The following is a 52707-nucleotide window of genomic DNA, read 5'->3' as shown; positions in this document are numbered from 1 at the left end:
GGTGCTACTCCGCGCGTGATGCGCGAACGCCGCACGGCGCAGGTGCTGACGGTATTCGGCATTATCCTCGCCTGCGTCGAGCTCTACGTCATCCTCGGCTGGATGTGAGGCCCCGATGCGACGCAATGTTTGGCCGCGCCTTTCCGGCGCGATCACCCCGCTCGTCACGCCTTTCCGTCACGGCGCCGTCGATATCGCCAGCTTGGAGCGGTTAACCGAATGGCAGATCGCCAGCGGCATCGGCGGCCTGGCGGTCTCGACCGTCACCGGTGAAGGCCCTGCTCTCTCCGATAGGGAGCGCGACCTTGTTCTCTCGACAGTGCTGCTCGCTGCCGATGATCGTGTGCCCGTCATTGCCGCGACGGGTACGAACGGCACGGCGAGCACGATCGCGCTGACCAGACGCGCCGAAGCGCTCGGCGCCAGCGCAGCCCTCGTCACCGTTCCCTATTATTCGAAGCCGGGACAGAAGGGCATTCTGCGGCATTTCAGCGAACTTGCCGCGGCATGCAGCCTGCCCTTGATCATTTCAAGCGATCCCGGCCGCACCGCCTCGCCGTTGCTGCCATCGACCCTCGATGAACTGTCGCAGACCGGCACGATCTTCGGCCTGCTCGATGCCGGCGGCGACATCGGCACACTGGCGCCTTACCGCGACCGGTTCCACCTGTTCACCGGCAACGCGGTGACGGCACCGGCGTTCATCGCCTGCGGCGGAGACGGCATTATCGCACCGGCTGCCAATGTGCTGCCGAAGCTCGTCACCTCGCTGCAGCATGCGTCTGCCTGCGGCAACCTTCCGGGAGCGCTGGTGCTTGCCGACCGCCTTGCGCCGCTTGCCACAGCGATCGGCGATGGCGAGCCTGCCAATATCAAGTTCGCGCTCGGCGCTTTCCCGGGCATCCCCGCTGATGTGCGCCTGCCGCTGGTTCCTGCTGAGCAAACCGTGCAGGAGGCAATCTGTGCGGCTCTGCAGAGCTGCACCTCCCCGGTGCACCATGCGCTATCCCTATGAGATTTTTATAGTTTCAGCCGTGGCCGCGAATGGAACGCCAACCGCACTTACCATAGATTTCCAGTGCTAGCCCGCAGCGCCCAAAGGCAAATGCGGGAAAACTTCGAAAGGACATATCGATGTCACGACTTTCTTCCGGCGCGTCCGCCGATCCGCTTCAACGCAACAACGCGCCCGCCCGCTTCACCATCGGCAGGAACAGGCGCGGACAGTGGATCGTTGCCGACCGCGACGGACTGGTCGGCGGCCTCTTCATCAACGAGGCCGCCGCCCTGCATTTCGCCGCTGCGGAGTGCAATCACAACCCGGCCGATATCTGCCGCGCGGTAGACGGAACGCTGATGGAATTCGGCGTCTCCGACGGCAGCGGCATGCGGCTGCACTAGGCGCCTACAGGCTCCCGTTGTGCCAAACCGGGAGCCTTCGCCGCCAGGCTGCCAAACCTTTCCTTAACCGCGCAGCCTTAAGATCACCGGTCAAATAGCAGCCAGTTTTCGGGACCGATGAGCAAGCCGAACTTCCGCTTCAAGCACTACGACCTTCATGAGCAGCGCGCCGGCACCATCGTCGAAGTGGCGCTCAATGCGGTGAACAACGTTCGCCTGATGACGGCACCGCAGTTCCAGCGCTTCACTGAGGTTCTCGATTTCAAATATATCGGCGGCGTCGCCAAGAAATCGCCGGTCAAGCTGGTGATCCCGGAAGGCGGCCACTGGCACCTGATCGTCGATATGGAAGGCCATCACGGACTGGCGGAATCCGCCGTCAAGGTGATCGCGGCACCGGGCGCCCAGAAGAAGGCCTCCTGAGATCGCCTAAGGCGATATCAGCGCGGATTGCGCTCTTTCCTGAGCTTTGACCACCATTCAAGCCGCTTGCGGATCTCGCGCTCGAAACCGCGCTCCGGCGGATCGTAGAAGGTCTTGCGACCCATCTTTTCCGGGAAATAATCCTGGCCTGAAAAGGCATCGGGCTCGTCGTGATCGTAACGATAGCCCTCGTTATAGCCTTCATCCTTCATCAGCTTGGTCGGCGCATTGAGGATGTGCTTGGGCGGCAGCAGCGAGCCGTTCTGCTTGGCCGCCATGGTCGCCGCCTTGAAGGCGGTGTAGACGGCGTTGGATTTCGGCGCCGTCGCCAGATAGACGCAGGCCTGCGCCAGCGCCAGCTCGCCTTCGGGTGAGCCGAGATAGTCGTAAGCGTCCTTGGCGGCGTTGCAGATGACGAGCGCCTGCGGGTCGGCAAGGCCGATATCCTCGACGGCCATCCGCACCAGACGGCGGCCGAGATAGAGCGGGTCTTCTCCGGCATCGAACATGCGCGCCAGATAGTAGAGCGCCGCATCCGGATCCGAACCGCGGACCGATTTGTGAAGCGCCGAAATCAGATTGTAGTGACCGTCCTGCGCCTTGTCGTAGACAGGGGCCCGGCGTTGAACGATGCGCGTCAGGCCCTCGGTGTCGAAAATTTCTCCGGGGCGCGCGGCGCGCCAGACCTCCTCGGCGAGCGTCAGCACGGCGCGGCCATCGCCATCGGCCATGCGCAGCAGGCTGGCGCGGGCGTCCTCGGTCAACGGCAATGGCTTCTGCTCGACCTCTTCGGCGCGCTTGAGCAGTTCGCTCAGGCTCTCCTCGTCATGCGACTTGAAGGTCAGCACCCGGGCGCGCGACAGAAGAGCGGCGTTGAGCTCGAAGGACGGGTTTTCGGTGGTGGCGCCGACGAGGATGACGGTGCCGTCTTCCATCACCGGCAGGAAGCTATCCTGCTGGGCGCGGTTGAAGCGATGGATCTCGTCGACGAAGAGCAGCGTCTGGCGGCCATCCATACGGCGCAGCCGCGCGGCCTCGAAGACCTTCTTCAGATCGGCGACGCCCGAGAAGATCGCGGAGATCTGCTCGAAGGCGAGGCCTGCCTCGCCCGAAAGCAGGCGCGCCACCGTCGTCTTGCCGGTTCCGGGCGGTCCCCAGAAGATCATCGAACCGAGCGATCCGCTCTCGATCATCCGCCGGAGAACACCATCCTCGCCGGTCAGGTGGCCCTGCCCCGCGACTTCCGACAGCGTCTGTGGCCTCAACCGATCGGCAAGAGGCCGCCGGCTGGCGACCTCATCTGGAATGCGCGGTGCGAAGAGATCATCACTCATCGGAAGAACTGCCTGATCCTCTGGCCGTCGCGCTCGATTTCGACGCGCCAGAGACCGGCATCGTCCGAGGCGATCTGCGACAGCTGCTCGGTGGTCTGCACCGGCGTTCCGTTGATCGCGACGATGATATCCTTCGGTTCGAAGCCGAGGCGCGCGGCCGGCGAGTCATCCTTGACCTCAGCAACGACGACGCCGGTCGATTCCGTCGGCATGCGCAGCTCGTCGGCAACGCGCGGCGAGAGGTTTTCGACGACAGTGCCGGTGAAGGGCGTGCGGCCGCCGATGGTGCGCTGGTCGCGCGGCGAGGTTTCGGGGGCGCGATCGAGCTTCAGCGCAACCTGCTGTTCGCCGCCATTCTCGACGACGCCGAGCTTGACCGTATTGCCGAGGCCGGCCGTCGTCAGACGATAGAGGAGCGCATCCGGATGCTCGACCGGGATGCCGTTGACCGAGGTGACGATCTCGCCGGCCTTCAGGCCAGCCTTCTGCGCCGGGCTACCGTCGGTCACCTTGACGATCAGTGCGCCGCGGGCCTTGTCGAGGCCGAGCGCCTCCGCAACCTCCGAGGTCACCGCATCGAAGGTGGCGCCGACATAGGGACGCTCGAAGGACTTCACGCCGGCATCGGCCGATGTCAGGAACACTTTGACGAGATTGGCAGGGATCGCAAAGCCGATACCGTTCGAGCCGCCGCCGCGGGAGAAGATCGCCGTGTTGATGCCGATCAGCTCGCCCTTCATGTTCATCAGCGCGCCGCCCGAATTGCCGGGGTTGATCGAGGCATCGGTCTGGATGAAGAAGCCGAACTCGTTCTTGACCACCTGGTTGCGGGCGAGCGCGGAAACGATGCCCGAGGTCACCGTCTGGCCGACGCCGAAGGGGTTACCGATGGCGAGAACGAGATCGCCGACCTCGACGGCATCTGAATTGCCGATCGGCAGCGTCGGAAAATTCGCCTTGGTATCGATCTTCAGCACTGCGAGATCGAGGCGATCGTCACGCAGCACGACCTTGCACGGGAACTCGCGGCCATCGGAGAGCGCCACCTTGATATCGTCGGCGCCTTCGATGACGTGGTTGTTGGTGACCACGGTGCCGTTCGCCTCAACAATGACGCCGGAGCCGAGCGACGACTGCTTCTCCGACCGGTTCGGCATCTGCTGGCCGAAGAACTGCTCGAAGAAGGGATCGCCGGCAAAGGGCGACTGCCGCTGCACGGTCTTTTCGGCATAGACGTTCACAACCGCGCCCGAGGTCTGCTTGACCAGCGGGGCGAAGGACAGCTGCATTTGCATCTGGCTCTGCGGTACGGTTTTCGCGTCCTCGGCATGCGCGCCAAGCGGCAGGAGAACCGCGAGCGCAAAAAGCGGAACAAACGAACGTTTCAACAGGCCTTGCATTGGAATCCCTTCTGAAATGCTTCCGGATCAGTGTTGTAGCGCCGGACGCTAGAAAGGAAAGAGGGCGGAAGCATGGAAGCTTCCGCCCGCCTGATGATGCTTCCGGCCTGCGAGTTTGTTTCAGCAAAGCCGGATATGGAATTGATCGGCAAGGCAAAAGACCTCACCTGGTCACCGCTGTGTGAGAGCCGCCTCGAAGAGAGATGCTAGAAGGCAACCTCGAGGTTCTGGCGGTCCTGGGCGATGACCCGGCAAGTGGTCTCGAAGCCCTCGCCCTTGATCGCCAGAATGAATTCCGGCGGGATCCCGGCGGAGTTCGAAACCGAGAGGCCGGCGCTATCGGCGCCGAGCGACTTGATGGTGCAGTCGATGGTCGAGCGGCGGTCGTTGAACAGGATAGAGCCTGCCTTCAGGACGCGGCGGCGGGCGCCTGCCGAACCTTCGGACCGGATGGAGCTCCACGATACGCAGCGATCGCGCCCGCTGTTCTTGGCGTGGTACATCGCGGCATCGGCCTGGGCGAGCAACGTTTCTATATCCTTGGTGATGATCGACATGGAGGAGATGCCGAAGCTCGCGGTTACCGTCAGCGAGCCAAAGTCGCCCTGGATCGGCTGGGCCGAGATTGCCGCCCGCATCTTTTCGGCCACGGCTGCGGCACCCTCGCGGTCGATATGCGGCAGCACGATGCAGAATTCCTCGCCGCCGAGGCGACCGAACAGATCGCCGGCCCGGAGATTGGCCTTGCAGGTCGCGGCCACCGCGCGCAGCACCTGATCACCCGCGGCATGGCCATGGGTATCGTTGACACTCTTGAAGCGGTCGATATCCAGCACGATAGTGGAGAGATTGTGCTGATGGCGGATCGCCAGCGAGATCAGCTGGTCGGCTTCCTGCTTGAAGGCGCGCCGGGTCAAGGCTTCCGTCAGGCTGTCGGTCGCCGCTGATTGCAGGAGTTCGATACGGTCCATCGCCGCACCGGCAAGCTCTTGCAGGATCGCGAGATCGCGCGCGCCGAAGGATCGCGCCATCCGGTCGATGGCGCAGACCGTACCGATGATATGCCCGGCCTTGGTCGTCAGCGGCACGCCGGCATAGAAGCGGATATGGCTGTCGCCGGTGACTGCCGGATGCTGCGCGAAGCGTGGATCCTTGGTGGCATCCTGGACGATGACGGGCTCTTCGTAATCGACGACATAACGGCAGAACGTATCTTCCCGCGGCACTTCATCGGCGGTGAGGCCGGAGCAGGCCTGATACCATTGCCGATGCGCATCGATGAGCGAGACGAGGCCGATATCGATCGCAAAGATCTGCTTGATCAGCCGGACGATGCGATCGAAGCCCTCGTCTCTCGGCGCGTCGAGAAGATCGAGCTGCTCCAGCGCCGCAAGACGCTCCATTTCCCGCTTCCGTGCGTCTGCGGAAGACTTACCGAATGCACGTGCAACGACCATTGCCGCATTGCTCCTCAACCGACCGATATAGCGATGCATCCCATATATTGGTGAACAAATCGGATATATTGCATTTAGCGAATCCTTCATATTCCGATCGAGGCATCGCTGAAGGCAACGCCCACCTGCGATCTTGATTCAGGAAATGCGCATATGGAATTGATCGGAAAGGCAAAAGCCTGGGCGAAGTCACTGAAGCGTGACGTCACGGCGCTGTGGCTCGCGGCCCGCGATCCCAGGGTGCCATGGTATGCGAAGGCGGTCGCCGCGGCCGTCGCCGCCTATGCACTGTCGCCCGTCGACCTCATTCCGGACTTCATCCCGGTGCTCGGCTATCTCGACGATCTGATTATCGTACCGCTCGGCATCATGCTGGCGATCAGGCTCATCCCGCAGCCAGTCATGGCGGAGCTGCGCCAGCGGGCTGCAGAGCGCACGGGGCGGCCTGTCAGCCGGGCCGGATTGATTTTCATCCTTGCCGTATGGGCCTGCTGCATCATCTTTCTGGTCCGGGCGTTCCTATAAGCGCCTGCCAGGAAACAGGATCATAGCCCGCATGAAAGCAGCCATCGCCGCCCTCGCCTTCTCGACCGTCTCATTGCTCGCCCCCCTCGCACATGCCGCGAGCTTCGACTGCGATGCCAAGGAGCTGAAGCCCGACGAAAAGGCGATCTGCGACAACCGGGCACTCAACGACGCCGACGTGAAGATGGTCACCACCTTCGACCTGCTCTCCGGCCTGCTCGCCATGGGCACGCGCGGCACCCTGCAGGACGAACAGACGGCCTGGCTTAAGAAACGACAGGATTGCCAGGCGGACGCCGCCTGCATCAAGGCGGCCTATGACGAGCGGATGAAGCAGCTCGACGAGACGTATAAGAATATCAATCGGCCGCTTTAGCGTTTAGCCGCCAAGTTGAGCTCGGATTGCCGATATCACCACCGCAAGCGCGGCATCCGGTAGCCGTCCGATCCGGTCGATCTGCGATGTCTCGACGGTGGCGATCTTCGCCGGTCGAACGACCGAAGGCGCCGGCAGGCCTGCCGTCTGATGATCAGGGATCGCAACATCTCCGAGCCATGGCCGATTTTCGGCCGAGGTTATCATGACGGCCCAGACGAGAGCATCATTCTCGCCGAGCGAACCGGCGGAAACAACGAGCGCCGGACGCCGCTGGCGCGTATCGCGATCGGTATAGGGAAAGGGCACCCGTATGATGTCACCCTGCTCAAAGGTCGGCATAGGCTTTCCGATCGGCTTCGCTATCCCATTCCGAGAAGGTCGCAAAAGGATCGTCGGACATCGGTTCGGCAGCCCGCGATATCACCACGCGATTGTCAGCCTCCAGCGTATAGACGATGGAATCCCCTTCCTTCAGGTGCAACGCGGAGCGCACGGCCTGCGGGATCGTCGTTTGAGCCTTGCTGGTCATCTTGCTTGTGATCATCATTCACCTCGGAATGGAATGTAAGGAAATTCCTTACCGATGACAACGGCGGATAAGCAAACCGTGCCGAGACCCGGAACCTCTGAAAACGAAAAGACCCGCTGCCTAGGAGACAGCCGGTCTTCTGATCAGATCGAAGCTTTTCAGCTTATTCCGGCAGGATCCGGACTGCGCCGCGATCGGCACTGGTGGCGAAGGCCGCGTAGGCCTTTAGTGCCGTCGTGACGTTGCGCTTGCGGACTTCGGCCGGGCGCCAGCCCTTGGCTTCCTGTTCGGCGCGGCGTGTCGCCAATTCGGCGTCGCTGACACGCAGGCTAATGGTGCGGTTCGGGATGTCGATGTCGATCATGTCGCCCGGCTGGACGAGGCCGATCGTGCCGCCGTTTGCGGCTTCCGGCGAAGCGTGGCCGATTGACAGACCCGAGGTACCGCCCGAGAAGCGGCCGTCGGTGATCAGGGCGCAGGCCTTGCCGAGGCCCTTCGACTTCAGATAGCTGGTCGGATAGAGCATTTCCTGCATGCCCGGGCCGCCCTTGGGGCCTTCGTAGCGGATGACGACAACATCGCCGGCGACGACTTCGTTGCCGAGAATGGCCTTCACGGCGGCGTCCTGGCTCTCATAGACCTTGGCCGGACCGGAGAATTTCAGGATCGATTCATCGACGCCTGCGGTCTTAACGATGCAGCCGTCGAGCGCCAGATTGCCCTTGAGAACAGCGAGACCGCCATCCTTCGAGAACGGATGCTGGGCATCGCGGATGACGCCGTTTTCGCGGTCGAGATCGAGCTCGTCCCAGCGGGCGCTCTGGCTGAAGGCAACCTGTGTCGGTACGCCGCCGGGCGCTGCGCTGAAGAGCTTCAGGGCGACGGGATTGTCCGTGACCGAGATATCCCACTGCGCCAGTGCGTCGCCAAGCGTCGGCGAATGGACGGTCGGCAGGCCGGCATTGATCAGCCCGGCGCGGTTCAACTCCCCGAGGATCGCCATGATGCCGCCTGCACGGTGGACATCTTCCATATGGACGTCGGACTTCGCCGGTGCGACCTTCGACAGGCACGGGACACGGCGCGACAGGCGGTCGATGTCTTCCATGGTGAAGTCGATTTCGCCCTCGTGGGCGGCTGCCAGAATGTGAAGAACGGTATTGGTCGATCCACCCATGGCGATATCGAGCGCCATGGCATTTTCGAAGGCGCCCTTGCTGGCGATGGTGCGCGGCAGTGCCGTTGCATCGTCCTGCTCGTAATAGCGCTTGGCGAGTGCCACGACGCGGCGGCCGGCCTCGAGGAAGAGTTCCTTGCGGTCGGAATGCGTGGCGAGCGTCGAGCCGTTGCCGGGCAGCGACAGGCCGAGCGCCTCGGTCAGGCAATTCATCGAGTTGGCGGTGAACATGCCGGAGCATGAACCGCAGGTCGGACAGGCCGAGCGCTCGATGACCTTGACGTCTTCGTCCGAAACCTTGTCGTCGGCAGCCGCAACCATGGCATCGACGAGGTCGAGGGCGTGGGTCTTGCCGTTGAGCACGACCTTGCCGGCCTCCATCGGACCGCCGGAGACGAAGATCGTCGGGATATTGAGGCGCAGCGACGCCATCAGCATGCCGGGGGTGATCTTGTCGCAGTTGGAGATGCAGACCATGGCGTCGGCGCAATGAGCGTTGACCATGTATTCGACGCTGTCGGCGATCAATTCGCGCGACGGCAGCGAATAGAGCATGCCGTCATGGCCCATGGCGATGCCGTCGTCGACGGCGATTGTATTGAATTCCTTGGCGACGCCGCCGGCCGCTTCGATTTCGCGGGCGACGAGCTGGCCGAGATCCTTCAGGTGGACGTGGCCGGGCACGAACTGCGTGAACGAGTTCACCACCGCAATGATCGGCTTGCCGAAATCGCTGTCCTTCATGCCCGTGGCGCGCCAAAGGCCGCGCGCACCCGCCATGTTGCGGCCGTGGGTCGTGGTTCTCGAACGATAGGCTGGCATCGGTGTCTTCCTCAAAGTGCCGGATTTATCTGCGATATAGGGCGGCGAAGCTGTTTGCTGGCCGGCGATCGCCGTATTTTTGAATTGTCCTAATCCAATCGGCAGGGGCTGTCACTACCGGCAAGGGCAAATCCGGTACGGCGCGCGCGGCGTCCATCGGGCATATACGGAGCGGAGGAGCCTTTTGTTACAGGCTATTCCTTCACATCCGAACACAAAAAATTGGCTTTCCGTCAGGCCGGTTCAAGGCCTAGACACTAATCTGAAAACGCCGATCATGCGTTTAAAGAGATATTTGGGCCGCCCCCAGCCCAGGAGGTTTGAAATGCCGACCTACCGCCCCCCGAAGATCCGCTCGTCGGAGATCACGCCGCATCAGGTCTATCTGCGCCGCCGCGAATTTCTCGGCGCTGCAACGCTTGGCGCCATGGCGCTCTACGGCGCCGGAAAGGCGAGCGCTGCCGCCCTCAACGCCGTCGACAGCAAATATACCGTCGACGAGAAGACGACGCCGCTGAAGGACGTCACCACCTACAACAATTTCTACGAGTTCGGCCTCGACAAGGGTGACCCAGCAGCGCTTTCGGGCGACTTCAAGCCCCTGCCCTGGACCATCAAGGTCGACGGCATGGTCAACAAGCCGGGCACTTTCGATCTCGATGCGCTAATGAAAGAATTCCCGGTCGAGAGCCGCACCTACCGGATGCGCTGCGTCGAGGCGTGGTCGATGGTCATCCCCTGGGATGGCTTTCCGCTGGCAGCACTATTGAACAAGGTCGAGCCGCAGGGAAGCGCCAAGTACGTGGCCTTCGAGACGGTCGTCCGCCCGGAAGAAATGCCGGGCCAGAAGGGCATCTTCCAGTCGCTGGAATGGCCCTATGTCGAGGGCCTGCGCCTCGATGAGGCCATGCATCCGCTGACGCTGCTTGCCGTCGGTCTCTACGGCCAGACGCTGCCGAACCAGAACGGCGCGCCGATCCGCCTCGTCGTGCCGTGGAAATATGGCTTCAAGGGCATCAAGTCGATCGTCCGCATCTCGCTGACCGACAAGGAGCCGAAGAACACCTGGCAGGTCACCAATCCGCAGGAATACGGCTTCTATGCCAATGTGAACCCGGCAGTCGACCATCCGCGTTGGAGCCAGGCCACCGAACGCCGGATCGGCGAAAGCGGCTTCTTCGGCGCCAGCCGTCACCCGACGCTGCCCTTCAACGGCTATGCCGATGACGTGGCGAGCCTCTATTCCGGCATGGATCTCAGGGCGAATTTCTGATGGCGGGTTTCTCGTTCAGCCTGCCGAAGCGCTGGCAGCCGGCTTCGGTCTGGGCACTTTATGCCGTCGGCCTGCTGCCGGCGGCCTGGACCTTCTATCTTGGCGCCACCGACGAGCTCGGCGCCGATCCGGTCAAGACCTTCGAGCTGTTTCTCGGCCTCTGGACCATCCGCTTCCTGATCCTGACACTCGCCGTCTCGCCTGCCCGCGATCTGCTGGGCTGGAACTACCTGCGCTATCGCCGGGCGTTCGGCCTGCTGACCTTCTATTACGCACTGATGCATTTCACCGTTTACATGGTGCTCGATCAGGCGATGGACCTTTCCGCCGTCATCGACGACGTCCTGAAGCGGCCCTTCATCATGTTCGGCATGGCAGGCCTCGCCCTGCTCGTCCCGCTCGCCGTCACATCGAACAATTTCTCGATCCGCAAGATGGGCATGAAATGGATCTGGCTGCACAAGCTGATCTACATCATCGCCGCCGCCGGTGCCCTGCATTTCGCGCTGTCGACGAAGATCCTCGACCTTGAGCAATATATCTATGTCGGCCTGATCATCCTAATGATCCTCTACCGTTCCTGGCGCCCGATCGCGAAAAGCCGCAAGCGGGCGGCGCAGGGGCGCCAGCGCGGGCGGGCTGCGGCGACGGTCTCCTAGCGGGCGGCCTGCGACAGCTTCGCATCGATGAAGCAAGCCACCGCTATGCCGAGCGTGTAGGAGACGATGTTCCAGATCGAGAAGATGCGGCCGATCAACAGCGCTCCTGTCAGCGTCAACCTGAAGGCGTCGAGCCAGGGCGTGTGATAAAGCCGGAAGAGCTCGACCGCGGCCGAAAGAACGACGGCGAGAACTGCAAGGTTCAGGGACCGGACGCGCGGAGCGAACAGCAGGCTCAGGATGAGAAACACCATCCCGCCCCAGAGGGCCGCTGCGCCATAATTGACGATGATAAACGGCAAGCCGAAGGGATAGCCGAACCGGCGCAATAACAGTCCCGCCGCGATGACCAAAAGCGTAGCGACGGCATATCCTGCCCTCGAGCCGAGACCATTTTTGAACATCACAGGCTCGGTCACAATCTTAGCCACTTCCTCGATACTAGCTGCAGGTCGATCCGGCGGTTTGGTTCGAGTCCGTCCGGATCAGCTTGCCCACTCCTGCTCCCCCGGTCCTCCGATGTCAAAGCCTCTTGCTCTCCGCATGCTCCTGCCGGCTCTCGACGAGCACCTGACCGCCATACCCGAGGCGCAGGGATTGCGAGGCATCAGACGCTTCGCCGTCGAATTCCTCTATTTCGGGATCAAGGAGGCGCGGGCTTCGCTGTTTGCGGGGTTGTTCTTTCTCGCGGTCTTTGCCGTCCCCCGCGCCGGTCTATTCGGTCTCGCGCGCTATGACCTGCTCTTGGTGATCGCTATGGCGATCCAGGCCGCGATGGTGCTCGCCAAGCTCGAGACGCTGGATGAACTGAAGGCGATCACGCTGTTTCACCTGATCGGCTTTGCTCTCGAGGTCTTCAAGACCTCCAGCAGCATCCAGTCCTGGTCCTATCCCGATTTCGGCTATACCAAGCTCTTCGGCGTGCCGCTGTTTTCAGGCTTCATGTATGCAGCGATCGGCAGCTACGTGATCCAGGCCTGGCGCGTGCTGGACCTCCGAGTGCGCCACCACCCGCCTTACTGGATGGCGACGCTGGCCGCCACAGCGATCTATGCGAATTTCTACACCCACCATTATATCGGCGACTATCGCTGGTATATCGCGGCCTGCACCCTTGGCCTCTATGCCCGCACGACCGTCATCTTCCGGCCCTATGACCGCGACAGGCGCATGCCGCTGCTCATCGCCTTCGTGCTGATCGGTTTCTTCATCTGGCTTGCCGAAAACGTCCACAGCTTCCTCGGCCTCTGGCAATATCCGAACCAGATCGGCGGCTGGTCTGTCGTCCATATCGGCATCTGGAGCTCGTGGTCACTGGTCGTGGTGATGACCTTCACGATCGTCGCCAATCTCAAGCACATCAAGGAACGCATTCACGTGCCCGAGTGAGAAGTGCTCACCACCACAAACGAAAACAGCCGGGCTTTGCAGCCCGGCTGTTTTGCTTCCGGAGAACCGGAAAGAATTAAGCAGCTTCGGCCGCAGCGGCTTCGGCTTCGACGCGGGCCTTGTCGGCTGCGCCCTTGGCATTGACGTCGCGGTCAACGAACTCGACGACTGCGAGAGCAGCGTTGTCGCCCTGGCGGAAGCCAGCCTTCATGATACGCAGGTAGCCGCCGTTGCGGGTTGCGTAGCGCGAAGCGATGGCGTCGAAGAGCTTGGCAACGACAGCGGCGTCGCGGATCTGCGAGATCGCCTGACGGCGAGCGTGCAGGTCGCCGCGCTTGCCGAGGGTGACGAGCTTTTCAACGATCGGACGGATTTCCTTTGCCTTCGGCAGAGTGGTCACGATCTGCTCATGGGTGATGAGCGAAGCCGCCATGTTGGCAAACATTGCCTTGCGGTGGCTGGCAGTTCTGTTCAGCTTGCGGCCGGCTTTTGCGTGGCGCATTGCTATTCTCCTTTGATGCAGGGCTCTTCGCTTCTAGCGGGCCTGCCGTTTCCTGGCACATACAGGCGATCTGCCTGCTGTTTGACTGGGAAAGGCAGCCTCAGAGCCTGCCTTTTTGGTTCTTAATACTGGTCTTCGTAACGCTTGGCGAGATCTTCGATGTTCTCGGGCGGCCATGCCGGCACTTCCATGCCGAGGTGCAGGCCCATGGAAGCGAGAACTTCCTTGATTTCGTTCAGCGACTTGCGACCAAAGTTCGGGGTGCGGAGCATTTCTGCTTCGGTCTTCTGAATGAGGTCGCCGATGTAGACGATGTTGTCGTTCTTCAGGCAGTTTGCCGAGCGAACAGACAGTTCGAGTTCGTCTACCTTCTTCAGGAGCGCCGGGTTGAAAGCCAGTTCGGTGACGGCTTCTTCCTCGGTTTCCTTCTGCGGCTCGTCGAAGTTGACGAACACGCCAAGCTGATCCTGGAGGATACGAGCCGCGAAAGCGACGGCATCTTCACCGGAGATCGAGCCATCGGTCTCGATGGTCATGTTCAGCTTGTCGTAGTCGAGAACCTGTCCTTCGCGGGTATTTTCAACCTTGTAGGACACCTTCTTGACCGGCGAATACAGGCTGTCGACCGGGATGAGACCGATCGGAGCATCTTCCGCACGATTGCGCTCGGCCGGAACGTAGCCCTTGCCGTTGTTGACGGTGAATTCCATACGGATTTCGGCGCCCTCGTCGAGCGTGCAGATCACATGCTCGGGGTTGAGGATTTCGATATCGCCGACCGTCTGGATGTCGCCAGCCGTTACAACGCCCGGGCCCTGCTTACGCACGACCATGCGCTTTGCGTCGTCGCCATCCATCTTGATGGCGATTTCCTTGATGTTGAGCACGATGTCCGTAACGTCTTCGCGGACGCCCGGGATCGAGGAGAATTCATGCAGCACGCCATCGATCTGCACGGCCGTAACAGCGGCACCGCGCAGCGACGACAGCAGAACGCGGCGAAGCGCGTTGCCGAGGGTGAGGCCGAAACCGCGCTCCAGCGGCTCTGCTACGAGCGTCGCCTTGGTGCGCGAGCTCGAAGAGAACTCGACCTTGTTCGGCTTGATCAATTCCTGCCAGTTCTTCTGAATCATGTCTTTGCCTTCCGTTCGTTACCACCATCCAATCGTGGTAACCGAGCTTGAGAAACACCGGGAGCGCGCTAGCGCTCACCGGTGTTGTGAGTGGCGATGATCAGACGCGGCGCTTCTTGCGCGGGCGGCAGCCATTGTGCGGGATCGGCGTCACATCGCGGATGGACGTGATCATGAAACCAGCAGCCTGGAGCGCGCGCAGAGCGGATTCACGGCCGGAGCCCGGGCCGCAAACTTCGACTTCCAGCGACTTCATGCCATGTTCCTGAGCCTTCTTGGCGCAGTCTTCAGCAGCGATCTGGGCAGCGAACGGGGTCGACTTGCGCGAACCCTTGAAGCCCTTGGCACCAGCGGACGACCAGGCAATAGCGTTGCCCTGTGCGTCGGTGATGGTGATCATCGTGTTGTTGAAGGTCGAGTTGACGTGCGCCACGCCCGACGAGATGTTTTTACGTTCGCGACGGCGAACGCGTACGGCTTCCTTGGCCATTCTTATCCCTTTCTTGGATATCGTCACCGCCGTAATACCAGCGGCTCCACCGGAGCGATGCCTTGAGGCAACGCTCCAAACTCAAAAGAGGCCGGCGGACCGCCAGCCTCCCCTTCCCGGTTTCCCGGAAATTACTTCTTCTTACCAGCGATCGCCTTTGCCGGGCCCTTGCGGGTGCGGGCATTGGTGTGCGTGCGCTGACCGCGAACCGGCAGGCCGCGGCGATGACGCAGGCCGCGGTAGCAGCCGAGGTCCATAAGGCGCTTGATGTTCATCGCGGTGTCGCGACGAAGATCACCTTCGACCTGGTAATCGCGGTCGATGGTTTCGCGGATCTGGAGCACTTCGGAGTCCGTCAGCTGATGGACGCGCTTGTCAGCCGGAAGACCGACCTTCTCCATGATTTCCTGTGCGAATTTCGGACCGATCCCGTGAATGTAGGTCAGCGCGATAACAACGCGCTTTGCAGTCGGGATGTTGACGCCAGCGATACGTGCCACGCCTGTTCTCCTTGCATTCCTGTTGCCATCCGGCAAGAGGGCTTCGTTATGCCGCCCTCAAGGGGCCGCTCGTTCATATTGGGGTTCGTAACATGTCAAAACGACCGAACCCGGACTTCGTAGGAAATCCGCGCCGATCGCATCAAATGTCGCGAGTTGGCGCGGTGTTTAACGGAATCAGTGCTGAAACGCAACCGCTTCCGCCAAGTTTATTTTCGAGGCACTAGAGCTTCGAAAGAATGGCGTCGATCTCCGTCGTGACATGATCGATGTCGGCCATTCCATCGACCACCTTCAGCTTACCCTTGGCATGGTAATAACCGATCAGTGGCGAGGTTTCCTTGTAGTAAGCGGCCAGACGGGTCACCACGGTCTCGCGGTTATCGTCGGGGCGGCGCTTGAAGTGGGTCGAACCGCAGCGGTCGCAGACCCCTTCCACCTTCGGCTTGACGTTGGTGTCGTGATAGCCGGCGCCGCAGTTGGCGCAGGTGTAACGGCCGGAGACGCGATCAGCGAGAATCTTGTCGTCGACTTCGATCTCGATGACGGCCGAAAGCTCTATGCCCTTGCCCTTCAGCATCACCTCGGTGGCATCCGCCTGCACGAGCGTGCGCGGGAAACCGTCGAGAATGAAGCCATTGGCGCAATCCGGGGCATCGAGACGCTCGGAGACGATGGCATTGACGATCTCGTCAGAAACAAGCTTGCCGGCGTCCATGACGGCCTTTGCCCGCTTGCCCACCTCCGTGCCGGCCTGAACGGCTGCACGGAGCATGTCACCGGTGGAGAGCTGCGGAATGCCGTGCTTCTCCACGATCCGCTGGGCCTGGGTCCCCTTACCCGCGCCCGGCGGCCCCAAAAGTATGAGTCTCATCGCCCCCTCTTTCCTCCACGCAACTTCGATTTCTTGATCAGACCTTCGTACTGCTGTGCAATCAGGTGACCCTGAATCTGCGCAACCGTATCAAGAGTTACGCTAACCACGATCAAAAGCGAAGTCCCACCAAGGGATAATGGGATGCCGGTTTGCGACACCAGGATCTCAGGCAGGATGCAGACGAACACGAGGTAGATTGCGCCGATGACCGTGATTCGGGTCAGGACGTAATCGATATATTCGGCGGTACGCTCACCCGGACGGATGCCCGGAATGAAGCCGCCATGCTTCTTGAGATTGTCGGCCGTGTCCTTCGGATTGAAGACGATAGCCGTATAGAAGAAGGCGAAGAATGCGATAAGTGCGCCGTAGAGCAGCATGTAGAGCGGCTGGCCGTGGCCGAGCGCTGCGACGATCGAGGTTGCCCAGGACGGCAGAGCGGTCGTGTTGGCAAAGCCTGCAACGGTTGCCGGCAAGAGCAGCAGCGACGACGAGAAGATCGCCGGGATGACGCCCGAAGTGTTGAGCTTCAGCGGCAGGTGCGACGTATCGCCCTGGAACATCCGGTTGCCGACCTGACGCTTCGGATACTGGATCAGAAGGCGGCGCTGGGCACGTTCGACGAAGACGATGATGGCGATGACGGCGATCGCGATGACGATGACTGCGAGAATCAGCGTCGTCGACAGAGCGCCGGTACGGCCGAGCTCGAGGGTGCCGGCAAGCGCGCTCGGAAGACCGGCGGCGATACCTGCGAAGATGATCAGCGAGATGCCGTTGCCGATGCCGCGCGAGGTGATCTGCTCACCGAGCCACATCAGGAACATCGTGCCGCCGAGCAGCGTGATGACGGTGGAAATCTTGAAGAACCAGCCCGGATCGACCACGAGGCCGTTGCCGCTTTCGAGGCCGACCGCGATGCCATAGGCCTGCAGCGTGCCGAGCAGCACCGTGCCATAGCGGGTGTACTGGTTGATGATCTTACGGCCCTGCTCGCCTTCCTTCTTCAGGTTTTCGAGCGCCGGGACGACCGAGGTCATCAGCTGCACGATAATCGAAGCGGAGATGTAGGGCATGATGCCGAGCGCGAAGATCGCCATGCGCTGTACGGCGCCGCCCGAGAACATGTTGAAGAGGCCGAGAATGCCGCCTGCCTGGCCGCGGAAGGCCTGGGCATAAGCTTCGGGGTTCAGACCCGGAAGCGGAATGTGCGTACCAAGCCGGTAGACGAGGAGAGCTGCCAGTGTGAACCACAGGCGCTTCTTGAGATCCTCGGCTTTGGCGAAGGTCGAAAAATTGAGGTTGGAAGCCAACTGTTCCGCTGCAGAAGCCATGCGATTCTCCGCGCTACCTCTTCCGGCGCTTCGCGAATTGGGCCGGATCCGGAAAAGGCTGTCTATTATTTAAAGCCGGGCTTCGGACGGATTGCTGGCGCAATCGATGCCTCACCCTTGATTTCGTCGAAACCTGACCGTTGCGGGGTGCAACGTTTCAGGTTTTGTGAGGCCCACATATGGGAGCAAAATCGCCCGGTGTGAAGCACCCCGGGCGACATATCATAAGATTATTATTCTGCCGCTGCGGCAGAAAGAAGCGTGATGGAACCGCCAGCCTTTTCGATCTTCTCGACGGCAGACTTGGAAGCGCCTGCAACTTCGAGCTTGATCTTGGCCTTGAGTTCGCCGCCGGAGAGGACGCGAACGCCATCCTTGGTGCGGCGGATAACGCCAGCAGCCTTCAGGGCAGCTGCATCGACGGTCTGCTTGGCATCGAGCTTGCCGGCATCGACGGCAGCCTGGATACGCTCAAGCGACACGACAACGAAGTCGGCCTTGAAGATGTTGTTGAAGCCGCGCTTCGGCAGACGACGGTAGATTGGCATCTGACCGCCTTCGAAGCCATTGATGGCAACGCCGGAACGGGACTTCTGACCCTTGACACCGCGGCCGCCGGTCTTGCCGGAGCCCGAGCCGATGCCGCGTCCGAGACGCTTGCGGCTGTGCGTAGAGCCTTCGTTGTCCTTGATTTCGTTCAGTTTCATGATCGTATCCTCTGGCTTACTTCTCGTCGACGATGCGAACGAGATGCTGCACAGCACGGATCATGCCACGAACGGAAGGGGTATCTTCCAGCGTGCGGCGGCGGTGCATCTTGTTGAGGCCCAGACCGATCAGCGTGCGCTGCTGAACGTCAGGACGGCGGATGGGGCTGCCGATCTGCTCGACGGTGATCGTCTTTGCTTCGGTCTTCTTGGTAGCCTTGGCCATAGGTCAGACTCCTCTTATTCTTCAGAGGCGTTGCCGGAGGCGGCACGGCGAGCCTGGAGCGTAGCATACTTGATGCCGCGCTGAGCTGCGATGTCCTTCGGGTGAACCTGATGCTTCAGAGCGTCGAAGGTTGCGCGAACCATGTTGTACGGGTTCGAGGAACCGGTCGACTTGGCGACAACGTCGTGAACGCCGAGCGTTTCGAAAACGGCGCGCATCGGACCACCGGCGATGATACCGGTACCGACCTTAGCCGAACGCAGCAGAACCTTGCCGGCGCCGTGGCGGCCGTGAACGTCGTGATGCAGGGTACGGCCTTCGCGCAGCGGCACGAAGATCAGCTCGCGCTTGGCAGCTTCGGTTGCCTTGCGGATAGCTTCCGGCACTTCGCGTGCCTTGCCATGACCGAAGCCAACGCGGCCCTTCTGGTCACCAACAACGACGAGAGCGGCGAAACCGAAACGGCGGCCACCCTTAACAACCTTAGCAACGCGGTTGATCGCGACCAGCTTGTCGACGAATTCGCTATCGCGCTCTTCACGGGCCTGGCGGTCTTCCCGCTGCGGCCTTCTTTCCTGTGCCATTGTCCTCTTCCTTTTTCTTTTCCGGGTGCAATCGGCAAACAAAATGAGGACCGCCCCGGCCTCCCCTTCGGAGACGCCTGCGGTCCGGTGAGATCCGGCCGGAGCTTTTGAGGCTTCCGGCCGGAAACTTTATTAGAAGGACAGACCGCCTTCGCGGGCTGCGTCTGCCAGGGCCTTGATGCGGCCGTGGTAGATGAAGGCGCCACGGTCGAATACGACCTCCTTGACGCCTGCCTTCGTTGCGCGCTCTGCAACAAGCTTGCCTACGAGGGCAGCTGCTGCGGTGTCAGCACCGGTCTTCAGAGAACCGCGCAGATCCTTATCGAGAGTCGAGGCAGCCGCGAGGGTCTTGCCGGCAACATCGTCGATGACCTGAACATAGATGTTCTTCGAGGAGCGATGAACCGACAGGCGCGGACGGCCATTGGCCACCGACTTGAGATGACGGCGCACGCGGTTGGCACGACGTGCAAGTGCTTCTTTCCTGCTAGCCATTTCGCGTGATCCTTACTTCTTCTTGCCTTCTTTGCGGACAATCCGCTCTTCGGCATACTTAACGCCCTTGCCCTTGTAAGGCTCAGGACCGCGATATTCGCGGATTTCAGCGGCAACCTGGCCGACCTGCTGCTTGTTGATGCCGGTGACGACGATTTCCGTCGGCTTCGGCACAGCGATCGTGATGCCCTGCGGCGGCTCGTAAACTACGTCGTGGCTGAAACCGAGAGCCAGCTGCAGGTTCTTGCCCTGAAGCGATGCGCGGTAACCAACGCCGTTGATTTCGAGCTTGCGCTCGAAGCCGTCCTTAACACCCTTGAAGATGTTCTCGATCATCGTGCGGGACATGCCCCACTTCGAACGAGCATCCTTGGACTGGTTGATCGGAGCAACCGATACCGCGTTGTCCTTGAACTCGAGCTTGATTTCGTCGTTGGCGACGAAGAAGAGCTCGCCCTTCGGACCCTTTGCGGTGACCTTCTGGCCGTCAACCGATGCCGTCACACCTGCTGGAACCGGGACGGCTTTTTTACCGATACGAGACATGTTTCAATCCTGTCTGTTCGTTATGGAGTTCCCCTGCTCTGATCTTAGAAGACCGAGCAGAGAACCTCGCCGCCTACGTTCTGTTCGCGAGCCTGGTGATCGGCCATCACGCCCTTCGGGGTCGAAAGGATGGTGATGCCGAGGCCGTTCGCGACCTGCGGAATGGACTTGACCGAGACATAAACCCGGCGGCCCGGCTTGGACACACGGCCGATCTCACGGATCACCGATGCGCCTTCATAGTACTTGAGTTCGATGCTGAGCTCCGACTTGCCATTGCCGAAATCGACAACGGAATAGCCACGGATGTAGCCTTCGGACTGCAGAACATCGAGAACACGTGCACGGAGCTTCGAAGCAGGCGTCGAGACCGACGACTTGCGGCGGGAAGCGCCGTTACGGATACGGGTGAGCATATCGCCCAACGGATCAGTCATTGTCATCTAACCTGCTCCTTACCAGCTGGACTTGACGATGCCCGGCACCTTGCCGAGATTGCCGAGTTCACGCAGCGCGATACGCGACATGCGCAGTTTGCGGTAGTATGCGCGCGGACGGCCCGATACTTCGCAACGGTTGCGAATGCGGGTCTTCGATCCATCGCGCGGCAGGGATGCCAACTTGATCGAGGCCTTGAACCGCTCTTCGATCGGAAGAGACTGGTTCATGATGATCGCCTTCAGAGCTGCGCGCTTGGCAGCCTGATTTGCGACCGTATTACGGCGGCGCTTGTTCTTTTCAACTGCGCTGGTCTTCGCCATGTCAGGTTCCTTTTCTACGCTCGTCGTTACGGTTACTGACGGAACGGGAAGCTGAACTCTGTGAGCAGAGCGCGTGCTTCGTCGTCCTTCGTTGCCGTCGTGCAAACGATGATGTCCATGCCCCACATCTGATCAACCTTATCGTAGTTGATCTCAGGGAACACAATGTGCTCCTTGATGCCCATGGCGAAGTTGCCACGGCCGTCAAAGCTCTTCGGGTTCAGGCCGCGGAAGTCGCGAACGCGCGGGAGCGCGATGTTCACGAGACGGTCCAGGAACTCGTACATGCGGGCGCCGCGGAGGGTAACCTTCGCGCCGATCGGCATCTGTTCGCGGACCTTGAAGCCAGCGATAGAGTTGCGTGCACGGGTGATAACCGGCTTCTGACCAGCAATAGCGGCCAGGTCAGCTGCAGCAACAGTCGGCTTCTTCGAATCAGCCGTTGCTTCGCCAACACCCATGTTGATGACGATCTTGTCGATCTTCGGGATCATCATTTCGTTGGCGTAGGAGAACTTCTCCTGCATCGCATTGCGAATGCGCTCAACGTATTCCTTCTTGAGCCGCGGCTCGTACTTTGCCTGAGCCATTAGATCACCTCACCGGAACGCTTGGCCACACGGACCTTCTTGCCGTCAACGACCTTGAAGCCAACGCGGGTCGGCTTGCCGTCCTTGTCGACGATTGCAACGTTGGACAGGTGAACCGAGGCTTCCTTGTTGATGATGCCGGCTTCCTGGGTCTGCGTCTGGCGCTGATGGCGCTTTACGACGTTGACGCCACGGACAACCGCGCGATCTTCCTTCGGCAGAACCTGGAGGACTTCGCCGGTACGGCCCTTGTCCTTGCCCGTGAGCATGACGACCTTGTCGCCTTTACGAATCTTCTGCATCGGTCTCGCTCCTTACAGTACTTCGGGAGCCAGCGAGATGATCTTCATGTGGTTCTTGGCGCGAAGTTCGCGCGGAACCGGTCCGAAGATACGGGTGCCGATCGGCTCTTTCTTGTTGTCGATGAGAACTGCTGCGTTCGTGTCGAAGCGAATGACGGAACCATCCGCACGGCGGATGTCCTTGGCGGTGCGAACAACAACCGCCTTCATAACGTCACCCTTCTTCACGCGGCCGCGCGGGATCGCTTCCTTGATCGAAACGACGATGACGTCGCCGATCGAGGCATACTTGCGCTTCGAGCCGCCCAGCACCTTGATGCACATGACACGACGCGCGCCGGAATTATCCGCGACGTCGAGGTTTGTTTGCATCTGAATCATATCAGGTCGCCTTTTTGGTTTACCGGACTGGTTGGGCTTTCGCCCCCTACCCCGGCTTATGAAAATTTGTCAGCCGACCGAGCCCGCAAAACGGGCACAGAAACGGCAATAGCTTGAATAGCGCGGGAAAAATCGTGCCAAGGTGGTTTCCCGGTGGGACCTTCCGTGCGCTCAAAGCAAAAGAACGCCCGGCTTTCGAGCGTTCTGACGCTGCTTCATACAGATATTTCCGCGAGACGCAAGGCCTCGCGAGAAATTCTTACTTGCCCTGGGCGGCGATAACCGTCCAGCGCTTGTCCTTGGAGATCGGAGCGCATTCCTCGATGGAAACGGTGTCGCCGATCTTGTACTGGTTGTTTTCGTCGTGGGCCTTGTACTTCTTGGAACGACGAACGGTCTTCTGAAGCAGCGGGTGAGCGAAACGGCGCTCGACGCGGACTACTACAGTCTTCTCGTTCTTGTCGCCAACGACGACGCCCTGCAGAATGCGCTTCGGCATGTTATTCTTCCTTTACGCCTTTGCTTCTGCCGCCTTCTGGCGGGCAATGGTTTTCACGCGGGCGATGTCCTTACGGACTTCGTTGATGCGCGAGGACTTCTCGAGCTGGCCGGTTGCCTTCTGGAAGCGCAGGTTGAACTGCTCCTTCTTGAGGTCGGCGAGCTTGTCCTTGAGCTGATCGGCCGTGAGGCCGCGGACTTCTTCGGCTTTCATCTGCCTCTCCTTACTCTGCAATGCGCTGTACGAAGCGCGTCTTGACCGAGAGCTTGGCAGAGCCGAGACGAAGCGCCTCACGGGCGATTTCTTCGCTGACGCCGTCGATCTCGAACATCATACGGCCGGGCTTGACCTTGCATGCCCAGTATTCAACGGAGCCCTTACCCTTACCCATACGGACTTCGGTCGGCTTCGCGGTTACCGGAACATCCGGGAACACGCGGATCCATACACGGCCGGCGCGCTTCATGTAACGCGTGATCGCGCGGCGTGCCGCTTCGATCTCGCGTGCATTCACGCGGTTCGGCTCCTGAGCCTTAAGGCCGAATTCACCGAAGGCGAGGTCGGAACCACCCTTGGCGACGCCCTTGATGCGGCCCTTGAATTGCTTGCGGTACTTGGTACGCTTTGGCTGCAACATTTTCTTATTCTCCGAACTTCTTTGCCACCAACGCTATCAAGCGTTGTCGCGGCGACGATCGCGGTCACGGCTTGCCGGACCCTGAGCGTCACCCTCGAGTGCGCGGCGCTCGGAGGCCATCGGATCATGCTCAAGGATTTCGCCCTTGAAGATCCAAACCTTGATGCCGCAGATGCCGAAAGCGGTTTCCGCTTCAGCTGTGCCGTAGTCGATGTCAGCGCGCAGCGTGTGCAGCGGAACGCGACCTTCGCGGTACCATTCGGTACGAGCGATTTCAGCACCGCCGAGACGGCCTGCGCAGGTGATCTTGATGCCTTCGGCGCCAAGACGCATTGCAGACTGAACAGCGCGCTTCATGGCGCGGCGGAAAGCCACGCGACGCTCGAGCTGCTGGGCGATCGACTGAGCAACGAGCGTTGCGTCGACTTCCGGCTTGCGCACTTCAACGATGTTGAGGTGCGTTTCGGAGTTCGTCATGTCCGACAGCTTCTTGCGGAGCTTGTCGATGTCTGCACCCTTCTTGCCGATGATCAGACCCGGGCGAGCCGAGTGGATCGTGACGCGGCACTTCTTGTGCGGACGCTCGATGACGACCTTGGCGATACCAGCCTGCTTCAGTTCGCTCATGACGAACTTGCGCATCTTCAGGTCTTCGTGCAGCAGCTGACCGTATTCGGCATTGTCCGCAAACCAGCGGCTATCCCAGGTACGGTTGATGCCAAGACGGAAACCGATTGGATTGATTTTCTGACCCATTATGCGGCCTCCTCTTGTGCCTGCACTTCGCGGACCACGATCGTGAGGTGCGCGAACGGCTTCTCGATGCGAGATGCACGGCCGCGGCCACGAGCGTGGAAACGCTTCATGACGATCGACTTGCCGACGTAGGCTTCTGCTACGACAAGCGTGTCAACGTCGAGATCGTGGTTGTTCTCAGCGTTGGCGATCGCAGATTCGAGCGTCTTCTTGACGGCGCCTGCGATGCGCTTGCGGGAGAACTCCAGCTCAGCGAGTGCACGGTCGACCTTCTTGCCGCGGATAGCCGCAGCAACCAGGTTGAGCTTCTGTGGGCTGACGCGGAGCGTGCGGGCGACTGCTTGCGCCTCGTTGTCCTTCAGCCGGCGTTCGGCTTTTGCCTTGCCCATTGTTACTTCCTCTTTGCCTTCTTGTCCGCGCCGTGACCGTAGTAGGTCCGCGTCGGAGAGAATTCACCGAACTTGTGACCGACCATGTCTTCGTTGACGCTGACCGGTACATGCTTGCTGCCGTTGTAGACGCCGAAGGTGAGACCGACGAACTGCGGCAGGATCGTGGAGCGGCGGCTCCAGATCTTGATTACTTCTGCACGTCCGCCTTCACGAACCTTCTCAGCCTTCTTGAGAAGATAGCCGTCAACGAACGGACCTTTCCATACTGAACGAGCCATTGGAGACTTCCTCTCTTACTTCTTACGCTGATGACGCGAGCGCATGATGAACTTGTCGGTCGACTTGTTCGACCGGGTGCGCTTGCCCTTGGTCGGCTTGCCCCACGGGGTAACCGGGTGACGGCCACCAGAGGTGCGGCCTTCACCACCACCGTGCGGGTGGTCGACCGGGTTCATGACAACACCGCGGTTATGCGGACGCTTGCCGCGCCAAACCGTACGACCGGCCTTGCCGTCGTTGATGTTGGCGTGATCCGGGTTGGAAACGGCACCGATCGTCGCCAGGCACGAGCCGTGGACGAGGCGCTGTTCGCCAGAGTTCAGGCGAAGGATCGCCATGCCGGCATCACGGCCGACGAGCTGTGCGTAACCGCCAGCCGAACGAGCGATCTGACCGCCCTTGCCCGGCTTCATTTCCACGTTGTGGATGATGGAGCCGACCGGGATGTACTGCAGCGGCATGGTGTTGCCGGGCTTTACGTCGACAGCCTTTTCAGAAGCGATGACCTTGTCGCCGGCAGCGAGGCGCTGCGGAGCGAGGATGTAGGCCTGTTCGCCGTCCGTGTAGCTGACGAGCGCGATGAATGCAGTACGGTTCGGGTCGTATTCGATACGCTGAACGGTGCCTTCGACGTCGAACTTGCGACGCTTGAAATCAACGATACGGTACGTACGCTTGTGACCGCCGCCGATGAAGCGGGCAGTGATACGGCCGAGGTTGTTACGACCGCCGCTCTTGGTCAGACCTTCCGTCAGCGCCTTGACCGGCTTGCCCTTCCAGAGGCCAGAACGGTCGACGATGACCAGCTGACGCTGGCTCGGGGTCGTAGGATTGAATGTTTTCAATGCCATTGTTTTATTCCTCAGAGACCGGTGGAGACGTCGATCGTCTGGCCTTCAGCCAGCGTTACGACAGCCTTCTTCACGTCCTGCTGCTTGCCGGCAAAACCGCGGAAACGCTTGGTCTTGCCCTTGCGGAGCAGCGTGTTGACGGCCGTGACCTTGACGCCGAAGAGCGCCTCGACTGCAGCCTTGATTTCCGGCTTCGACGCCGTCTTGGCGACATTGAAAACAACCTGGTTGTTTTCCGATACCAGAGTGGACTTTTCGGTGATCGCCGGCGAGACGATCACATCGTAGTGGCGAAGATCGGTCACTTGAAACGCTCCTCTAGAGCTTCAACGGCAGCCTTGGAAAGCACGAGCTTGCCACGGCGCACGATGTCATAAACGTTGATGCCCTGGATCGGGAGAACATCGATGTTCGGGATGTTCTGGGCAGCGAGCTTGAAGTTGCCGTCGAGCTCAGCACCACCGATGAAGAGCGCGTTGGTCAGGCCGAGCGTCTCAAAGGTAGCGGCCAGAGCCTTGGTCTTGGCTTCAGCAGCAACGAGGTTGTCGATGATGATGACATCATCCGACTTCAGCTTTGCCGAGAGAGCGAGACGCAGGCCGAGAGCGCGAACCTTCTTGGGAAGGTCGTGTTCGTGGCTGCGAGCAACCGGGCCGTGAGCCTTACCACCGCCGCGGAACTGCGGAGCACGAGCGGAATGGTGACGAGCGCGGCCCGTACCCTTCTGCTTGTACATCTTGGCGCCGGTGCGCGAAACGTCCGCGCGGCCCTTTGCCTGGTGCGTGCCCTGCTGCTTCTTGGCAAGCTGCCAGCGGATGACGCGGGCAAGAATGTCTTCGCGGGGCTCGAGACCGAAGATCGCGTCAGAGAGAGAAACCTTCCCTGCGTCTTTTCCCTCGAGGGTCTTGACGTTGAATTCCATTGGTCTGGCTCCCTTACTTCGCGGCCGACTTGACGGCGTCGCGCACGATGATCCAGGCACCCTTGGAACCGGGTACTGCACCCTTGATCAGGATCAGACCACGATCTTCGTCGGTCGAAACCACTTCAAGGTTCTGAGTCGTTACGCGCGTCTGGCCCATGTGACCAGCCATCTTCTTGTTCTTGAAAACCTTGCCCGGATCCTGGCGCGAGCCCGTCGAACCGTGCGAGCGGTGCGAAACCGACACACCGTGCGTGGCGCGGAGACCGCCGAAGCCGTGGCGCTTCATGGCGCCGGCAAAGCCCTTACCAATGGTCGTGCCCGTCACGTCGACGAGCTGACCTGCTGCGAAGTGACCAGCCTTGAGCTCGGTACCGATCTCCAGCAGGTTGTCTTCCGAAACGCGGAATTCCTGGAGCTTGGCCTTCGGCTCGACGTTGGCGACAGCAAAGTTGCCGCGCATCGCCTTGGACGTGTTCTTAACCTTCGCCTGGCCAGCACCGAGCTGAACTGCGGTATAGCCATTCTTTTCTACAGTGCGCGTTGCGACGACCTGGCAGCCGTCCATACGCAGTACCGTTACCGGAACATGTTCGCCAGCGTCGTTGTAGACGCGGGTCATGCCCACCTTCTGTGCAATCACACCTGAACGCATCGGTTCAATCCTTCCAAATCCGCTCGAGCCAGGCTCAGAGCTTGATCTCAACATCGACACCGGCGGCGAGATCGAGCTTCATCAGCGCGTCTACCGTCTGCGGGGTCGGATCTACGATGTCGAGGAGGCGCTTATGCGTGCGCATCTCGAACTGCTCGCGGCTCTTCTTGTCGATGTGTGGGGACCGGTTAACCGTAAACTTCTCGATGCGAGTCGGAAGCGGAACGGGGCCCCGGACGCTTGCGCCGGTGCGCTTCGCCGTCGACACAATCTCGCGCGTGGAAGCATCGAGAATTCGGTGATCGAACGCCTTCAGGCGAATGCGGATATTTTGGCCGTTCATTCGACATTATCCTTGTGTTCTGTTTTTCGCGCGCCTTTCTCAAGACGCGTTTTTTGTTTTCGCTAAGGCGGACCACCGGTTTCAAAGATCGAGAAGGACACCGCGGAACGGCATCCCTATCCACTCTTCGGGCCTTTTCAGCCCACCTTATTGTTAGTTTTGTTCGCCGCTTCGAAAACCGAAGCAGCACGCAAACAGCGCTCGCGCGCCATGTGCAACATTTCTGTGTAATAAGCAAGCGGCTAGAGCCGCTCACATCATAATAATGTCATCGAATCGGCCGCCCCTCTTGGAGGCGGCCGTTTCTCTGATTACTCGACGATCGAGGCAACGATGCCAGCGCCGACGGTACGGCCGCCTTCGCGGATAGCGAAGCGCAGCTTTTCTTCCATCGCGATCGGAACGATCAGCTCGACGTCAACCGTGACGTTGTCGCCCGGCATAACCATTTCCGTGCCTTCCGGCAGCGTGACGATGCCCGTCACGTCCGTCGTGCGGAAGTAGAACTGCGGACGATAGTTGGTGAAGAACGGCGTATGACGGCCGCCTTCTTCCTTCGTCAGGATGTAGGCTTCTGCCTTGAACTTCTTGTGCGGCTTGACCGAACCCGGCTTGCACAGGATCTGACCACGCTCGACGCCGTCACGGTTAACACCGCGAACCAGAGCGCCGATGTTGTCGCCGGCCTGGCCCTGATCGAGCAGCTTGCGGAACATTTCAACGCCGGTAACCGTCGTCTTCGAGGTCGCGCGAATGCCGACGATTTCGACTTCTTCGCCAACCTTGACGATACCACGCTCGACGCGGCCCGTAACAACCGTACCGCGGCCCGAGATCGAGAACACGTCTTCGATCGGCATCAGGAACGGCTGGTCAACCGGACGCTCAGGCGTCGGGATGTAGGCGTCGACCTGAGCCATCAGCTCGCGGATCGCGTCTTCGCCGATCTTCTTGTCGGAATCTTCGAGAGCGGCCAGAGCCGAACCCTTGACGACCGGGATGTCGTCGCCCGGGAAGTCGTAGGACGACAGCAGTTCGCGAACTTCGAGCTCGACGAGTTCGAGAAGCTCGGCGTCGTCAACCTGGTCGACCTTGTTGAGGAACACGACGATAGCCGGAACGCCAACCTGGCGAGCGAGCAGGATGTGCTCGCGGGTCTGCGGCATCGGGCCGTCAGCAGCGGAGCAAACCAGGATCGCGCCGTCCATCTGTGCGGCACCGGTGATCATGTTCTTGACGTAATCGGCGTGGCCGGGGCAGTCGACGTGCGCGTAGTGGCGGTTCGGGGTCTCATACTCGACGTGTGCCGTCGAGATGGTGATGCCGCGTGCCTTTTCTTCCGGAGCGGCGTCGATCTGGTCGTACGCCTTGAACTCGCCGAAGTACTTCGTGATCGCTGCCGTCAGAGACGTCTTGCCGTGGTCAACGTGGCCGATCGTGCCGATGTTTACGTGCGGCTTGTTGCGCTCAAACTTACTCTTTGCCATTTTCGGCTCTCCATTTTGCTAGGCCCCGAAGGGCGCTAATTCTTGTTATCGGTCAATTGGTATTCCGGTCACTTCTGACCGGAATACTTTGCCTGGATTTCAGTTGCGACGTTCGACGGGACCGGCGCGTAGTGATCGAAGGTCATCGTGTACTGAGCACGGCCCTGCGACATGGAGCGCAGGTTATCGACGTACTTGAACATGTTCGCCAGCGGAACGTTGGCGCTGATGACGATCGCAATACCGCGCTGTTCCTGGCCCTGAATCTGGCCACGGCGGGAGTTCAGGTCACCGATGACGTCGCCGACGTAATCTTCCGGCGTTACGACTTCGACCTTCATCATCGGCTCGAGGAGCTGAGCGCCGGCCTTCTTGGCTGCTTCACGGAAGCAGGCACGCGAAGCGATTTCGAACGCCAGGACCGACGAGTCAACGTCGTGGAAGGCACCGTCAACGAGCGTCGCCTTGACGCCGAGCATCGGGAAGCCAGCCAGCGGACCGGAGGACAGAACGCTTTCGATACCCTTCTGAACGCCCGGGATGTATTCCTTCGGAACGGCACCACCGACGATCTTGGATTCGAACTTGAAGTCGTCGCCTTCCGGGTTCGGTTCGAAGATGATCTTGACGCGTGCGAACTGACCGGTACCACCGGACTGCTTCTTGTGCGTGTAGTCTTCTTCGTGCTGACGCGTGATCGTTTCACGGTAAGCAACCTGCGGAGCACCGACGTTGGCTTCAACCTTGAACTCGCGACGCATACGGTCGACGAGAATGTCGAGGTGAAGTTCGCCCATGCCGGCGATGATCGTCTGGCCGGATTCCTGGTCGGTCTTGACGCGGAAGGACGGGTCTTCAGCAGCGAGGCGATTGAGCGCGAGGCCCATCTTTTCCTGGTCGCCCTTGGACTTCGGCTCGATCGCGATCTGGATGACCGGCTCCGGGAATTCCATACGCTCGAGGATAACCGGCTTCAGCGGATCGCAGAGCGTATCGCCAGTGGTGGTTTCCTTGAGGCCGGCGAGAGCAACGATGTCGCCTGCGAAGGCTTCTTCGATGTCTTCACGCGAGTTGGAGTGCATCTGCAGCATACGGCCGACACGCTCGCGCTTGTCCTTGACCGTGTTGATGACGGATACGCCCTTTTCGAGCTTGCCCGAGTAGATACGAGCGAAGGTCAGCGAACCGACGAAGGGGTCGTTCATGATCTTGAACGCCAGCATCGCGAGCGGCTCGGCGTCGTCAGCGTGACGCTCGATTTCGGCTTCGGTCTTGAAGTCGATGCCCTTGATGGCCGGGATGTCGAGCGGCGACGGCAGGTAGTCGACGACGGCGTCGAGGAGCGGCTGAACGCCCTTGTTCTTGAAGGCGGTGCCGCAGAACATCGGGTGGAACTTGACGTCGATCGTGCCGCGGCGAACCAGGGCGCGGATCTTGTCGTTGTCCGGCATGTCGCCGTTCAGGTAAGCTTCCATCGCTTCTTCGTCGATCTCGACAACGGTCTCGATCAGCTTTTCGCGATATTCTTCAGCCTTGGCCTTCAGGTCATCCGGGATCTCGACGACGTCCCACTGGGCGCCGAGCGATTCATCGCGCCAGACGAGAGCGTTCATCTCGATCAGGTCGACGACGCCCTTGAAGTCGCTTTCTGCGCCGATCGGCAGCTGCATGACGACAGCCGTTGCGCCGAGACGGGTCTTGATCATCTCGACGGAGCGGTAGAAGTCCGCACCGGTCTTGTCCATCTTGTTGCAGAAGATCATGCGCGGAACATTGTACTTCTCAGCCTGACGCCAGACGGTTTCCGTCTGCGGCTCAACGCCGGCGTTGGCATCGAGAAGAGCAATAGCACCGTCGAGAACGCGCAGCGAACGCTCGACTTCGATGGTGAAGTCGACGTGGCCGGGGGTGTCGATGATGTTGAAGCGGCGCATCTTGCCGTCACGGCCCTTCCAGAAGGTCGTGGTGGCAGCCGAGGTGATCGTGATGCCACGCTCCTGCTCCTGCTCCATCCAGTCCATGGTGGCTGCGCCGTCGTGCACTTCGCCGATCTTGTGCGACTTGCCGGTGTAGTAAAGGATACGCTCGGTCGTCGTCGTCTTGCCGGCGTCGATGTGCGCCATGATACCGAAATTACGGTAGTCTTCGATTTTATATTCGCGAGCCATAATGGACTGCCTTTCGATACCGTTCGGGATTACCAGCGATAATGCGAGAACGCACGGTTGGCGTCAGCCATCTTGTGCGTGTCTTCGCGCTTCTTGACCGCGGAACCACGGTTGTTGGATGCGTCGAGAAGCTCGCCCGACAGACGATCGATCATGGTCGTTTCGTTGCGCTTGCGCGCAGCGGTAATCAGCCAGCGAATAGCAAGGGCCTGGCGGCGCTCAGGGCGGACATCAACCGGAACCTGATAGGTCGCACCACCGACGCGGCGCGAACGGACTTCGACGTGCGGGGCAATGTTGTCGAGGGCGGCATGGAAAACGACCAGCGGCTCCTGCTTGGACTTGCCCTGTACGGAGTCAAATGCGCCGTAAACGATGCTTTCAGCAACGGACTTCTTACCATCGAGCATGATGGCATTCATGAACTTCGTGACAACCAGATCGCCAAACTTGGGATCCGGGTTGATTTCACGCTTTTCTGCTCTGTGACGTCTGGACATACTTCTCGTCTCTTAATTGTTAGGGCGCTCAACCACGCGGAGAACCTCGCGCAGCGCCGGGGATTTCAAAACCGAAATTACTTCGGACGCTTCGCACCGTACTTCGAACGGCGCTGCTTGCGGTTCTTGACACCCTGGGTATCGAGAACGCCGCGGATGATGTGGTAACGAACGCCCGGCAAGTCCTTGACGCGGCCGCCACGGATCATGACGACAGAGTGTTCCTGCAGGTTGTGACCTTCGCCCGGGATATAGCCGATGACTTCGAAGCCATTGGTCAGGCGGATCTTGGCGACCTTACGGAGAGCCGAGTTCGGCTTCTTCGGGGTCGTGGTGTAGACGCGGGTGCAGACGCCGCGCTTCTGCGGGTTTTCCTGCAGAGCAGGAACCTTATTGCGCTTTACGTTCGCCTGACGCGGCTTGCGGATAAGCTGGTTTACGGTAGGCATTCAACCATCCCTTACGTTAATCTGTACCCTTTCGGGCGTAAATCGCGCCGTCTCCGGCAAGATCACACGCTAGTCTCAATGCGCAAAACGTGGCCCGATCCGCTTTCGCAGATGGACCACCGAGGGCAGAGGACGCAAAAGACATGCGTCATGCGTGCAGGCATCATATCTTCAACGTGCGTTTCGAACCTTGTTTGAGGAGAACTCCAGGGCAAGGCGCCCCAGAAAGCCATGCCTCACATGGGTTCCGATGGCGCGGGTACTACTGGTTTCCCTCACCTACGTCAAGGCCGCGCCGGAAATAATCTTTAACGGAATGCCTTGAAATGCCGGGCTATCGCCCTCTTTGCAGGGGTTCCAGCGGAATTTTGAAGCACCCGGCCAAGTTCAACTTGGGGCCGACATGAAAAGCCGCTAAGGAATCGGCGATTGCAAGCGAAATCCGCTGAGAGCGGATTCGTATTTTCGAATCGTCACGTACCCGAAGGACATGAGCATGATCGCGAGCCCAGACAATGACAACAATTCCGAAGGCCCGATGATCTTCATCATCATCGGCAAGGGCTACGAGACGGATGGCAGCGAAGGCGTCGACCTGCACGTCATGCTGAAGGCCGCCGACGACGACAGCGCGGTGCGCGAGGCGCTCAACGCGCTCGCCGAAGAAGGCTTCATCGAAGCCGACCTCGACCAGATCGGCATGCTGACCGAAGTGCCGGAAGAAGAGCCGCATGCCTCGGCCTATCAGGGCGCCCTCGAGGGCGAAGTCTCGATCATCCGCTTCAGCTGACAAGCGGCTGCCTAATCGCGGCCCGGAAACAGCACCGCTTCATAATTCATCGCGCCGCTGACTATGTGCAGGATGTGAACGGTGCCCTCAGCCGCCGTATAGAATATATTGTAGCGGCCATGCACGGCGCGGCGAATGCCGGACGCCTCGTGCCTCGGCACCAGAGCATAGGCAAGCGGATGATCGGCTATCCGCTTGCAGTGCCATTCGATCTCCTCGACGAAAGACAGGGCGCGGCGCGGATTATCCTTGGCGATGTAGTCGCCTATGGCGAACAGGTCCCGGCGGGCTTCTTCCGCAAAGACCAGTTTCATTCGCCATCCGCCATGCGCTTGTAGCGCTCCTTCATCTCGGCAAAGACATCCTCTGCGGCATGGACGCGGCCCGCTTCGATATCCGCCCTGCCCCGTGCCAGCGCCGCATCCATGAGAGCGAGCTGCTTCTCGCGCTCCTCGACCAGGCGCACGCCTTCGCGCAGCACCTCGCTCTTCGAGTTGTAGCGGCCGCTTTCGACGAGCCGCTTTACCACCGCTTCCAGATTTCCAAGTTCAACGCTTTGAGCCATAGCAGCCTCCGATAACTATTATCGGACCGGTCTTGTTCTTTGGCAAGTCCGGCTTGCATGCGTGCCAACGGTCCGCGGCCAATATGCCGCAGCCTCTGACACCGTTCTGTCATCTTCGCCAAACAATCCTCGGTTACCCGCGGGATGCATTATTGCCCCCAAGGAGTCTCCCGATGCGTTCCATTTCCAAATTCGTTGCTTTCGGCCTCGCGGCCGCGATTGCCTTTTCGGCCCCGGCCTTTGCCGAAGAGAAGGCCAAGCCCTTTACCGACAATACCGAAGTCAACCTTTTGAACCTGCTGCCGCCGCCGCCGGCCAATGATTCCGCCAAGACCAAGGCCGAGATCGGCGAGCTCCTGAAGATCCAGGTGACGCGCACGCCCGAGATGGAAGCCCGCGCCGTTGCCGATGCCGAAGAGAATGTCTGGCGCTATGCCGACGTGATCGACAATCCGAAGTTCACCAAGGAGAACCTGCCTAAGTTCTCCGCCTTCTTCGACCGCATCGTCGAGACCGAAGCCGCCGTCGTCGACCCGGCCAAGGACGTCTGGAAGCGCACCCGCCCTCACCTCCTCTATCCGGATCTCGTCAAGCCGGTCGTTCCGCTCTCCAAGTCCGGTTCCTATCCGTCGGGCCACACGACGCTCGGCACGCTGATGGGCGTCGTTCTCTCCAACATGGTTCCGGAGAAGAAGGACGCGATCATGGCGCGCGCCTGGGAGTACGGCTGGAACCGCGTAATCGGCGGCATCCACTACCCGACCGATATCGAAGCTGGCCGCATTGCCGGTATCGCGACGGCACAGACGATCATGCAGCACGATGACTACAAGGCGGAATACGAAGCCGCCCGCACCGAGCTGCGGACCGTTCTCGGCATGTGATATCGCCAGCATATGATCTGAAGGCCGCGGCGAGAGCTGCGGCCTTTTGCTTTGCTGAAATCTGACGAGCTGAACTTTTCGGCGCCCTTGCCGTTCACCGGAGACATTTGCACTGTCCTGGGGAGGCACCGATGGCTCAATGCGAATATTGCGAGCGGGAGATCCCGCCGGGCCTGCTGATCTGCCCACAATGCGGGCGGCGGCCGCCGGGCGATGAGGAGCGAAAGCGGCGGATGAGGCGGATCTCCGTCGTCATCGGCATCACCGCCGTCTTCATGCTGCTGCTTCTACTGCGCGATGCAGCCATGCGCGGGACGATCCCGCACTTTTCCTAAGCCCTAGAAGAAAAACCGCCCGGATTGCTCCGGGCGGTTTTCGATTTCCAAGACGCTGGTCGCTTATTCGGCGGCCGGAGCGTTTTCGGCAGCCATGTCCTGCAGCATCGGCGTGGCCGATTCTGCGCCGCTGCCCTTGCGGCGCTCTTCGAGGATCATCTCGTCGCGCGACGTGGCGATGCGGCGGATCTGGGTCATCGTACCGCCGGTACCAGCCGGGATGAGGCGGCCGACGATGACGTTTTCCTTCAGACCCTGCAGGCCGTCGGTCTTGCCGGCGATCGCAGCTTCCGTGAGCACCTTCGTCGTTTCCTGGAAGGACGCAGCGGAGATGAAGGACGGGGTCTGCAGCGACGCCTTGGTGATGCCGAGCAGAACCGGATCGCCGTAAGCAGGCTTCTTGCCCTGTTCGATCAGGCCGTCGTTGACGTCCTCGAGCTCGATACGATCGACGTTGTCGCCGACGATATAGGTCGAGTCGCCTGCATCGGTGATTTCCACCTTCTGCAGCATCTGACGGACAATCACTTCGATGTGCTTGTCGTTGATGACAACGCCCTGCAAGCGGTAGACTTCCTGGATTTCGTTGACCAGGTACGAAGCGAGTGCCTCGACGCCCTTGATCGCCAGGATGTCGTGCGGAGCCGGGTTACCGTCGAGGATGTAGTCACCCTTTTCGATATAGTCGCCTTCCTGAAGGTGGAAGGGCTTGCCCTTCGGGATCAGGTATTCGACCGGCTCGACACCGTCTTCCGCCGGCTCGATGATGACGCGGCGCTTGTTCTTGTAGTCGCGGCCGAGGCGGATCGTACCATCGATCTCAGCGATGATGGCGTGGTCCTTCGGACGACGGGCTTCGAACAGTTCGGCAACGCGCGGCAGACCACCGGTGATGTCCTTGGTCTTGGCGCTTTCCAGCGGCGAACGTGCGAGAACGTCACCCTGGGAGACCTTCGTGCCCGGCTCGACCGACAGAATGGCGTCGACCGAGAGCAGGAAGCGGGCGTCACCACCACGCGACAGCTTCATGACATTGCCGCTGGCGTCCTTGATGACGATTGCCGGCTTCAGGTCGGAACCGCGCGGCGTCGAGCGCCAGTCGATAACCTGACGCTTGGTGATGCCGGTGGATTCGTCGGTCGCTTCGAGAACGGAGAGACCGTCGACCAGGTCTTCGAACTGAACGGTACCGGCTACTTCCGTCATCATCGGACGGGTGTAGGGGTCCCACTCTGCCAGACGCTGACCGCGCTTGACCTTGTCGCCTTCGTCGACATGCAGCTTCGAACCGTAGGCGACGCGCTGCGAGGAGCGCTCGACGCCACGCTCGTCCAGGATCTGGACGGTCATGTTGCGGCCCATGGCAACGAGGTTACCTTCCGAGTTGCGCAGAACGTTGCGGTTCTTGATCTGGATCGTACCTTCGTACGAGGCTTCCAAGAACGACTGGTCGACCACGTTTGCCGTACCACCAAGGTGGAACGTACGCATGGTGAGCTGCGTGCCCGGCTCGCCGATCGACTGAGCCGCGATGACGCCGACTGCTTCGCCCATGTTGACAGGCGTACCGCGAGCAAGGTCGCGGCCGTAGCAGACCGAGCAGACGCCCGTCTGAACTTCGCAGGTCAGAGCCGAACGGATGCGGATCGACTGGATACCAGCCTTTTCGATCTCGATGACATCGGGCTCAAGGATCATCTTGCCAGCGTCGACAAGACGCTCGCCGGTGATCGGATGATCGATATCGTCAAGAGCCGTACGGCCGAGGATACGAGCGCCGAGCGAAGCAACGACCTGACCGGCATCGACGATGGCGGTCATGGTGAGGCCCTTGTCGGTACCGCAATCCACGAGGTTGACGATGCAATCCTGCGCGACGTCGACGAGACGGCGGGTCAGGTAACCGGAGTTAGCCGTCTTCAGAGCGGTGTCTGCGAGACCCTTACGGGCGCCGTGGGTCGAGTTGAAGTACTCGTTGACGGTCAGACCTTCCTTGAAGTTCGACGTGATCGGCGTTTCGATGATTTCGCCCGACGGCTTGGCCATGAGGCCGCGCATGCCGCCCAGCTGGCGCATCTGGTTCGGAGAACCACGGGCACCCGAGTGCGACATCATGTAGATGGCGTTCATCGGCTTCTGGCGGCCGGTGTTCGGATCGAACTCGACAGCCTTAATGCGGGCCATCATGTCTTCAGCGACCTTTTCGGTAGCCTTACCCCAGGCGTCAACGACCTTGTTGTACTTCTCGCCCTGAGTGATCAGGCCGTCGTTGTACTGCTGCTCGTATTCCTTGACCAGGTTTTCGGTGTCGCCAACGATCTTTGCCTTGGTTTCCGGAATGACCATGTCGTCCTTGCCGAACGAAATGCCGGCGCGGCAGGCATGGGCGAAGCCGAGCTGCATGATGCGGTCGCAGAAGATGACCGTGTCCTTCTGGCCGCAGTGACGGTAGACCGTGTCGATCATCTTGGAGATGTTCTTCTTGGTCATTTCCTGGTTGCAGACGTCGAAGGTCACCTTGCCGTTCTTCGGCAGGAGTTCGCCGATGAGCAGACGGCCCGGAGTCGTTTCATAGATCTTCGAGTACGGCTTGCCGTCTTCGCCGATCGACTTGAAGCGGCCGCGGATCTTGGTGTGCAGCGTCACGACCTTGTTTTCAAGCGCGTGATGCAGCTCGCCGAGATCGGAGAAGGCCATGCCTTCGCCCGGCTCGTTCTGGTTCATGATCGCGAGGTAGTACAGGCCGAGAACCATGTCCTGCGACGGAACGATAATCGGTGCACCGTTTGCCGGATGCAGGATGTTGTTCGTCGACATCATCAGAACGCGGGCTTCGAGCTGGGCTTCGAGCGACAGCGGCACGTGAACGGCCATCTGGTCACCGTCGAAGTCGGCGTTGAAGGCCGTGCAGACGAGCGGGTGCAGCTGGATCGCCTTGCCTTCGACCAGGGTGGGTTCGAAGGCCTGGATACCCAGGCGGTGCAGCGTCGGTGCGCGGTTCAGGAGAACCGGATGCTCGCGGATGACCTCGTCGAGGATATCCCAGACTTCCGGCTTTTCCTTTTCAACCAGCTTCTTGGCCTGCTTGACGGTCGAGGAATAACCCTTGGCGTCGAGGCGGGCGTAGATGAACGGCTTGAAGAGCTCGAGCGCCATCTTCTTCGGAAGACCGCACTGGTGCAGCTTCAGTTCCGGACCGGTCACGATGACCGAACGGCCGGAATAGTCGACGCGCTTGCCGAGCAGGTTCTGACGGAAGCGGCCCTGCTTGCCCTTGAGCATGTCAGACAGCGACTTCAGCGGACGCTTGTTGGCGCCGGTGATGACGCGGCCACGGCGGCCGTTGTCGAACAGCGCGTCCACAGATTCTTGCAGCATGCGCTTTTCGTTGCGGATGATGATGCCCGGAGCGCGCAGTTCGATCAGGCGCTTCAGACGGTTGTTACGGTTGATGACGCGGCGGTACAGATCGTTCAGATCCGACGTCGCGAAACGGCCGCCATCGAGCGGAACGAGCGGGCGCAGGTCCGGCGGGATGACCGGGACGACCTTCATGATCATCCATTCCGGACGGTTGCCCGATTCCATGAAGTTCTCGACGATCTTCAGGCGCTTCATCAGCTTCTTCTGCTTGAGATCCGACGTGGTGTCGGCAAGCTCGGAGCGCAGATCGCCAGCGATCTTCTCGAGGTTCATCGATGCCAGCATCTCGTAGATGGCTTCAGCACCGATCATGGCGGTGAACTGGTCTTCGCCGTATTCGTCGACGGCCAGCATGTACTCTTCTTCCGTCAGGAGCTGGTGCTCCTTGAGCGCCGTGAGGCCCGGCTCGGTGACGATGTAGTTTTCGAAGTAGAGAACGCGCTCTACATCCTTCAGCGTCATGTCGAGCAGGGTCGAGATGCGCGACGGAAGCGACTTCAAGAACCAGATATGGGCAACGGGAGCGGCGAGCTCGATATGGCCCATGCGCTCACGGCGAACGCGCGACAGCGTGACTTCGACGCCGCACTTTTCGCAGATGATGCCCTTGTACTTCATGCGCTTGTACTTGCCGCACAGGCATTCGTAGTCCTTGATCGGTCCGAAAATGCGCGCGCAGAAGAGACCGTCGCGTTCCGGCTTGAACGTACGGTAGTTGATGGTTTCCGGCTTCTTGATCTCGCCGTAGGACCAGGAGAGGATCTTCTCCGGCGATGCGATAGAAATTCGAATGCTATCGAAATTCTGTGCAGGCACCTGCGGATTGAAAAGATTCATGACCTCTTGGTTCATGCCTGTCTCCTTCATGGGCGGATGCGCCCTTAGCTTGCGATCGACGGCGGCAAATCCCGGGAGCCGCGCCAACGCTCAAAACGACAATAACCGCAGAATGCGGCGAAATCGTCCCTGCCCGGCCAACACGTTACGGGGCCAGAGCGGGAACGGTGTGCGCTGATTTACAGCGCACACCCTATCAGATGGTTACTCGGCTGCGTCCGGCAGCTGGCTCGCCTGCTGTTCATCGACCTTGGAGTTCTCCAGTTCGACGGACAGACCGAGCGAGCGCATTTCCTTGACGAGAACGTTGAAGCTTTCGGGGATACCCGCTTCGAACGTATCGTCGCCACGGACGATGGCTTCGTAGACCTTGGTACGGCCGGCGACGTCGTCCGACTTGACCGTGAGCATTTCCTGCAGCGTGTAAGCCGCACCGTATGCTTCCAGTGCCCAGACTTCCATTTCGCCGAAGCGCTGACCGCCGAACTGCGCCTTGCCGCCCAGCGGCTGCTGGGTAACGAGCGAGTAAGGACCGATCGAACGGGCGTGGATCTTGTCGTCGACAAGGTGGTTCAGCTTCAGCATGTAGATGTAGCCAACCGTGACCTGGCGGTCGAACTGCTCGCCCGTACGGCCATCGTAAAGGGTCGACTGACCGCTTTCCTTCAGACCGGCGAGAGCCAGCATCTCGTTGACGTCACCTTCGTGCGCGCCGTCGAAAACCGGCGTCGCGATCGAAACGCCGCGCTTCCACTGGTCGGCAAGACGCAGGACCGACTCGTCGTCGAAATCCTTGACCTGCTCGGCCTTCGGACCTTCGCCGACAACGTCGCCGATCGTCTTGCGCAGAGGCTCGATGTTGCCGCTCGCCTTGTAGGCTTCCAGCATGTCGCCGATCTGGCGACCCATGCCGGCGCAAGCCCAGCCGAGATGCGTTTCGAGAATCTGACCGACGTTCATACGCGACGGCACGCCGAGCGGGTTCAGAACGACGTCGACATGCGTACCGTCTTCGAGGAACGGCATGTCTTCGACCGGCACGATACGCGACACGACACCCTTGTTGCCGTGACGGCCGGCCATCTTGTCGCCTGGCTGGATCTTGCGCTTAACAGCGACGAAGACCTTGACCATCTTCATGACACCCGGAGGCATTTCGTCGCCGCGCTGGACCTTCTCGACCTTGTCCATGAAGCGCTGTTCAAGGCGCGACTTGGATTCGTCGTACTGGCCACGCAGAGCTTCGAGTTCGCTCTGGACCTTTTCGTCTTCGACGGCGAACATCCACCACTGCGAGCGGGGATATTCGGAGACGACGGCGTTCGACAGCTCGGTGCCCTTCTTGAAGCCCTTCGGGCCCGCGATGGACATCTGGCCGCGGAGCATGTCGATCAGACGGCCGTAGACGTTACGGTCGAGGATCGCCTGCTCGTCGTCGCGGTCCTTTGCAAGACGCTCGATCTCTTCGCGCTCGATTGCCATCGCGCGCTCGTCCTTCTCAACGCCGTGGCGATTGAAGACGCGCACTTCGACGATCGTGCCGTAGGTGCCGGGCGGCATGCGCATGGACGTGTCGCGCACGTCGGATGCCTTTTCACCGAAGATGGCGCGCAGAAGCTTTTCTTCCGGCGTCATCGGGCTTTCGCCCTTCGGCGTGATCTTGCCGACGAGGATATCGCCTGGCTGAACTTCGGCGCCGATGTAGACGATACCGGCTTCGTCGAGGTTCTTCAGCGCTTCTTCCGAAACGTTCGGAATGTCGCGCGTGATTTCTTCCGGACCAAGCTTGGTGTCACGGGCCATCACTTCGAATTCTTCGATGTGGATGGAGGTGAACACGTCGTCAGCAACGATACGCTCGGAGAGCAGGATCGAGTCTTCGTAGTTGTAGCCGTTCCACGGCATGAACGCGACGAGCGCGTTGCGGCCGAGTGCGAGATCGCCCAGGTCCGTCGACGGGCCGTCGGCGAGGATGTCGCCGCGGTTGACAACGTCACCGACGGTGACCAGCGGACGCTGGTTGACGCAGGTGTTCTGGTTCGAACGCTGGAACTTCTGCAGGCGGTAGATATCGACGCCGGACTTGCCAGCTTCGAGGTCTTCCGTCGCACGGATAACGATACGCGTCGCGTCGACCTGGTCGACAACGCCGCCGCGGCGGGCGCCGATAGCAGCGCCGGAGTCGCGGGCAACGACCGGCTCCATGCCGGTGCCGACGAACGGAGCTTCGGCACGCAGCAGCGGAACGGCCTGACGCTGCATGTTCGAGCCCATGAGAGCGCGGTTGGCGTCGTCGTTTTCCAGGAACGGGATGAGAGCGGCTGCGACCGAAACGACCTGCTTCGGCGAGACGTCCATCAGGTTCATGCTGTCGCGCGGAGCAAGCATAACTTCGCCGGCGTGACGGCAGACGACGAACTCGTCAACGAAGGAACCGTCCTTCTCGAGCGCGGCGTTGGCCTGTGCGACGTAGTACTTCGCTTCTTCCATGGCCGACAGGTAGAGAACGTCGTTCGTCACCTTGCCATCGACGATGCGGCGGTACGGGCTTTCGATGAAGCCGTACTTGTTGACGCGCGCAAAGGTCGCCAGCGAGTTGATGAGACCGATGTTCGGACCTTCCGGCGTTTCGATCGGGCAAATACGGCCGTAGTGGGTCGGATGAACGTCGCGGACTTCGAAGCCTGCGCGCTCGCGGGTCAGACCGCCCGGGCCAAGTGCCGAGAGACGGCGCTTATGGGTGATTTCCGAAAGCGGGTTCACCTGGTCCATGAACTGCGACAGCTGCGAGGAGCCGAAGAATTCGCGGACAGCAGCTGCTGCCGGCTTGGCGTTGATCAGATCCTGCGGCATGACCGTGTCGATTTCGATCGAGGACATGCGTTCCTTGATCGCGCGCTCCATGCGGAGCAGGCCGAGACGGTACTGGTTTTCCATCAGTTCGCCGACGGAGCGAACGCGACGGTTGCCGAGGTTGTCGATGTCGTCGATTTCGCCCTTACCGTCGCGCAGTTCGACGAGCATCTTGACCACGGCCAGGATGTCGTCCTTGCGCAGGATGCGGACGGTGTCGTCGACCTGGAGGTCGAGACGCATGTTCATCTTTACGCGGCCGACGGCGGAGAGGTCGTAACGCTCCGCATCGAAGAACAGCGAGTTGAACATGGCTTCGGCCGATTCCATGGTCGGCGGTTCACCCGGACGCATGACGCGGTAGATGTCGAACAGAGCGTCCTGACGGTTCTCGTTCTTGTCTGCGTGCAGCGTGTTGCGGATGTAGGCGCCGACATTGATGTGGTCGATACCGAGAACCGGGATCTCGTCGAAACCGTTCGACAGGATGACCGGCAGGGTCTTCTCGTCGATTTCGTCGCCGGCTTCGAGATAGATCTCACCGGTCGAGTAGTTGACGATGTCTTCGGCCAGGAAGTTGCCGTACAGGTCGTCGTCAGACGCCTTCAGGGCCTTGAGACCCTTTTCGGAGAGCTGGCGGAGCAGACGCGGGGTCAGCTTCTTGCCGGCTTCGACAACGACTTCGCCGGTGTCGGCGTCGACCATCTCGGTGATCGCCTTGGCGCCACGCAGCGTTTCCGGCTTGAAGGGAATGCGCCAGCCTTCGCCGTCGCGCTTGTAGAGCGACTTCGTGTAGAAGGTGTCGAGGATTTCCTCACCGTCCATGCCGAGGGCCATCAGCAGCGACGACACCGGAATCTTGCGGCGGCGGTCGATACGGGCATAGACAATGTCCTTGGCGTCGAATTCGATATCGAGCCAGGAACCACGATACGGGATCACGCGGGCAGCAAAGAGCAGCTTGCCGGAAGAATGGCTCTTGCCCTTGTCGTGATCGAAGAACACGCCCGGCGAACGGTGCATCTGCGAAACGATGACGCGCTCGGTGCCGTTGACGATGAACGTACCGTTGTTGGTCATGAGCGGCATGTCGCCCATGTAGACGGACTGTTCCTTGATGTCCTTGATGGACTTCGCGCCGGTATCCTCGTCGATATCGAACACGATGAGGCGCAGCGTCACCTTGAGGGGCGCTGCGTAGGTCAGGTCGCGCTGACGGCATTCATCGACGTCGAACTTCGGCGGCTCGAATTCGTAGGAAACGAATTCCAGCATCGAAGCGCCGGAGAAATCCGTGATCGGGAAAACAGACTTGAAGACGGCCTGAAGGCCTTCGTCAGGGCGGCCGCCCTTGGGCTCTTCAACCATCAGGAACTGGTCGTAGGACGCCTTCTGAACCTCGATGAGGTTCGGCATCTCTGCGACTTCGGGGATTTTACCAAAAAACTTGCGTACGCGCCTACGACCGTTGAACGAAAGGGTCTGAGCCATCGTCGCTCCTTCAAAAATTGCATCCGGGCCTGCAACGGACGGGAACCGATGGCCAGTCGACCCCGTCAACCAATGGGTTGGTTCAATCTCGTCTCACTTCCCGAAACAAGAGGCCGGATTGCCTTCATGCTGCGGTTCGAGACCATCCTCTTGAAGAACCCATTACCCAAAAGCCGTTTTCACGCGGCTTTTGGGTAATTTGTTCAGGAAAACGGCAAATGGGAGACGGTAAACATACCGCCTCCCAGATGCAGTTCAAGATTACTTGACGTCGGCCTTTGCGCCAGCGTCTTCAAGCTTCTTCTTGATGTCGGCAGCTTCAGCCTTGGAAACGCCTTCCTTGACAGCCTTCGGAGCGCCTTCGACGAGGTCCTTGGCTTCCTTCAGGCCGAGGCCGGTGATGCCGCGGACTTCCTTGATGACGTTGATCTTGTTGGCGCCAGCGTCAACCAGGATAACGTCGAACTCGGTCTTTTCTTCTTCAGCCGGAGCTGCAGCGCCACCAGCGCCACCAGCAGCAGCAACTGCTACCGGAGCAGCAGCAGAAACGCCCCACTTTTCTTCGAGCATCTTGGAAAGCTCAGCAGCTTCCAGGACGGTCAGAGCAGAGAGGTCTTCAACGATCTTTACGAGATCAGCCATGTTATCAGTTCCTTTTGTTCGGTTCGAACCGGTGTTTTATAAACAGCAAAAAACCGCCTTATGCGGCTTCGTCCTTCTTGGCGTAAGCCGAGAACACGCGAGCAAGCTGGCTTGCCGGTGCTGCAACAACGCCTGCGATGCGGGTAGCCGGGGTCTGAATCATACCGACCAGCTTTGCACGCAGTTCGTCCAACGACGGCAGGGTCGCAAGCGACTTGACTGCATCGGCGTTGAGCGTGGTTGTTCCCATGGCGCCGCCCAAAACAACGATCTTATCGTTGGTCTTGGCGAAATCCACGACGACTTTCGGAGCGGTGATCGGGTCATTGCTGTATGCAATGAGCGTCTGACCGGTGAAGAGATTGGAAATCCCTTCCGCTTCCGTACCCTGAAGGGCGATCTTGGCCAGGCGGTTCTTCGCGACTTTGACGGTACCGCCAGCTGCGCGCATCTTCGAACGGAAGTCGTTCATCTGCGCGACTGTAGCACCAGCATAGTGGGCCACGACAACCGAGCCCGAAGCCTTGAAGACTTCGTTCAGTTCCGTGACGAATTCGCGTTTTTCCGCTCTTTCCACTGCCTATCTCCAGTTGGCAGGACCTGTAAGGCCCTACCGGGTTGCCTTTTGCCTCCCGGGATCAATTGCGATCCCAAGCGACGCTTGAGGATCCTGTCCCCTCGCGCTTCGCGCCAGAAAAGGCCGAAGGCACAAGGCATCCAAGGCTCGAACCGGATCAATGAAGCGAACTTCAGAAATTCGGGTCTTACCCGTCTCATGCAGGCCAAGTGATTAAGGGAGAACCACCTGCAATCTCGGACAGGATTCCGGATTTCTCCGGAATATCCCGGCCCCTTGCGAGGCCGGAATTCTTGCTGCCGGGCAAAAGCCCGGCAAATTCATTAGGCGGCCGGAGCCGTGACCGAGCCAACCTCGATCTTGACGCCCGGGCCCATGGTCGAAGAGATCGCTACGCGCTTGACGTAGTTACCCTTGGCGCCAGCCGGCTTTGCCTTGATGACGGCGTCAGCGAAGGCGCGGATGTTTTCTTCCAGAGCCTTGGCATCGAAGGATGCCTTGCCGATGCCGGCGTGTACGATACCGGCCTTTTCGACGCGGAATTCAACGGCGCCGCCCTTGGAAGCCTTGACGGCACCCGTGACGTCCATCGTTACCGTGCCAACCTTCGGGTTCGGCATCATGCCGCGCGGGCCGAGAACCTTACCGAGACGGCCGACGAGCGGCATCATGTCGGGGGTCGCGATGACGCGGTCGAAATCGATCTTGCCGCCCTGGACGATATCGACCAGGTCTTCGGCGCCGACGATGTCTGCGCCTGCAGCCTTGGCTTCGTCAGCCTTGGCGCCGCGGGCGAAAACAGCGACGCGAACGTCGCGGCCGGTGCCGTTCGGCAGGTTGACGACGCCGCGGACCATCTGGTCGGCGTGGCGCGGGTCAACGCCGAGGTTCATCGAGATTTCGATGGTCTCGTCGAACTTGGCGACAGCACGCTCCTTGACCATGCCGATAGCGAGGCCGAGTGCGTAGAGCTTCGTGGGATCAACACCTTCGTTGATCTTCTTGGTGCGCTTGCCTGACATGGTCTTAACCTACCACTTCCAGGCCCATGGCGCGGGCAGAGCCCTCAATCATCGCCATTGCACCTTCGATATCTGCTGCGTTCAGATCCTTCATCTTGGCTTCGGCGATCGACTTGATCTGAGCCTTGGTGAGCTTGCCGGCGTTGGCGCCCTTGCCGGGCGTCTTCGAACCGGACTGGATCTTCGCTTCCTTCTTCAGGAAGTAGCTGACCGGCGGCTGCTTCATGATGAAGGTGAAGGACTTGTCCTGGTAATAGGTGATGACGACCGGGATCGGCATACCCTTTTCCATTTCCTGCGTAGCCGCGTTGAACGACTTGCAGAATTCCATGATGTTAATGCCACGCTGACCAAGCGCCGGGCCGATCGGCGGGGACGGGTTAGCCGATCCTGCCTTGACCTGAAGCTTGAGCTGGCCTGCAACTTTCTTAGCCATATCTCTCTGCCTTTCACTGACGGCCGGTTGCCCGGCCCTTGATGCCGGATTGCTCCGGCGGCTGCGGTTGCGTGGTTCGGATAATTGCGACCCGGCTAAGGCCCCTCACCTTCCACGCGCTGCGGCTTTCGCCGCCCGAAGGCCAGCCTCAAGGACCAGCCTCCGATTCTTGAAATCAGACCTTCTCGACCTGACCGTATTCGAGCTCGACCGGCGTCGCGCGGCCGAAGATCGACACTTCTACCTTCAGGCGCGAACGCTCTTCGTCCACATCCTGAACCGTGCCGTTGAACGAGGCGAACGGACCATCGGAAACCCGAACCTGCTCGCCGATCTCGAAGCTGACCGAGGCCTTCGGACGCTCGACACCCTCCTGAACCTGGCCGAGAATGCGCTCGGCTTCGGAGTCCGGGATCGGAACCGGCTTGTTGTCGGAACCAAGGAAGCCCGTGACCTTCGGCGTGTTCTTGATCAGGTGGTAGGCTTCGTCGGTCAGGTTCGCACGAACCATGACGTAGCCCGGGAAGAACTTGCGCTCGCTGTCGACCTTGCGGCCGCGGCGCACTTCAACCACCTTCTCGGTCGGCACGAGAATCTTTTCGAACAGGTGCTCAAGCCCTTTCTGGCGAGCCTTGTTCTCGATGTCCTCGGCAACCTTCTTTTCAAAATTCGAATACGCGTGGACGATGTACCAACGTGCCGCCATCTTTTATCTCCACCCGATCAGTTGCTGACGTTGAGCACGAAGCTCAAAAGCCAGCTGATCAGCTGGTCGGCAGCAAAGAAAAACAGCGCGGCAAAAACCACCATTACCAGAACCATGATCGTCGAGATCATCGTCTCACGGCGCGACGGCCAAGTGATCTTCGCCGTCTCGGAGCGAACCTGCTGGAGAAACGCTAGTGGATTGGATTTGGATGCCATCGACTGCCCACGCAATTACGGCGCGTAAAGCTGAACATATCAGCCCCACGCACCGCGTGTCTGTTGAACCCTACATAAACACCGATTCCCAATTCGACAAGAGGGAAACCGAAGTTTAACGAAATTAGCCATTGCGCCTCCCCGGCCGGAACGCCGCGAGAACGTCCGCGCTTCCCGTTCGAGGAAAATGGCAGGGGCAGAGGGGCTCGAACCCCCGACCTGCGGTTTTGGAGACCGCCGCTCTACCAACTGAGCTATACCCCTTTACGCTTTCGTTTCAGCTCCTTGGCCATTCGGCCGAAGCGCTTCCGCAAAGCATGGCGCTCCCTTTAAGACGGCGGCAAAGGATTGGCAAGTCCCGTTTTCGATTTTTCCCAATCCTCTGCCGCTTCAAGACGTTTCCGTCAGACCTTCACGTAGTTGCGCCAGTTGTGTTCTTCCTTGAAGCCCAGCACTTCGCGGATCTTGCGGTTGGAGAGAAGCCCCTCATATTCGCCGATCTCGCGGGTGAAGGGAACGTTGGGGAAAAACCGTCTGGCGAGCTCCTTCGACGGCGTATTGGCCGAGACAGTGTCGTTCGCGGCATTGAAGACCTGGTAGCCGAGACCATCCTTTTCGATGCAGAGATGGCAGATCTGGCCAAGATCGCGAGCATCGATATAGCTCCAGGCAATGCGCTTGCGAATCTCCGGATCGGCGAAGAAGGCCGGGAACTTCTCGTATTCATGCGGCTCGATGACATTGCCGATGCGCAGCGCATAGATGTCGGCGCCGGTGCGTTCGGCGAAGGCCCTTGCCGTCTTCTCGTTGATCACCTTCGACAAGCCATAGGAATCCATCGGATTGACGTCGTAATCCTCATCCAGCGGAAACTGGTGGAAATCGCGATGTCCCTCGGCGAAGCAGACACCATAGGTCGTCTCGCTTGAGGCGACGATGATCTTGCGGATGCCGAGCTTCACTGCCGCTTCGATGACATTATAGGTGCCCATCGTATTGATGCGGAAGGTCTCGTTATCAGGCTTGATGAGGATGCGCGGCACGGCGGCAAAATGAATGACCGCGTCGAACGGCTGGACGCCCTTCCCGCTCTCGAGATCGGGAAAGTCACGATGCATCGACAGCGCGTTAAAGACCTGGCCGCTATCGGTGATGTCGGCGATCAGATTGGTGACGCCGGGGCTTTCCAGCGGCACGAGATCGATATTGTGGACCTCATAGCCCTTGGCGACCAGCCACGGCACGGTGTGCCGCCCTGCCTTGCCCGAACCACCGGTGAAAAGAATACGCTTCTTCATGAAATATCCTCCGCGTCATGAAAATCGCAGGGATAGATAAAGGCTTTGCAACGCAGCGCAAGGGTGGCGCTGCTGCGTCAGGCTGCCTCGACCTCGGGGATGGCGGCAAGCGCCGTCGCCATAGCGTCCTTTTGGACCTTGATGTCGTAGCTCACCTGCAGGTTCATCCAGAACTCGGGCGTCGTGCGGAAGAATTTGGCGAGCCGCAGCGCGGTATCAGTCGTGATGCCCACCTTCCCACCCGCGATACGCTCGATGCGGGTCCGGGGAACGCCGAGCTTCTTTGCCAGCATATAGGGCGAGATTTCCAATGGCTCGAGATAGAGCTCCCGCAGGATTTCACCGGGATGGATCGCCGGCAGAATATTCTCAACCATGGTCCATAGCTCCATTCATTCTAATGATAGTCCGTGATTTCGACATCGCCCGGTCCGCTTTCCGTCCAGACGAAACAGATGCGCCATTGCTTGTTGATGCGGACGGAATGCTGCCCTTCCCGGTCTCCCGCCAATTTCTCCAAGCGATTTCCCGGCGGGGATCGAAGGTCGTTGAGATCGGCCGCGGCATTCAGCACTGCCAGCATCAGCTGCGTCCTGCGAACAAGATCAGCAGGAAAGCCCTTTCGGATCGATCCATCGGCAATCGATTGGCTGAGCTTGTCCTTATATGATCGGATCACCGGGCGCCTCGCATTGGTATCATACGATGATACTAATCGAAGTCAACAAAAACGAAAAAGGCCCCGCTGTTTCCAGCGAGGCCTTCTTTATTCAATGCGACAGCCGATTACTCGACGATCGAGGCAACGATGCCGGCGCCGACGGTACGGCCGCCTTCGCGGATAGCGAAGCGCAGCTTTTCTTCCATCGCGATCGGAACGATCAGCTCGACGTCAACCGTGACGTTGTCGCCCGGCATAACCATTTCCGTGCCTTCCGGCAGCGTGACGATGCCCGTCACGTCCGTCGTGCGGAAGTAGAACTGCGGACGGTAGTTGGTGAAGAACGGCGTATGACGGCCGCCTTCTTCCTTCGTCAGGATGTAGGCTTCTGCCTTGAACTTCTTGTGCGGCTTGACCGAACCCGGCTTGCACAGGATCTGACCACGCTCGACGCCGTCACGGTTAACACCGCGAACCAGAGCGCCGATGTTGTCGCCGGCCTGGCCCTGATCGAGCAGCTTGCGGAACATTTCAACGCCGGTAACCGTCGTCTTCGAGGTCGCGCGGATGCCGACGATTTCGACTTCTTCGCCAACCTTGACGATACCACGCTCGACGCGGCCCGTAACAACCGTACCACGGCCCGAGATCGAGAACACGTCTTCGATCGGCATCAGGAACGGCTGGTCAACCGGACGCTCAGGCGTCGGGATGTAGGCGTCGACCTGAGCCATCAGCTCGCGGATCGCGTCTTCGCCGATCTTCTTGTCGGAATCTTCGAGAGCGGCCAGAGCCGAACCCTTGACGACCGGGATGTCGTCGCCCGGGAAGTCGTAGGACGACAGCAGTTCGCGAACTTCGAGCTCGACGAGTTCGAGAAGCTCGGCGTCGTCAACCTGGTCGACCTTGTTGAGGAACACGACGATAGCCGGAACGCCAACCTGGCGAGCGAGCAGGATGTGCTCGCGGGTCTGCGGCATCGGGCCGTCAGCAGCGGAGCAAACCAGGATCGCGCCGTCCATCTGTGCGGCACCGGTGATCATGTTCTTGACGTAATCGGCGTGGCCGGGGCAGTCGACGTGCGCGTAGTGGCGGTTCGGGGTCTCATACTCGACGTGGGCCGTCGAGATGGTGATGCCGCGTGCCTTTTCTTCCGGAGCAGCGTCGATCTGGTCATACGCCTTGAACTCGCCGAAATACTTCGTGATCGCTGCCGTCAGAGACGTCTTGCCGTGGTCAACGTGGCCGATCGTGCCGATGTTTACGTGCGGCTTGTTGCGCTCAAACTTACTCTTTGCCATTTGAATGCTTCCTGTGAACGAAATGGGTGACCCCGGCGAACCGGTTTAGTGCCGCCGTTTAAGGCTTTCGGCGGGATTGCGCAAGACCTAATTGCGAACGGTCTTCCGGGCTTTGCTGCCCATATGGGAGACAATCTTCAGCGCACAAGATCGATGCCGCTCAAGACTGCAGAATTATTTGAAAATGAAAAGAAAACCTGGAGCGGGTAGCGGGAATCGAACCCGCGTATTCAGCTTGGAAGGCTGCTGCTCTACCATTGAGCTATACCCGCGGGATTGGTCCGATCGAGACGAATGGTGGAGAGAGTTGGATTTGAACCAACGTAGGCTGAGCCAACGGATTTACAGTCCGTCCCCTTTAACCACTCGGGCATCTCTCCATAACTTTTCGTCTGGATCGGAAGACCAAGCTTGCGATCGTTTGGCGTCGCCGCCCTCGATCTGCGCCGCGTATATGACCGGTGCGTTTTCACATGTCAACACGAAGACAAAAGAAAAAATGTGAAAAAATTCATTGCCTGTTGAAAGGCCCGGAGACGAATGAGACCTATGCGCAGCGAGATCGCGCCGCTATAAAGCCGCATGAGCAAAGACAACAAATCCGGCGGCAAGCCCGCAACCGAAAAAACCCCGCGCGACACGCATTATGCAACGCTGCGCCGCCAGCACCGCGATGCAAAACGCGAGCGCGGCGAGATCCCCACCCCTGCCCCGCAAAAACGCAAGCGCGGCGGCGACGACTGGAAGCCGCCGGTTCTGGCGCCCGAACAGGTCTATCTCTATGGCCTGCACACGGTGCGCGCCGCGCTCGACAATAAAGAGCGACGCAACATCAAGCTTTCGGTGACGCAGAATGCGCTCGTCCGCCTGGAGATCGATCCCGAGACGCTCGGCATTCCGGTCGAGATGGTGGCGCCGCATGATATCGACAAGATGCTTGGCCCCGACGCCATCCACCAGGGCGTCATGCTGGAAACGCGGCCCCTGCCCGTACGCCGGCTGGAAGCGCTGAAGGACAGCCCGCTGCTTCTGGTTCTCGACCAGGTGACCGATCCGCATAATGTCGGCGCCATCATGCGCTCGGCCGTCGCCTTCAATGCCGGTGCCGTGATCACCACGCAGCGGCACAGCCCGACCGAATCGGGCGTGATGGCAAAATCGGCCTCCGGCGCCCTCGAACTCATTCCTTATATACAGATCACCAATCTCGCCGATGCGGTGGGCGAGCTGCACAAGCTCGGCTTCGTGACGATCGGGCTCGATTCGGAAGGACCGGCGCCGCTCGAAGGGACCTTTACCGGAGAGAAAGTGGCACTCGTTCTCGGCTCCGAGGGCAAGGGCCTGCGGCAGAAGACGCGCGAGACGGTCAATGCGCTGGCGCGGCTCGACATGCCCGGCGCGATCAAATCGCTCAACGTCTCGAACGCGGCAGCGATCGCGCTCTATGCGGCGCGGCTTTATCTGGCGAAATAGGTGAGATAGGCCGGCGGACTCAAAATGAACGCATGCGGCGGCTAGAAGCCGCCGGACCGAAACGGCAAGCGAGAAGGAAGCACTCCGGCATGGCAATCCGGCCCCTCCTGTTCGGCATTCTGTTCATCGCAGTTTTCGTCGGCATCATCCTCAGTCTGGTCTGGGTCGATCCCTCCCAGCCGACACGGCAATCCGACCCGTTGGCGCCCTCGCCACCTGCCGTTACCGACCCCACAGCGCCTGCTCCTGCACAGTAGGCGCCTGGAACCACAAACCGCACCGCGCGTTTGCCTCGCAGATTAACGCAAGGAAAACCGCATGCGAATCATGATCGTGGTCGTAGTTCTGATGGTCGGCTCGGTGCTCAGCATCGTGATGATGACGCCATCCGGTGCCGGACAGACCGGCAACGGCGCCAAGATCGAGGCTAGCATCAACGAGCCTGTGCAACAGTAGAGCTGAAATCCATCCAGCGATGTGCAAAGCCCCGACATGACCGGGGCTTTATGCTGTCAGTTGCTGGCCTTCTCGACGGTGATCTCGCCGAATTCGTCGATCATCACGGTCCAGCCATCGGGCTCGGCATCCGGATCGGTCTTCAGGTAGACCGTGGCGAAGAGGCCCGGCTGCTTGATGATGCCGGTGGAATTCTCCGGACGGATGTCGGTCACATAGGGCTTGATGTCGGTGAACTCATGCAGCTCGAGAGTGGAAACGACCTCGGGGCCTGCGTCGGCCTGGGCAATCTGCTGCAGATAGACCTTGGACGTGCGGTTCGGCTGGCGGACGGCGAAGATCTTGTAATAGCCGTGCCGTGGTTCCGCGCTGATGGCAGCCGGCTGGGCTGCACCTGGCGCGCGCTCGATGGCGATCTCGCCCTTCGCCTCTTCCCAGTAGCCGGTGCTCGTCGCAAAGGTGATCGACGACGGCAGGATCGTGTCGGCGGCCGGTGCTGCGGCCGCCATCCCCGCGCCCGAGAAAAGAGCGGCGGCCAGAAGTAAGTTTGCGGCTCTCATCTCAATCCTCGAATTGTTCTGCCAGAATGCGGTCGGACCAGGAAC

General features: G+C 60.2%; 70 protein-coding genes and 3 tRNA genes (2 of these 73 only partly in view). 16 read left to right on the top strand and 57 right to left on the bottom strand.

The window, feature by feature from the left end:
- The 4 genes from ABIE40_RS08065 to ABIE40_RS08050 form a co-directional block, all read left to right on the top strand.
- Positions 1-108 carry the 3' portion of a hypothetical protein gene (locus tag ABIE40_RS08065; RefSeq protein ID WP_199629436.1) on the top strand. 48 nt of this gene lie to the left of the window's left edge, so only the last 108 of its 156 coding nucleotides appear in the window; its start codon lies beyond the left edge, outside the window; the stop codon is at positions 106-108.
- A gap of 7 nt (positions 109-115) precedes the next feature.
- The gene (locus ABIE40_RS08060; protein WP_199629437.1) at positions 116-1015 is read left to right on the top strand and encodes a dihydrodipicolinate synthase family protein; all 900 of its coding nucleotides are present in this window, start codon (positions 116-118) and stop codon (positions 1013-1015) included.
- A 119-nt stretch (positions 1016-1134) separates the two neighbouring features.
- Complete coding sequence (locus ABIE40_RS08055) at positions 1135-1401, top strand: hypothetical protein (protein ID WP_199629438.1); 267 nt, start codon at positions 1135-1137, stop codon at positions 1399-1401.
- A 117-nt stretch (positions 1402-1518) separates the two neighbouring features.
- Positions 1519-1824 carry a DUF1883 domain-containing protein gene (locus ABIE40_RS08050; protein ID WP_199629439.1) on the top strand — a complete coding sequence of 102 codons (306 nt, stop codon included), beginning with the start codon at positions 1519-1521 and terminating at the stop codon, positions 1822-1824.
- 17 nt (positions 1825-1841) lie between these two features.
- Here ABIE40_RS08050 and ABIE40_RS08045 read toward each other — a convergent pair whose 3' ends face one another.
- Both ABIE40_RS08045 and ABIE40_RS08040 read right to left on the bottom strand, forming a co-directional pair.
- Positions 1842-3158 (bottom strand): replication-associated recombination protein A, encoded by a 1317-nt coding sequence (locus ABIE40_RS08045; protein WP_199629440.1) that lies wholly within the window; start codon positions 3156-3158, stop codon positions 1842-1844.
- Entirely contained in the window at positions 3155-4558 is a 1404-nt protein-coding gene (locus ABIE40_RS08040; RefSeq protein ID WP_112711495.1) for a DegQ family serine endoprotease, read from the bottom strand. Before ABIE40_RS08040 ends, ABIE40_RS08045 begins: the two co-directional genes overlap by 4 nt.
- A 72-nt stretch (positions 4559-4630) precedes the next feature.
- On the opposite strand from ABIE40_RS08040, the gene ABIE40_RS08035 reads away from it, so the two are divergent.
- A complete protein-coding gene (locus ABIE40_RS08035) occupies positions 4631-4768 on the top strand; it encodes a hypothetical protein (protein WP_199629441.1) in 138 nt (45 codons plus the stop codon).
- Here the strand turns inward: ABIE40_RS08035 and ABIE40_RS08030 are convergent.
- A complete protein-coding gene (locus tag ABIE40_RS08030) occupies positions 4765-6015 on the bottom strand; it encodes a sensor domain-containing diguanylate cyclase (protein WP_199629442.1) in 1251 nt (416 codons plus the stop codon). The two genes, ABIE40_RS08035 and ABIE40_RS08030, sit on opposite strands and share 4 nt — an antisense overlap.
- Positions 6016-6168: 153 nt before the next feature.
- Here ABIE40_RS08030 and ABIE40_RS08025 point away from each other — a divergent pair, with 153 nt between their 5' ends.
- Both ABIE40_RS08025 and ABIE40_RS08020 read left to right on the top strand, forming a co-directional pair.
- Positions 6169-6540 carry a YkvA family protein gene (locus ABIE40_RS08025; protein WP_199629443.1) on the top strand — a complete coding sequence of 124 codons (372 nt, stop codon included), beginning with the start codon at positions 6169-6171 and terminating at the stop codon, positions 6538-6540.
- A 31-nt stretch (positions 6541-6571) separates the two neighbouring features.
- Entirely contained in the window at positions 6572-6916 is a 345-nt protein-coding gene (locus ABIE40_RS08020; RefSeq protein WP_112711492.1) for a lysozyme inhibitor LprI family protein, read from the top strand.
- Between the two features lie 3 nt (positions 6917-6919).
- Here the strand turns inward: ABIE40_RS08020 and ABIE40_RS08015 are convergent, their stop codons facing one another.
- The 3 genes from ABIE40_RS08015 to ilvD all read right to left on the bottom strand — a co-directional run bounded on the left by ABIE40_RS08015 (position 6920) and on the right by ilvD (position 9447).
- On the bottom strand, positions 6920-7258 hold the full coding sequence (locus tag ABIE40_RS08015) for a type II toxin-antitoxin system PemK/MazF family toxin (RefSeq protein WP_199629444.1): 339 nt from the start codon (positions 7256-7258) through the stop codon (positions 6920-6922).
- The gene (locus ABIE40_RS08010; RefSeq protein ID WP_112711913.1) at positions 7245-7463 is read right to left on the bottom strand and encodes a type II toxin-antitoxin system PrlF family antitoxin; all 219 of its coding nucleotides are present in this window, start codon (positions 7461-7463) and stop codon (positions 7245-7247) included. The genes ABIE40_RS08015 and ABIE40_RS08010 overlap by 14 nt, the downstream gene beginning before the upstream one ends.
- A gap of 148 nt (positions 7464-7611) precedes the next feature.
- Complete coding sequence (gene ilvD / locus ABIE40_RS08005) at positions 7612-9447, bottom strand: dihydroxy-acid dehydratase (protein ID WP_199629445.1); 1836 nt, start codon at positions 9445-9447, stop codon at positions 7612-7614.
- A gap of 325 nt (positions 9448-9772) precedes the next feature.
- Between ilvD and msrP the strand changes: the two genes are divergently transcribed.
- Both msrP and msrQ read left to right on the top strand, forming a co-directional pair.
- A complete protein-coding gene (gene msrP, locus ABIE40_RS08000; RefSeq protein WP_130282480.1) occupies positions 9773-10720 on the top strand; it encodes a protein-methionine-sulfoxide reductase catalytic subunit MsrP in 948 nt (315 codons plus the stop codon).
- Entirely contained in the window at positions 10720-11379 is a 660-nt protein-coding gene (msrQ, locus tag ABIE40_RS07995) for a protein-methionine-sulfoxide reductase heme-binding subunit MsrQ (protein ID WP_199629446.1), read from the top strand. Before msrP ends, msrQ begins: the two co-directional genes overlap by 1 nt.
- Here msrQ and ABIE40_RS07990 read toward each other — a convergent pair.
- Complete coding sequence (locus tag ABIE40_RS07990; protein ID WP_199629447.1) at positions 11376-11783, bottom strand: ribosomal maturation YjgA family protein; 408 nt, start codon at positions 11781-11783, stop codon at positions 11376-11378. The two genes, msrQ and ABIE40_RS07990, sit on opposite strands and share 4 nt — an antisense overlap.
- A gap of 139 nt (positions 11784-11922) precedes the next feature.
- Here ABIE40_RS07990 and ABIE40_RS07985 point away from each other — a divergent pair, with 139 nt between their 5' ends.
- Positions 11923-12768: a DUF817 domain-containing protein gene (locus ABIE40_RS07985; RefSeq protein WP_354541067.1), complete on the top strand. Its 846-nt coding sequence runs from the start codon at positions 11923-11925 to the stop codon at positions 12766-12768.
- 76 nt (positions 12769-12844) lie between these two features.
- On the opposite strand, the gene rplQ is transcribed toward ABIE40_RS07985, so the two are convergent.
- From rplQ to rpsL, 31 genes are all read right to left on the bottom strand, one after another.
- A complete protein-coding gene (gene rplQ, locus ABIE40_RS07980) occupies positions 12845-13270 on the bottom strand; it encodes a 50S ribosomal protein L17 (protein ID WP_112711485.1) in 426 nt (141 codons plus the stop codon).
- A 122-nt stretch (positions 13271-13392) separates the two neighbouring features.
- Positions 13393-14403, bottom strand: a complete 1011-nt coding sequence (locus tag ABIE40_RS07975; protein WP_112387893.1) for a DNA-directed RNA polymerase subunit alpha — start codon at positions 14401-14403, stop codon at positions 13393-13395.
- A gap of 100 nt (positions 14404-14503) precedes the next feature.
- Complete coding sequence (gene rpsK, locus ABIE40_RS07970) at positions 14504-14893, bottom strand: 30S ribosomal protein S11 (protein ID WP_003547577.1); 390 nt, start codon at positions 14891-14893, stop codon at positions 14504-14506.
- Between the two features lie 131 nt (positions 14894-15024).
- The gene (gene rpsM, locus ABIE40_RS07965) at positions 15025-15393 is read right to left on the bottom strand and encodes a 30S ribosomal protein S13 (RefSeq protein ID WP_112711484.1); all 369 of its coding nucleotides are present in this window, start codon (positions 15391-15393) and stop codon (positions 15025-15027) included.
- Positions 15394-15616: 223 nt separating this feature from the next.
- Positions 15617-16267 carry an adenylate kinase gene (locus tag ABIE40_RS07960; RefSeq protein WP_112711483.1) on the bottom strand — a complete coding sequence of 217 codons (651 nt, stop codon included), beginning with the start codon at positions 16265-16267 and terminating at the stop codon, positions 15617-15619.
- Entirely contained in the window at positions 16264-17604 is a 1341-nt protein-coding gene (gene secY / locus ABIE40_RS07955; protein WP_112711482.1) for a preprotein translocase subunit SecY, read from the bottom strand. Before secY ends, ABIE40_RS07960 begins: the two co-directional genes overlap by 4 nt.
- A gap of 233 nt (positions 17605-17837) precedes the next feature.
- Positions 17838-18311, bottom strand: a complete 474-nt coding sequence (gene rplO / locus ABIE40_RS07950; protein ID WP_112711481.1) for a 50S ribosomal protein L15 — start codon at positions 18309-18311, stop codon at positions 17838-17840.
- A gap of 16 nt (positions 18312-18327) precedes the next feature.
- A complete protein-coding gene (gene rpmD, locus ABIE40_RS07945; protein ID WP_112711480.1) occupies positions 18328-18537 on the bottom strand; it encodes a 50S ribosomal protein L30 in 210 nt (69 codons plus the stop codon).
- Between the two features lie 14 nt (positions 18538-18551).
- Positions 18552-19121, bottom strand: a complete 570-nt coding sequence (rpsE, locus tag ABIE40_RS07940) for a 30S ribosomal protein S5 (RefSeq protein ID WP_112711479.1) — start codon at positions 19119-19121, stop codon at positions 18552-18554.
- Between the two features lie 132 nt (positions 19122-19253).
- A complete protein-coding gene (gene rplR, locus ABIE40_RS07935) occupies positions 19254-19616 on the bottom strand; it encodes a 50S ribosomal protein L18 (protein WP_112711478.1) in 363 nt (120 codons plus the stop codon).
- A 12-nt stretch (positions 19617-19628) separates the two neighbouring features.
- Positions 19629-20162: a 50S ribosomal protein L6 gene (gene rplF, locus ABIE40_RS07930; RefSeq protein ID WP_112711477.1), complete on the bottom strand. Its 534-nt coding sequence runs from the start codon at positions 20160-20162 to the stop codon at positions 19629-19631.
- Positions 20163-20206: 44 nt separating this feature from the next.
- Positions 20207-20605 (bottom strand): 30S ribosomal protein S8, encoded by a 399-nt coding sequence (rpsH, locus tag ABIE40_RS07925; RefSeq protein ID WP_003547562.1) that lies wholly within the window; start codon positions 20603-20605, stop codon positions 20207-20209.
- A 12-nt stretch (positions 20606-20617) separates the two neighbouring features.
- Complete coding sequence (gene rpsN / locus ABIE40_RS07920; protein ID WP_112711476.1) at positions 20618-20923, bottom strand: 30S ribosomal protein S14; 306 nt, start codon at positions 20921-20923, stop codon at positions 20618-20620.
- A gap of 32 nt (positions 20924-20955) precedes the next feature.
- On the bottom strand, positions 20956-21513 hold the full coding sequence (gene rplE, locus ABIE40_RS07915; protein WP_112711475.1) for a 50S ribosomal protein L5: 558 nt from the start codon (positions 21511-21513) through the stop codon (positions 20956-20958).
- Positions 21513-21815 (bottom strand): 50S ribosomal protein L24, encoded by a 303-nt coding sequence (gene rplX / locus ABIE40_RS07910; protein WP_112711474.1) that lies wholly within the window; start codon positions 21813-21815, stop codon positions 21513-21515. Before rplX ends, rplE begins: the two co-directional genes overlap by 1 nt.
- A gap of 12 nt (positions 21816-21827) precedes the next feature.
- Positions 21828-22196 (bottom strand): 50S ribosomal protein L14, encoded by a 369-nt coding sequence (rplN, locus tag ABIE40_RS07905; RefSeq protein WP_003547558.1) that lies wholly within the window; start codon positions 22194-22196, stop codon positions 21828-21830.
- Between the two features lie 259 nt (positions 22197-22455).
- Positions 22456-22695 carry a 30S ribosomal protein S17 gene (gene rpsQ, locus ABIE40_RS07900; protein WP_004674926.1) on the bottom strand — a complete coding sequence of 80 codons (240 nt, stop codon included), beginning with the start codon at positions 22693-22695 and terminating at the stop codon, positions 22456-22458.
- Between the two features lie 12 nt (positions 22696-22707).
- On the bottom strand, positions 22708-22908 hold the full coding sequence (rpmC, locus tag ABIE40_RS07895) for a 50S ribosomal protein L29 (protein ID WP_007531673.1): 201 nt from the start codon (positions 22906-22908) through the stop codon (positions 22708-22710).
- A 10-nt stretch (positions 22909-22918) separates the two neighbouring features.
- On the bottom strand, positions 22919-23332 hold the full coding sequence (rplP, locus tag ABIE40_RS07890; RefSeq protein ID WP_003573792.1) for a 50S ribosomal protein L16: 414 nt from the start codon (positions 23330-23332) through the stop codon (positions 22919-22921).
- Between the two features lie 36 nt (positions 23333-23368).
- Positions 23369-24088: a 30S ribosomal protein S3 gene (rpsC, locus tag ABIE40_RS07885; RefSeq protein ID WP_018857109.1), complete on the bottom strand. Its 720-nt coding sequence runs from the start codon at positions 24086-24088 to the stop codon at positions 23369-23371.
- Positions 24088-24477, bottom strand: a complete 390-nt coding sequence (gene rplV / locus ABIE40_RS07880) for a 50S ribosomal protein L22 (RefSeq protein WP_007531667.1) — start codon at positions 24475-24477, stop codon at positions 24088-24090. Before rplV ends, rpsC begins: the two co-directional genes overlap by 1 nt.
- 2 nt (positions 24478-24479) lie before the next feature.
- Entirely contained in the window at positions 24480-24758 is a 279-nt protein-coding gene (gene rpsS, locus ABIE40_RS07875; protein WP_007531666.1) for a 30S ribosomal protein S19, read from the bottom strand.
- Positions 24759-24773: 15 nt separating this feature from the next.
- Complete coding sequence (rplB, locus tag ABIE40_RS07870) at positions 24774-25610, bottom strand: 50S ribosomal protein L2 (protein ID WP_112711473.1); 837 nt, start codon at positions 25608-25610, stop codon at positions 24774-24776.
- Between the two features lie 11 nt (positions 25611-25621).
- Positions 25622-25915, bottom strand: coding sequence for a 50S ribosomal protein L23 (locus tag ABIE40_RS07865; RefSeq protein ID WP_112711472.1), 294 nt, complete (start codon positions 25913-25915; stop codon positions 25622-25624).
- Positions 25912-26532, bottom strand: a complete 621-nt coding sequence (rplD, locus tag ABIE40_RS07860) for a 50S ribosomal protein L4 (RefSeq protein ID WP_112711471.1) — start codon at positions 26530-26532, stop codon at positions 25912-25914. Before rplD ends, ABIE40_RS07865 begins: the two co-directional genes overlap by 4 nt.
- 13 nt (positions 26533-26545) lie before the next feature.
- Positions 26546-27187, bottom strand: coding sequence for a 50S ribosomal protein L3 (rplC, locus tag ABIE40_RS07855; RefSeq protein ID WP_008521348.1), 642 nt, complete (start codon positions 27185-27187; stop codon positions 26546-26548).
- 34 nt (positions 27188-27221) lie between these two features.
- Complete coding sequence (rpsJ, locus tag ABIE40_RS07850) at positions 27222-27530, bottom strand: 30S ribosomal protein S10 (protein ID WP_003547547.1); 309 nt, start codon at positions 27528-27530, stop codon at positions 27222-27224.
- 311 nt (positions 27531-27841) lie between these two features.
- Positions 27842-29017, bottom strand: coding sequence for an elongation factor Tu (gene tuf / locus ABIE40_RS07845; RefSeq protein ID WP_130282487.1), 1176 nt, complete (start codon positions 29015-29017; stop codon positions 27842-27844).
- Positions 29018-29085: 68 nt separating this feature from the next.
- Positions 29086-31185: an elongation factor G gene (fusA, locus tag ABIE40_RS07840; protein ID WP_112716894.1), complete on the bottom strand. Its 2100-nt coding sequence runs from the start codon at positions 31183-31185 to the stop codon at positions 29086-29088.
- A gap of 29 nt (positions 31186-31214) precedes the next feature.
- On the bottom strand, positions 31215-31685 hold the full coding sequence (gene rpsG, locus ABIE40_RS07835) for a 30S ribosomal protein S7 (protein ID WP_112716896.1): 471 nt from the start codon (positions 31683-31685) through the stop codon (positions 31215-31217).
- Between the two features lie 77 nt (positions 31686-31762).
- The gene (gene rpsL, locus ABIE40_RS07830) at positions 31763-32134 is read right to left on the bottom strand and encodes a 30S ribosomal protein S12 (RefSeq protein ID WP_003547537.1); all 372 of its coding nucleotides are present in this window, start codon (positions 32132-32134) and stop codon (positions 31763-31765) included.
- A 496-nt stretch (positions 32135-32630) separates the two neighbouring features.
- On the opposite strand from rpsL, the gene ABIE40_RS07825 reads away from it, so the two are divergent.
- Positions 32631-32924, top strand: a complete 294-nt coding sequence (locus tag ABIE40_RS07825; protein ID WP_112716928.1) for a transcriptional regulator — start codon at positions 32631-32633, stop codon at positions 32922-32924.
- Between the two features lie 11 nt (positions 32925-32935).
- On the opposite strand, the gene ABIE40_RS07820 is transcribed toward ABIE40_RS07825, so the two are convergent.
- Positions 32936-33238, bottom strand: coding sequence for a type II toxin-antitoxin system RelE/ParE family toxin (locus ABIE40_RS07820; protein ID WP_199630023.1), 303 nt, complete (start codon positions 33236-33238; stop codon positions 32936-32938).
- Positions 33235-33489 carry a type II toxin-antitoxin system ParD family antitoxin gene (locus ABIE40_RS07815; protein ID WP_199630022.1) on the bottom strand — a complete coding sequence of 85 codons (255 nt, stop codon included), beginning with the start codon at positions 33487-33489 and terminating at the stop codon, positions 33235-33237. The genes ABIE40_RS07820 and ABIE40_RS07815 overlap by 4 nt, the downstream gene beginning before the upstream one ends.
- 173 nt (positions 33490-33662) lie before the next feature.
- Between ABIE40_RS07815 and ABIE40_RS07810 the strand changes: the two genes are divergently transcribed.
- Both ABIE40_RS07810 and ABIE40_RS07805 read left to right on the top strand, forming a co-directional pair.
- Positions 33663-34373 (top strand): acid phosphatase, encoded by a 711-nt coding sequence (locus ABIE40_RS07810; RefSeq protein ID WP_112716902.1) that lies wholly within the window; start codon positions 33663-33665, stop codon positions 34371-34373.
- A 131-nt stretch (positions 34374-34504) separates the two neighbouring features.
- Positions 34505-34708 (top strand): hypothetical protein, encoded by a 204-nt coding sequence (locus ABIE40_RS07805; protein WP_199630021.1) that lies wholly within the window; start codon positions 34505-34507, stop codon positions 34706-34708.
- A 63-nt stretch (positions 34709-34771) separates the two neighbouring features.
- Here the strand turns inward: ABIE40_RS07805 and rpoC are convergent, their stop codons facing one another.
- The 15 genes from rpoC to ABIE40_RS07730 form a co-directional block, all read right to left on the bottom strand.
- Complete coding sequence (rpoC, locus tag ABIE40_RS07800; RefSeq protein WP_130282491.1) at positions 34772-38983, bottom strand: DNA-directed RNA polymerase subunit beta'; 4212 nt, start codon at positions 38981-38983, stop codon at positions 34772-34774.
- A gap of 189 nt (positions 38984-39172) precedes the next feature.
- A complete protein-coding gene (rpoB, locus tag ABIE40_RS07795) occupies positions 39173-43312 on the bottom strand; it encodes a DNA-directed RNA polymerase subunit beta (protein WP_112716906.1) in 4140 nt (1379 codons plus the stop codon).
- 261 nt (positions 43313-43573) lie between these two features.
- Positions 43574-43954 carry a 50S ribosomal protein L7/L12 gene (gene rplL / locus ABIE40_RS07790; RefSeq protein WP_112716908.1) on the bottom strand — a complete coding sequence of 127 codons (381 nt, stop codon included), beginning with the start codon at positions 43952-43954 and terminating at the stop codon, positions 43574-43576.
- Positions 43955-44012: 58 nt separating this feature from the next.
- The gene (gene rplJ / locus ABIE40_RS07785) at positions 44013-44531 is read right to left on the bottom strand and encodes a 50S ribosomal protein L10 (protein WP_112716910.1); all 519 of its coding nucleotides are present in this window, start codon (positions 44529-44531) and stop codon (positions 44013-44015) included.
- Between the two features lie 323 nt (positions 44532-44854).
- Positions 44855-45553, bottom strand: coding sequence for a 50S ribosomal protein L1 (gene rplA, locus ABIE40_RS07780; RefSeq protein ID WP_112716912.1), 699 nt, complete (start codon positions 45551-45553; stop codon positions 44855-44857).
- Positions 45554-45557: 4 nt separating this feature from the next.
- Positions 45558-45989 carry a 50S ribosomal protein L11 gene (rplK, locus tag ABIE40_RS07775; RefSeq protein WP_112716914.1) on the bottom strand — a complete coding sequence of 144 codons (432 nt, stop codon included), beginning with the start codon at positions 45987-45989 and terminating at the stop codon, positions 45558-45560.
- A gap of 175 nt (positions 45990-46164) precedes the next feature.
- Positions 46165-46695, bottom strand: coding sequence for a transcription termination/antitermination protein NusG (nusG, locus tag ABIE40_RS07770; protein WP_112716916.1), 531 nt, complete (start codon positions 46693-46695; stop codon positions 46165-46167).
- Between the two features lie 17 nt (positions 46696-46712).
- Positions 46713-46913, bottom strand: a complete 201-nt coding sequence (secE, locus tag ABIE40_RS07765; protein WP_112716918.1) for a preprotein translocase subunit SecE — start codon at positions 46911-46913, stop codon at positions 46713-46715.
- A 188-nt stretch (positions 46914-47101) separates the two neighbouring features.
- Positions 47102-47177: transfer RNA gene (locus ABIE40_RS07760), tRNA-Trp, on the bottom strand.
- A 140-nt stretch (positions 47178-47317) separates the two neighbouring features.
- Positions 47318-48211, bottom strand: coding sequence for an NAD-dependent epimerase/dehydratase family protein (locus tag ABIE40_RS07755; RefSeq protein ID WP_112716922.1), 894 nt, complete (start codon positions 48209-48211; stop codon positions 47318-47320).
- A 77-nt stretch (positions 48212-48288) separates the two neighbouring features.
- The gene (locus tag ABIE40_RS07750) at positions 48289-48588 is read right to left on the bottom strand and encodes a HigA family addiction module antitoxin (RefSeq protein ID WP_199630020.1); all 300 of its coding nucleotides are present in this window, start codon (positions 48586-48588) and stop codon (positions 48289-48291) included.
- A 20-nt stretch (positions 48589-48608) separates the two neighbouring features.
- The gene (locus ABIE40_RS07745; RefSeq protein WP_112716926.1) at positions 48609-48890 is read right to left on the bottom strand and encodes a type II toxin-antitoxin system RelE/ParE family toxin; all 282 of its coding nucleotides are present in this window, start codon (positions 48888-48890) and stop codon (positions 48609-48611) included.
- A gap of 107 nt (positions 48891-48997) precedes the next feature.
- A complete protein-coding gene (gene tuf, locus ABIE40_RS07740; RefSeq protein ID WP_130282487.1) occupies positions 48998-50173 on the bottom strand; it encodes an elongation factor Tu in 1176 nt (391 codons plus the stop codon).
- Between the two features lie 198 nt (positions 50174-50371).
- Positions 50372-50445: transfer RNA gene (locus ABIE40_RS07735), tRNA-Gly, on the bottom strand.
- 23 nt (positions 50446-50468) lie between these two features.
- A tRNA-Tyr gene (locus ABIE40_RS07730) sits at positions 50469-50553 on the bottom strand.
- Positions 50554-50755: 202 nt separating this feature from the next.
- On the opposite strand from ABIE40_RS07730, the gene rlmB reads away from it, so the two are divergent.
- The 3 genes from rlmB to ABIE40_RS07715 all read left to right on the top strand — a co-directional run bounded on the left by rlmB (position 50756) and on the right by ABIE40_RS07715 (position 52102).
- Positions 50756-51646 (top strand): 23S rRNA (guanosine(2251)-2'-O)-methyltransferase RlmB, encoded by an 891-nt coding sequence (gene rlmB / locus ABIE40_RS07725; protein ID WP_199628676.1) that lies wholly within the window; start codon positions 50756-50758, stop codon positions 51644-51646.
- 89 nt (positions 51647-51735) lie between these two features.
- Positions 51736-51903 (top strand): hypothetical protein, encoded by a 168-nt coding sequence (locus tag ABIE40_RS07720; RefSeq protein WP_199628677.1) that lies wholly within the window; start codon positions 51736-51738, stop codon positions 51901-51903.
- Between the two features lie 61 nt (positions 51904-51964).
- Entirely contained in the window at positions 51965-52102 is a 138-nt protein-coding gene (locus tag ABIE40_RS07715) for a hypothetical protein (RefSeq protein ID WP_165402738.1), read from the top strand.
- A gap of 56 nt (positions 52103-52158) precedes the next feature.
- Here ABIE40_RS07715 and ABIE40_RS07710 read toward each other — a convergent pair whose 3' ends face one another.
- Positions 52159-52662, bottom strand: a complete 504-nt coding sequence (locus tag ABIE40_RS07710; RefSeq protein WP_199628678.1) for a hypothetical protein — start codon at positions 52660-52662, stop codon at positions 52159-52161.
- Position 52663: 1 nt separating this feature from the next.
- On the bottom strand, positions 52664-52707 hold the 3' end of the coding sequence (locus ABIE40_RS07705) for an NAD kinase (RefSeq protein ID WP_199628679.1). It continues 730 nt past the right edge of the window; only the last 44 of its 774 coding nucleotides appear in the window; the start codon falls outside the window, past its right edge; the stop codon is at positions 52664-52666.

It is taken from the genome of Rhizobium sp. OAE497, assembly GCF_040546565.1.
Lineage (GTDB): Bacteria > Pseudomonadota > Alphaproteobacteria > Rhizobiales > Rhizobiaceae > Rhizobium.
The sequence above is the reverse complement of the archived record's forward strand: the minus strand, read 5'-3'. Positions and strand labels throughout refer to the sequence as shown.

Coding starts and splice junctions, on each gene's coding strand:
- ABIE40_RS07820 (WP_199630023.1), bottom strand. CDS start 33,238: ATGAAACTGGTCTTTGCGGAAGAAGCCCGCCGGGACCTGTTCGCCATA.
- ABIE40_RS08015 (WP_199629444.1), bottom strand. CDS start 7,258: ATGCCGACCTTTGAGCAGGGTGACATCATACGGGTGCCCTTTCCCTAT.
- rplA (WP_112716912.1), bottom strand. CDS start 45,553: ATGTCAGGCAAGCGCACCAAGAAGATCAACGAAGGTGTTGATCCCACG.
- ABIE40_RS08035 (WP_199629441.1), top strand. CDS start 4,631: ATGGAAGCTTCCGCCCGCCTGATGATGCTTCCGGCCTGCGAGTTTGTT.
- rplN (WP_003547558.1), bottom strand. CDS start 22,196: ATGATTCAGATGCAAACAAACCTCGACGTCGCGGATAATTCCGGCGCG.
- secE (WP_112716918.1), bottom strand. CDS start 46,913: ATGGCATCCAAATCCAATCCACTAGCGTTTCTCCAGCAGGTTCGCTCC.
- fusA (WP_112716894.1), bottom strand. CDS start 31,185: ATGGCTCGCGAATATAAAATCGAAGACTACCGTAATTTCGGTATCATG.
- rpsL (WP_003547537.1), bottom strand. CDS start 32,134: ATGCCTACCGTAAACCAGCTTATCCGCAAGCCGCGTCAGGCGAACGTA.
- ABIE40_RS08060 (WP_199629437.1), top strand. CDS start 116: ATGCGACGCAATGTTTGGCCGCGCCTTTCCGGCGCGATCACCCCGCTC.
- ABIE40_RS07815 (WP_199630022.1), bottom strand. CDS start 33,489: ATGGCTCAAAGCGTTGAACTTGGAAATCTGGAAGCGGTGGTAAAGCGG.
- ABIE40_RS08025 (WP_199629443.1), top strand. CDS start 6,169: ATGGAATTGATCGGAAAGGCAAAAGCCTGGGCGAAGTCACTGAAGCGT.
- tuf (WP_130282487.1), bottom strand. CDS start 50,173: ATGGCAAAGAGTAAGTTTGAGCGCAACAAGCCGCACGTAAACATCGGC.
- ABIE40_RS07975 (WP_112387893.1), bottom strand. CDS start 14,403: ATGATTCAGAAGAACTGGCAGGAATTGATCAAGCCGAACAAGGTCGAG.
- rpsJ (WP_003547547.1), bottom strand. CDS start 27,530: ATGAACGGCCAAAATATCCGCATTCGCCTGAAGGCGTTCGATCACCGA.
- ABIE40_RS08055 (WP_199629438.1), top strand. CDS start 1,135: ATGTCACGACTTTCTTCCGGCGCGTCCGCCGATCCGCTTCAACGCAAC.
- rpsG (WP_112716896.1), bottom strand. CDS start 31,685: ATGTCCAGACGTCACAGAGCAGAAAAGCGTGAAATCAACCCGGATCCC.
- rpmD (WP_112711480.1), bottom strand. CDS start 18,537: ATGGCCAAGGCTACCAAGAAGACCGAAGCAAAGACGATCACCGTCGAG.
- ABIE40_RS07715 (WP_165402738.1), top strand. CDS start 51,965: ATGCGAATCATGATCGTGGTCGTAGTTCTGATGGTCGGCTCGGTGCTC.
- rpsN (WP_112711476.1), bottom strand. CDS start 20,923: ATGGCGAAGACCAGCGCAGTTGAAAAGAACAAGCGCCGCCGTAATACG.
- ABIE40_RS07985 (WP_354541067.1), top strand. CDS start 11,923: ATGCTCCTGCCGGCTCTCGACGAGCACCTGACCGCCATACCCGAGGCG.
- rpsQ (WP_004674926.1), bottom strand. CDS start 22,695: ATGCCGAAGCGCATTCTGCAGGGCGTCGTCGTTGGCGACAAGAACGAG.
- ABIE40_RS07710 (WP_199628678.1), bottom strand. CDS start 52,662: ATGAGAGCCGCAAACTTACTTCTGGCCGCCGCTCTTTTCTCGGGCGCG.
- rpsE (WP_112711479.1), bottom strand. CDS start 19,121: ATGGCACAGGAAAGAAGGCCGCAGCGGGAAGACCGCCAGGCCCGTGAA.
- rplC (WP_008521348.1), bottom strand. CDS start 27,187: ATGCGTTCAGGTGTGATTGCACAGAAGGTGGGCATGACCCGCGTCTAC.
- ABIE40_RS08050 (WP_199629439.1), top strand. CDS start 1,519: ATGAGCAAGCCGAACTTCCGCTTCAAGCACTACGACCTTCATGAGCAG.
- ABIE40_RS08030 (WP_199629442.1), bottom strand. CDS start 6,015: ATGGTCGTTGCACGTGCATTCGGTAAGTCTTCCGCAGACGCACGGAAG.
- tuf (WP_130282487.1), bottom strand. CDS start 29,017: ATGGCAAAGAGTAAGTTTGAGCGCAACAAGCCGCACGTAAACATCGGC.
- rplO (WP_112711481.1), bottom strand. CDS start 18,311: ATGAAACTGAACGAAATCAAGGACAACGAAGGCTCTACGCACAGCCGC.
- ABIE40_RS07960 (WP_112711483.1), bottom strand. CDS start 16,267: ATGAGACTCATACTTTTGGGGCCGCCGGGCGCGGGTAAGGGGACCCAG.
- rplK (WP_112716914.1), bottom strand. CDS start 45,989: ATGGCTAAGAAAGTTGCAGGCCAGCTCAAGCTTCAGGTCAAGGCAGGA.
- rpsK (WP_003547577.1), bottom strand. CDS start 14,893: ATGGCCAAGGAAGCCGTACGCGTTCGCCGTCGCGAACGTAAAAACATC.
- rplR (WP_112711478.1), bottom strand. CDS start 19,616: ATGGCTAGCAGGAAAGAAGCACTTGCACGTCGTGCCAACCGCGTGCGC.
- ABIE40_RS07750 (WP_199630020.1), bottom strand. CDS start 48,588: ATGGTTGAGAATATTCTGCCGGCGATCCATCCCGGTGAAATCCTGCGG.
- rplQ (WP_112711485.1), bottom strand. CDS start 13,270: ATGCGCCACGCAAAAGCCGGCCGCAAGCTGAACAGAACTGCCAGCCAC.
- msrP (WP_130282480.1), top strand. CDS start 9,773: ATGCCGACCTACCGCCCCCCGAAGATCCGCTCGTCGGAGATCACGCCG.
- rpoC (WP_130282491.1), bottom strand. CDS start 38,983: ATGAACCAAGAGGTCATGAATCTTTTCAATCCGCAGGTGCCTGCACAG.
- ABIE40_RS07825 (WP_112716928.1), top strand. CDS start 32,631: ATGATCGCGAGCCCAGACAATGACAACAATTCCGAAGGCCCGATGATC.
- rplE (WP_112711475.1), bottom strand. CDS start 21,513: ATGGCTCAGGCAAAGTACGAGCCGCGGCTCAAGAAGGAATACGTTGAG.
- ABIE40_RS07810 (WP_112716902.1), top strand. CDS start 33,663: ATGCGTTCCATTTCCAAATTCGTTGCTTTCGGCCTCGCGGCCGCGATT.
- nusG (WP_112716916.1), bottom strand. CDS start 46,695: ATGGCGGCACGTTGGTACATCGTCCACGCGTATTCGAATTTTGAAAAG.
- rpsH (WP_003547562.1), bottom strand. CDS start 20,605: ATGACAATGACTGATCCGTTGGGCGATATGCTCACCCGTATCCGTAAC.
- rplX (WP_112711474.1), bottom strand. CDS start 21,815: ATGCAGAAGATTCGTAAAGGCGACAAGGTCGTCATGCTCACGGGCAAG.
- rpmC (WP_007531673.1), bottom strand. CDS start 22,908: ATGAAAGCCGAAGAAGTCCGCGGCCTCACGGCCGATCAGCTCAAGGAC.
- rplP (WP_003573792.1), bottom strand. CDS start 23,332: ATGTTGCAGCCAAAGCGTACCAAGTACCGCAAGCAATTCAAGGGCCGC.
- rpoB (WP_112716906.1), bottom strand. CDS start 43,312: ATGGCTCAGACCCTTTCGTTCAACGGTCGTAGGCGCGTACGCAAGTTT.
- ABIE40_RS07755 (WP_112716922.1), bottom strand. CDS start 48,211: ATGAAGAAGCGTATTCTTTTCACCGGTGGTTCGGGCAAGGCAGGGCGG.
- ABIE40_RS07720 (WP_199628677.1), top strand. CDS start 51,736: ATGGCAATCCGGCCCCTCCTGTTCGGCATTCTGTTCATCGCAGTTTTC.
- rpsC (WP_018857109.1), bottom strand. CDS start 24,088: ATGGGTCAGAAAATCAATCCAATCGGTTTCCGTCTTGGCATCAACCGT.
- rplB (WP_112711473.1), bottom strand. CDS start 25,610: ATGGCATTGAAAACATTCAATCCTACGACCCCGAGCCAGCGTCAGCTG.
- rplL (WP_112716908.1), bottom strand. CDS start 43,954: ATGGCTGATCTCGTAAAGATCGTTGAAGACCTCTCTGCTCTGACCGTC.
- rplD (WP_112711471.1), bottom strand. CDS start 26,532: ATGGAATTCAACGTCAAGACCCTCGAGGGAAAAGACGCAGGGAAGGTT.
- secY (WP_112711482.1), bottom strand. CDS start 17,604: ATGGCTTCTGCAGCGGAACAGTTGGCTTCCAACCTCAATTTTTCGACC.
- ABIE40_RS08010 (WP_112711913.1), bottom strand. CDS start 7,463: ATGATCACAAGCAAGATGACCAGCAAGGCTCAAACGACGATCCCGCAG.
- ABIE40_RS07990 (WP_199629447.1), bottom strand. CDS start 11,783: ATGTTCAAAAATGGTCTCGGCTCGAGGGCAGGATATGCCGTCGCTACG.
- rlmB (WP_199628676.1), top strand. CDS start 50,756: ATGAGCAAAGACAACAAATCCGGCGGCAAGCCCGCAACCGAAAAAACC.
- msrQ (WP_199629446.1), top strand. CDS start 10,720: ATGGCGGGTTTCTCGTTCAGCCTGCCGAAGCGCTGGCAGCCGGCTTCG.
- ABIE40_RS08040 (WP_112711495.1), bottom strand. CDS start 4,558: ATGCAAGGCCTGTTGAAACGTTCGTTTGTTCCGCTTTTTGCGCTCGCG.
- ABIE40_RS08045 (WP_199629440.1), bottom strand. CDS start 3,158: ATGAGTGATGATCTCTTCGCACCGCGCATTCCAGATGAGGTCGCCAGC.
- rplV (WP_007531667.1), bottom strand. CDS start 24,477: ATGGGCAAGGCAAAAGCCGAACGCCGGCTGAAGGACAACGAGGCGCAA.
- rplF (WP_112711477.1), bottom strand. CDS start 20,162: ATGTCTCGTATCGGTAAAAAAGCCGTCCCGGTTCCAGCAGGTGTGACG.
- rpsS (WP_007531666.1), bottom strand. CDS start 24,758: ATGGCTCGTTCAGTATGGAAAGGTCCGTTCGTTGACGGCTATCTTCTC.
- ABIE40_RS08020 (WP_112711492.1), top strand. CDS start 6,572: ATGAAAGCAGCCATCGCCGCCCTCGCCTTCTCGACCGTCTCATTGCTC.
- ABIE40_RS07805 (WP_199630021.1), top strand. CDS start 34,505: ATGGCTCAATGCGAATATTGCGAGCGGGAGATCCCGCCGGGCCTGCTG.
- ilvD (WP_199629445.1), bottom strand. CDS start 9,447: ATGCCAGCCTATCGTTCGAGAACCACGACCCACGGCCGCAACATGGCG.